Annotated in this window: 50 protein-coding genes and 1 pseudogene (1 of these 51 only partly in view); 23 read left to right on the top strand and 28 right to left on the bottom strand. The window is 65.7% G+C overall.

All coding sequences use genetic code 11. The features are described from left to right. Window positions 1–116 precede the first annotated feature (116 nt). Window positions 117–473, top strand: coding sequence for a hypothetical protein (locus E3O45_RS04165; RefSeq protein ID WP_134441963.1), 357 nt, complete (start codon window positions 117–119; stop codon window positions 471–473). Window positions 474–678: 205 nt separating this feature from the next. Beyond that, the gene (locus tag E3O45_RS04160) at window positions 679–2031 is read left to right on the top strand and encodes an MFS transporter (protein ID WP_198418212.1); all 1353 of its coding nucleotides are present in this window, start codon (window positions 679–681) and stop codon (window positions 2029–2031) included. A 54-nt stretch (window positions 2032–2085) separates the two neighbouring features. Here E3O45_RS04160 and E3O45_RS04155 read toward each other — a convergent pair whose 3' ends face one another. From E3O45_RS04155 to E3O45_RS04145, 3 genes are read right to left on the bottom strand one after another with little or no spacing between them, the layout of a single operon-like run. Beyond that, a complete protein-coding gene (locus tag E3O45_RS04155) occupies window positions 2086–2928 on the bottom strand; it encodes an ABC transporter permease (protein ID WP_134441962.1) in 843 nt (280 codons plus the stop codon). Beyond that, window positions 2925–3809: an ABC transporter permease gene (locus E3O45_RS04150; protein ID WP_134441960.1), complete on the bottom strand. Its 885-nt coding sequence runs from the start codon at window positions 3807–3809 to the stop codon at window positions 2925–2927. Before E3O45_RS04150 ends, E3O45_RS04155 begins: the two co-directional genes overlap by 4 nt. Continuing rightward, window positions 3806–4762 (bottom strand): ABC transporter ATP-binding protein, encoded by a 957-nt coding sequence (locus tag E3O45_RS04145; RefSeq protein WP_134441958.1) that lies wholly within the window; start codon window positions 4760–4762, stop codon window positions 3806–3808. Before E3O45_RS04145 ends, E3O45_RS04150 begins: the two co-directional genes overlap by 4 nt. Window positions 4763–4829: 67 nt before the next feature. Here E3O45_RS04145 and E3O45_RS04140 point away from each other — a divergent pair, with 67 nt between their 5' ends. Then, a complete protein-coding gene (locus E3O45_RS04140) occupies window positions 4830–6785 on the top strand; it encodes an ABC transporter ATP-binding protein (protein ID WP_134441956.1) in 1956 nt (651 codons plus the stop codon). Window positions 6786–6852: 67 nt separating this feature from the next. Here the strand turns inward: E3O45_RS04140 and E3O45_RS04135 are convergent, their stop codons facing one another. Both E3O45_RS04135 and E3O45_RS04130 read right to left on the bottom strand, forming a co-directional pair. Beyond that, window positions 6853–10110, bottom strand: coding sequence for a glycoside hydrolase family 38 C-terminal domain-containing protein (locus tag E3O45_RS04135; protein WP_241985221.1), 3258 nt, complete (start codon window positions 10108–10110; stop codon window positions 6853–6855). Window positions 10111–10329: 219 nt separating this feature from the next. Further along, window positions 10330–12180 (bottom strand): phosphoenolpyruvate carboxykinase (GTP), encoded by a 1851-nt coding sequence (locus E3O45_RS04130; RefSeq protein WP_134441954.1) that lies wholly within the window; start codon window positions 12178–12180, stop codon window positions 10330–10332. 189 nt (window positions 12181–12369) lie between these two features. On the opposite strand from E3O45_RS04130, the gene E3O45_RS04125 reads away from it, so the two are divergent. The 3 genes from E3O45_RS04125 to E3O45_RS04115 are packed head-to-tail and all read left to right on the top strand — an operon-like array spanning window position 12370 to window position 15870. Then, window positions 12370–13812: a helix-turn-helix domain-containing protein gene (locus tag E3O45_RS04125; protein ID WP_134441953.1), complete on the top strand. Its 1443-nt coding sequence runs from the start codon at window positions 12370–12372 to the stop codon at window positions 13810–13812. A 55-nt stretch (window positions 13813–13867) separates the two neighbouring features. Then, a complete protein-coding gene (locus E3O45_RS04120; RefSeq protein WP_134441951.1) occupies window positions 13868–14839 on the top strand; it encodes a nitrilase-related carbon-nitrogen hydrolase in 972 nt (323 codons plus the stop codon). After that, entirely contained in the window at window positions 14836–15870 is a 1035-nt protein-coding gene (locus tag E3O45_RS04115; protein ID WP_134441950.1) for an agmatine/peptidylarginine deiminase, read from the top strand. The genes E3O45_RS04120 and E3O45_RS04115 overlap by 4 nt, the downstream gene beginning before the upstream one ends. Here E3O45_RS04115 and E3O45_RS04110 read toward each other — a convergent pair whose 3' ends face one another. From E3O45_RS04110 to E3O45_RS04075, 10 genes are all read right to left on the bottom strand, one after another. Beyond that, on the bottom strand, window positions 15871–16164 hold the full coding sequence (locus tag E3O45_RS04110; protein WP_134441948.1) for a hypothetical protein: 294 nt from the start codon (window positions 16162–16164) through the stop codon (window positions 15871–15873). Further along, window positions 16164–16328 carry a hypothetical protein gene (locus E3O45_RS17445; protein WP_166789396.1) on the bottom strand — a complete coding sequence of 55 codons (165 nt, stop codon included), beginning with the start codon at window positions 16326–16328 and terminating at the stop codon, window positions 16164–16166. Before E3O45_RS17445 ends, E3O45_RS04110 begins: the two co-directional genes overlap by 1 nt. Then, entirely contained in the window at window positions 16322–16468 is a 147-nt protein-coding gene (locus E3O45_RS17440; RefSeq protein ID WP_166789395.1) for a hypothetical protein, read from the bottom strand. The genes E3O45_RS17445 and E3O45_RS17440 overlap by 7 nt, the downstream gene beginning before the upstream one ends. Before the next feature lie 42 nt (window positions 16469–16510). Beyond that, a complete protein-coding gene (locus E3O45_RS04105) occupies window positions 16511–17293 on the bottom strand; it encodes an SDR family NAD(P)-dependent oxidoreductase (protein ID WP_134441946.1) in 783 nt (260 codons plus the stop codon). Then, window positions 17293–18477, bottom strand: a complete 1185-nt coding sequence (locus E3O45_RS04100; RefSeq protein ID WP_134441945.1) for a thiolase family protein — start codon at window positions 18475–18477, stop codon at window positions 17293–17295. Before E3O45_RS04100 ends, E3O45_RS04105 begins: the two co-directional genes overlap by 1 nt. 41 nt (window positions 18478–18518) lie before the next feature. Then, window positions 18519–19325, bottom strand: coding sequence for an RNA methyltransferase (locus E3O45_RS04095; protein WP_134441944.1), 807 nt, complete (start codon window positions 19323–19325; stop codon window positions 18519–18521). Between the two features lie 143 nt (window positions 19326–19468). Beyond that, a complete protein-coding gene (locus tag E3O45_RS17905; RefSeq protein WP_241985220.1) occupies window positions 19469–20779 on the bottom strand; it encodes a DUF4397 domain-containing protein in 1311 nt (436 codons plus the stop codon). Window positions 20780–20888: 109 nt separating this feature from the next. Continuing rightward, window positions 20889–21716 (bottom strand): anti-sigma factor, encoded by an 828-nt coding sequence (locus E3O45_RS04085; RefSeq protein ID WP_134441942.1) that lies wholly within the window; start codon window positions 21714–21716, stop codon window positions 20889–20891. After that, complete coding sequence (locus E3O45_RS04080) at window positions 21703–22257, bottom strand: RNA polymerase sigma factor (protein ID WP_241978907.1); 555 nt, start codon at window positions 22255–22257, stop codon at window positions 21703–21705. Before E3O45_RS04080 ends, E3O45_RS04085 begins: the two co-directional genes overlap by 14 nt. A 255-nt stretch (window positions 22258–22512) precedes the next feature. Next, window positions 22513–23994 carry an NAD-dependent succinate-semialdehyde dehydrogenase gene (locus E3O45_RS04075; protein WP_134441938.1) on the bottom strand — a complete coding sequence of 494 codons (1482 nt, stop codon included), beginning with the start codon at window positions 23992–23994 and terminating at the stop codon, window positions 22513–22515. A 112-nt stretch (window positions 23995–24106) separates the two neighbouring features. Between E3O45_RS04075 and E3O45_RS04070 the strand changes: the two genes are divergently transcribed. From E3O45_RS04070 to hpaD, 7 genes are all read left to right on the top strand, one after another. After that, complete coding sequence (locus tag E3O45_RS04070) at window positions 24107–24832, top strand: IclR family transcriptional regulator (RefSeq protein WP_241985219.1); 726 nt, start codon at window positions 24107–24109, stop codon at window positions 24830–24832. 156 nt (window positions 24833–24988) lie between these two features. Further along, entirely contained in the window at window positions 24989–26335 is a 1347-nt protein-coding gene (locus tag E3O45_RS04065; protein WP_134441936.1) for an MFS transporter, read from the top strand. A gap of 151 nt (window positions 26336–26486) precedes the next feature. Further along, window positions 26487–27947: a fumarylacetoacetate hydrolase family protein gene (locus E3O45_RS04060; protein ID WP_174843048.1), complete on the top strand. Its 1461-nt coding sequence runs from the start codon at window positions 26487–26489 to the stop codon at window positions 27945–27947. Then, window positions 27929–28618, top strand: a complete 690-nt coding sequence (locus E3O45_RS04055) for a GntR family transcriptional regulator (protein ID WP_092448951.1) — start codon at window positions 27929–27931, stop codon at window positions 28616–28618. The genes E3O45_RS04060 and E3O45_RS04055 overlap by 19 nt, the downstream gene beginning before the upstream one ends. Then, window positions 28615–29565 carry a 4-hydroxy-tetrahydrodipicolinate synthase gene (gene dapA, locus E3O45_RS04050; protein ID WP_134441935.1) on the top strand — a complete coding sequence of 317 codons (951 nt, stop codon included), beginning with the start codon at window positions 28615–28617 and terminating at the stop codon, window positions 29563–29565. The genes E3O45_RS04055 and dapA overlap by 4 nt, the downstream gene beginning before the upstream one ends. After that, window positions 29565–31058 (top strand): 5-carboxymethyl-2-hydroxymuconate semialdehyde dehydrogenase, encoded by a 1494-nt coding sequence (gene hpaE / locus E3O45_RS04045; protein ID WP_134441933.1) that lies wholly within the window; start codon window positions 29565–29567, stop codon window positions 31056–31058. The genes dapA and hpaE overlap by 1 nt, the downstream gene beginning before the upstream one ends. Before the next feature lie 156 nt (window positions 31059–31214). Further along, window positions 31215–32276: a 3,4-dihydroxyphenylacetate 2,3-dioxygenase gene (hpaD, locus tag E3O45_RS04040; protein ID WP_134441931.1), complete on the top strand. Its 1062-nt coding sequence runs from the start codon at window positions 31215–31217 to the stop codon at window positions 32274–32276. Between the two features lie 432 nt (window positions 32277–32708). On the opposite strand, the gene E3O45_RS04035 is transcribed toward hpaD, so the two are convergent. Genes E3O45_RS04035 through E3O45_RS04020 form a run of 4 tightly spaced genes read right to left on the bottom strand, consistent with a single transcriptional unit; the run spans window position 32709 to window position 36557 of the window. Then, the gene (locus E3O45_RS04035) at window positions 32709–33440 is read right to left on the bottom strand and encodes an alpha/beta fold hydrolase (RefSeq protein WP_174843047.1); all 732 of its coding nucleotides are present in this window, start codon (window positions 33438–33440) and stop codon (window positions 32709–32711) included. After that, entirely contained in the window at window positions 33437–34027 is a 591-nt protein-coding gene (locus E3O45_RS04030) for an isochorismatase family protein (RefSeq protein ID WP_134441929.1), read from the bottom strand. Before E3O45_RS04030 ends, E3O45_RS04035 begins: the two co-directional genes overlap by 4 nt. Before the next feature lie 34 nt (window positions 34028–34061). Further along, entirely contained in the window at window positions 34062–35525 is a 1464-nt protein-coding gene (locus E3O45_RS04025) for a D-alanyl-D-alanine carboxypeptidase/D-alanyl-D-alanine-endopeptidase (protein WP_241985218.1), read from the bottom strand. A gap of 45 nt (window positions 35526–35570) precedes the next feature. After that, window positions 35571–36557, bottom strand: a complete 987-nt coding sequence (locus tag E3O45_RS04020; RefSeq protein ID WP_134441926.1) for a Gfo/Idh/MocA family protein — start codon at window positions 36555–36557, stop codon at window positions 35571–35573. Between the two features lie 75 nt (window positions 36558–36632). Between E3O45_RS04020 and E3O45_RS04015 the strand changes: the two genes are divergently transcribed. Continuing rightward, window positions 36633–36902, top strand: a complete 270-nt coding sequence (locus E3O45_RS04015) for a hypothetical protein (RefSeq protein ID WP_134441924.1) — start codon at window positions 36633–36635, stop codon at window positions 36900–36902. Here E3O45_RS04015 and arsA read toward each other — a convergent pair. Both arsA and arsD read right to left on the bottom strand, forming a co-directional pair. Continuing rightward, window positions 36899–38653, bottom strand: coding sequence for an arsenical pump-driving ATPase (gene arsA, locus E3O45_RS04010; protein ID WP_134441922.1), 1755 nt, complete (start codon window positions 38651–38653; stop codon window positions 36899–36901). The two genes, E3O45_RS04015 and arsA, sit on opposite strands and share 4 nt — an antisense overlap. 3 nt (window positions 38654–38656) lie before the next feature. Then, window positions 38657–39046, bottom strand: coding sequence for an arsenite efflux transporter metallochaperone ArsD (gene arsD / locus E3O45_RS04005; protein ID WP_134441920.1), 390 nt, complete (start codon window positions 39044–39046; stop codon window positions 38657–38659). A 90-nt stretch (window positions 39047–39136) separates the two neighbouring features. On the opposite strand from arsD, the gene arsM reads away from it, so the two are divergent. Further along, window positions 39137–39889 carry an arsenite methyltransferase gene (gene arsM, locus E3O45_RS04000; protein ID WP_134441918.1) on the top strand — a complete coding sequence of 251 codons (753 nt, stop codon included), beginning with the start codon at window positions 39137–39139 and terminating at the stop codon, window positions 39887–39889. A gap of 3 nt (window positions 39890–39892) precedes the next feature. On the opposite strand, the gene E3O45_RS03995 is transcribed toward arsM, so the two are convergent. Next, on the bottom strand, window positions 39893–40255 hold the full coding sequence (locus E3O45_RS03995; protein WP_134441978.1) for a MerR family transcriptional regulator: 363 nt from the start codon (window positions 40253–40255) through the stop codon (window positions 39893–39895). A 242-nt stretch (window positions 40256–40497) separates the two neighbouring features. Here E3O45_RS03995 and E3O45_RS03990 point away from each other — a divergent pair, with 242 nt between their 5' ends. Continuing rightward, window positions 40498–42018, top strand: a complete 1521-nt coding sequence (locus E3O45_RS03990) for a SulP family inorganic anion transporter (protein WP_134441916.1) — start codon at window positions 40498–40500, stop codon at window positions 42016–42018. A 21-nt stretch (window positions 42019–42039) separates the two neighbouring features. Here the strand turns inward: E3O45_RS03990 and E3O45_RS03985 are convergent, their stop codons facing one another. From E3O45_RS03985 to E3O45_RS03965, 5 genes and pseudogenes are all read right to left on the bottom strand, one after another. After that, window positions 42040–42549 carry an N-acetyltransferase gene (locus tag E3O45_RS03985; protein ID WP_241985217.1) on the bottom strand — a complete coding sequence of 170 codons (510 nt, stop codon included), beginning with the start codon at window positions 42547–42549 and terminating at the stop codon, window positions 42040–42042. A gap of 576 nt (window positions 42550–43125) precedes the next feature. Continuing rightward, window positions 43126–43362: pseudogene (locus E3O45_RS18340) on the bottom strand (helix-turn-helix domain-containing protein); the annotation flags it as partial. A gap of 521 nt (window positions 43363–43883) precedes the next feature. Continuing rightward, window positions 43884–45215 carry an NAD(P)/FAD-dependent oxidoreductase gene (locus E3O45_RS03975; RefSeq protein ID WP_134441913.1) on the bottom strand — a complete coding sequence of 444 codons (1332 nt, stop codon included), beginning with the start codon at window positions 45213–45215 and terminating at the stop codon, window positions 43884–43886. 64 nt (window positions 45216–45279) lie between these two features. Then, window positions 45280–47400 (bottom strand): transketolase, encoded by a 2121-nt coding sequence (locus tag E3O45_RS03970; RefSeq protein ID WP_134441911.1) that lies wholly within the window; start codon window positions 47398–47400, stop codon window positions 45280–45282. Further along, entirely contained in the window at window positions 47388–47984 is a 597-nt protein-coding gene (locus E3O45_RS03965) for a histidine phosphatase family protein (protein ID WP_370450303.1), read from the bottom strand. Before E3O45_RS03965 ends, E3O45_RS03970 begins: the two co-directional genes overlap by 13 nt. 295 nt (window positions 47985–48279) lie before the next feature. Here E3O45_RS03965 and tal point away from each other — a divergent pair, with 295 nt between their 5' ends. Genes tal through gnd form a run of 5 tightly spaced genes read left to right on the top strand, consistent with a single transcriptional unit; the run spans window position 48280 to window position 54500 of the window. Beyond that, complete coding sequence (gene tal, locus E3O45_RS03960; RefSeq protein ID WP_134441907.1) at window positions 48280–49407, top strand: transaldolase; 1128 nt, start codon at window positions 48280–48282, stop codon at window positions 49405–49407. Continuing rightward, window positions 49404–51014 (top strand): glucose-6-phosphate isomerase, encoded by a 1611-nt coding sequence (locus E3O45_RS03955; RefSeq protein ID WP_134441905.1) that lies wholly within the window; start codon window positions 49404–49406, stop codon window positions 51012–51014. Before tal ends, E3O45_RS03955 begins: the two co-directional genes overlap by 4 nt. Before the next feature lie 4 nt (window positions 51015–51018). Further along, on the top strand, window positions 51019–52551 hold the full coding sequence (gene zwf / locus E3O45_RS03950) for a glucose-6-phosphate dehydrogenase (RefSeq protein ID WP_134441903.1): 1533 nt from the start codon (window positions 51019–51021) through the stop codon (window positions 52549–52551). After that, the gene (locus E3O45_RS03945; protein WP_134441902.1) at window positions 52548–53549 is read left to right on the top strand and encodes a glucose-6-phosphate dehydrogenase assembly protein OpcA; all 1002 of its coding nucleotides are present in this window, start codon (window positions 52548–52550) and stop codon (window positions 53547–53549) included. The genes zwf and E3O45_RS03945 overlap by 4 nt, the downstream gene beginning before the upstream one ends. Before the next feature lie 48 nt (window positions 53550–53597). Continuing rightward, the gene (gene gnd, locus E3O45_RS03940; protein ID WP_370450299.1) at window positions 53598–54500 is read left to right on the top strand and encodes a phosphogluconate dehydrogenase (NAD(+)-dependent, decarboxylating); all 903 of its coding nucleotides are present in this window, start codon (window positions 53598–53600) and stop codon (window positions 54498–54500) included. Window positions 54501–54514: 14 nt separating this feature from the next. Here gnd and E3O45_RS03935 read toward each other — a convergent pair whose 3' ends face one another. Continuing rightward, window positions 54515–55309 (bottom strand): SGNH/GDSL hydrolase family protein, encoded by a 795-nt coding sequence (locus E3O45_RS03935; RefSeq protein WP_134441900.1) that lies wholly within the window; start codon window positions 55307–55309, stop codon window positions 54515–54517. Between the two features lie 87 nt (window positions 55310–55396). Here E3O45_RS03935 and E3O45_RS03930 point away from each other — a divergent pair, with 87 nt between their 5' ends. Then, the gene (locus E3O45_RS03930) at window positions 55397–55756 is read left to right on the top strand and encodes a MerR family transcriptional regulator (RefSeq protein WP_134441898.1); all 360 of its coding nucleotides are present in this window, start codon (window positions 55397–55399) and stop codon (window positions 55754–55756) included. A gap of 52 nt (window positions 55757–55808) precedes the next feature. Then, on the top strand, window positions 55809–56300 hold the 5' end (the start) of the coding sequence (locus E3O45_RS03925; protein ID WP_134441896.1) for a peptide chain release factor 3. 1152 nt of this gene lie beyond the right edge of the window; the window shows 492 of its 1644 coding nt (coding positions 1–492); the start codon lies at window positions 55809–55811; its stop codon lies off the right edge, out of view.

Raw genomic sequence — 56300 nt, 5'->3', positions numbered from 1 at the left:
AATTCCCCCATTGGCTACCGCGCCAGCAACACCCAACCCACGCCGAGACATGGACCCGTATTCCGCGGCATCAAGCCGAAATAGGCGTTACTGACTCACGCTCCTAGGCTGAATGCATGGACCTTCTGCGCAATATTCTGCTCATTCTGCACTTCGTCGGCCTCGCCTCGCTACTCGGCGGCTTTCTGGTGCAGATCAAGCCGATCATTGCCGGCAAGGGCGCGATCGTCGCCGCCATGTTCCACGGTGCGCTGACCCAGCTGGTCACCGGCCTGCTCCTCGTCGGCGTCATCCAGGTGGGCGCCCTCGGCCACATCGACAACACCAAAATCGGCATCAAGCTGCTCGTGCTCATCGTGATCACCGTGCTGGTCATCGTGAACCGCAAGAAGCCGAGCGTCTCATCACTCGTGCTCTGGGCCATTGGAGCCCTCACCCTGGTCAACGTGGTCATCGCGGTACTCTGGAAATAGCTTTTTCCCCGCGAAAGTCGGCACACCAGTGCTTCACGCGCAGTAGCCGCTGTCGCGCGTTGACCCAGACCCCCCGGGGGTAGGGTAATTGGTGACCTCTACACGCGGCCACACCATCATTCGTGCGTAAACGCTACCGCGGGAAGTCCGATCGACTTGCGGGTTTCGTTGGCGCTCAGCCATCACACCGGAGCGTTCCACCCCCATGTCAACAACCACAGCGTCTATTCCGACGCCGACCACACCGCTCAATCCGAAGAGCCGCGTCATCATGGCGAGCCTCATCGGCACGACCATTGAGTTCTACGACTTCTACGTTTACGCCACCGCCGCCGTCCTCGTGTTTCCGCACCTGTTCTTTCCCTCCGGCAACGAGACCACCGCGTTGCTCGCCTCCTTCGCCGTGTTCGGCGCCGCCATGGTCGCCCGCCCGATCGGCGCCCTGTTTTTCGGCCACTTCGGTGACCGCAAGGGACGCAAGGCCACCCTGGTCGGTGCACTGCTCACCATGGGCATCGCGACGTTTTTGATCGGCCTCCTGCCGACCTACGACATGATCGGCTGGTGGGCACCGTTCATGCTCGTCATTCTGCGCCTGGCCCAGGGCTTCGCCCTCGGCGGGGAATGGAGCGGCGCTGCACTCGTGGCAACCGAAAACGCCCCGGTCGGCAAGCGTGCCTGGTACGGCACCTTCCCCCAGGTCGGCGCCCCGCTCGGCTTCATCATCGCCAACAGCCTGTTTCTCGGCCTCGCGCTCGCACTGCCGTCGACCGACCCGACCCGCCCGTCCGAGGCATTCCTCGAATGGGCCTGGCGCATCCCCTTCCTGTTCTCGGCCGTCATGGTCATCGTCGGACTCTGGGTGCGTCTGCGCCTGGTCGAAAGCGAGGTCTTCACGAAGGTCGTCCAGGCCAAGCGTGTCGAGAAGCTGCCGCTCGCTGCGGTATTCAAGTCGAACTGGCGCGAACTCATCCTCGGCACGTTCATCATGCTCGCCACCTACGTGCTGTTCTACCTGATGACCACGTTCACTCTCAGTTACGGCCGTGCCGCAACGGATGCCGCGCTGCCGGGGCTCGGATTCAGCTACAACACCTTCATCCTCATGATGATTCTCGGCGTGGTGTTCTTCGGAATTTTCACCCTCGCCTCCGGCCCGTGGGCCGACAAGCACGGGCGTCGCAAGACGCTCATCATCGTGACCATGTTCATCATCGTGTTCGGGTTTCTCTTCGTGCCCCTGCTCGGTGCCGGCGACCTCAGCGTCATGCTGTTCCTCATCGTCGGATTCTCACTCATGGGCATGACCTTCGGGCCGATGGGCGCGCTGCTGCCCGAGCTGTTCCCGACCAGCGTGCGCTACACCGGCTCCGCGTTCGCCTACAACATGAGCTCCATTCTCGGCGCGGCCGTCGCCCCGTTCATCGCCGTCTGGCTGTGGACAATCGGCGAGGGCAGCCCGTTCTGGGTCGGCATCTACCTCTCGATCATGGGCACCATCACCCTGATCGCGCTGATCCTGAGCCGCGAAACGAAGGACCTCGACCTGCACCGGTAGGTCCAGCCGCACCAGCATCCGCTCCCCCTTGCCGCTGGCGAGGGGGAGCGTTGTCTATGTCAGGAACAGGGCTTTCAGGCGACGGGTGGTCATGACCACGCCGATCACGATCATGACGGCGTAGTAGAGCACGTGCCAGAGCAGGCCAGCATCCACCTGGCCGGTGGTCAGGCCGCGCACGAGCTCGACACCATGCCAGAGCGGCAGCGCCTGAATCACATACTGAACGCCCGGCGGATACACGCTCAACGGGTAGAACGTAGCCGAGAACAAAAACATCGGTAGCAGCACGAAGGTGATCCAGTCCATCTGCTGGAACGTCTTCATATAACTGGTCACCGCCATGCCGACGGATGCGAATCCAAACGCGATCAGCAGCACCGCCGGCAGCGCGAGCAGCGCCCACCAGGACAGGTTCAGGCCGAGCGCCTGCATCACGAGCAGGAATCCGGTCGCGTAGAGCAGCCCCCGCGCCAGGGCGAGCGAGATCTCGCCGAGCGCCACGTCGAGCGGGCCAAGCGCGGTGGCCAGCATCCCCTCGTAGAGTTTGGCGAATTGCATCTTGAAGAAGACGTTCCAGGTCGAATCGTAGATGGCACCGTTCATCGCGGCGACGGCGAGCAGCGCCGGGGCGATGAAAGCGGCGTACGGCACGCTCTGGCCGTCGTCGGTCTGTACCTGGCCGATCAGCGCCCCCAGGCCGAGGCCCATCGACAGCAGGTAAAAGATCGGCTCGACCATTCCGCTGAGCACAACGAGCGAGTTGGTGCTGCGCGTCGCGCGCCAGCCGCGCGCCATCACGCTGCGCGCATTACCGGCGTAATACTTACCGACACCACGGCTTCCGACCAGCCGTGGTGGGCGAGCAGCAGTGACGAGCGTCGACGAAAACCTCATTTGTTCAACCTCGCGGCCGTGAGGCGACGCGCCCAAATCCAGCCGACAGCGAGCAGGGCGGCCAGATAGAGCGCGTGCAGGACGCTCAGCCAGATCGGTTCCGGTCGGCCATAGGCGAAGACGCGGGACAGTTCGGTGCCGTGCCAGAGCGGTGAGATCCAGCCGAGCCACTGCAGGTAGGTCGGCAGCACGTCGAGCGGAAAGAACGTGCCGGAGAACAGCGTCATCGGCAGAATCACGAAGCGCTGCACCATGGCGAGCTGGCCGGTGTCGTCCTTGAGGGTGGCCGTGTACGCCATCAGGAGCGCGCCGAACGAGAGGCCGGTGAGTAGCGCCACGAGCACCGCCACGGCACCGAGCGGGCCCGGAACCGCACCAAAAATGAGCATGAAGACATAGAAGATGGCGCAGGTGAGCAGCATACGTGCCGCTACCGAGATGACGATGCCGTTGATGATCTGACCGGGTTGAATCGCACTCGCGTTCATACCGAAGAAGGTCGGGTTCCATTTGAAGCCGAGCATGATCGGGTAGCTGAACTCCTCGGAGGCGACTGCAAGCGCGCTGCTCGCGAGCAGCGCCGGTGCGAGAAATTCGAGGTAGCTGACCCCGTTGACGGCGTTGTCGCCGAGATTGCCGTCGACCAGGCTGGCCAGGCCAACGCCCATCGCGTAGAGGTAGACGAGCGGGCTGCCGATCGCGGTGAACAGCACCGTCTGCGCGTAAGACCGCATGACCCGAAACCGGTGCTCGGCCACATACCAGGAGCCGTAGCGGCGGGTGCGGGCGGCCGAGACGACAGCCGCCGCGACTGCCTGCGAACGGATGCTGTCGGTCGCCCCGCCAGCATCCCGAGCGTTGTCGAAATCGCTCGCGCTCATTCGATCAGGTTTCGGCCGGTGAGACGGAGGAACACGTCCTCGAGGCTGGAACGGCGTACCAGGCTCGTGATCGGGTGCAGGCCGGCCGCGGTCATCCGCTCTAATTCTCGCTCGCCGCTATCGCTATAGACCAGAATGCGGTCGGGCAGCACGTCGACCCGTTCGCCGAAACCGCTCCCGCCGAAACTCTGAAGGCGGTCGGCGACCTCGGCGTTCTGGGCTGAGCCGAAGCGCACCTCGAGCACCTCGCGGGAGGAATACCGGCGGATCAGGTCGGCCGGAGAACCCTCGGCCATGATGCGGCCCTTGTCGACGACGATGAGGCGGTCACAGAGCTGCTCGGCTTCGTCCATGTAGTGGGTGGTGACGAGCAGCGTCGTGCCCTGCTCCTTGAGTCGAAACAGTCGATCCCAGAGAATGTGGCGTGCCTGCGGGTCGAGTCCGGTGGTCGGCTCGTCGAGCAGCAGGATGCGCGGGTCGTTGATAAGCGCCCGGGCGATGGTGAGGCGCCGTTTCATGCCACCGGAGAGGTCGTCGACCTTGGCTGTGGCCTTGTCCTGGAGCTGGGCGAACTCGAGCAGTTCGTCAGCCCGGCGGGCGACTCGGGCGCGCGGCAGCCCGAAGTAGCGGCCGTAAACCAGCAGATTTTCCCGCACCTTCAGCTCGAGGTCGAGATTGTTCTCTTGCGGCACCACGCCGAGTTGGGAACGAATCTCGGGACCGTACCGATTCGGGTCGAGGCCGAGCACCGTGAGATCGCCACTCGTGCGGGTGGACACCGCGCCGATCATGCGCATCGTCGTGGATTTTCCGGCGCCGTTGGGGCCGAGCAACCCGAAGGACTCCCCCGGGGCCACCTCGAAACTGATCCCGTCGACGGCGACGAAATCTTTCGAGTTTTTGACAGGATAACTCTTGACGAGATTCTGGGTGGCGATGACAGGCGCTGGCACAGTTCTAACCTAGACCGCCCCCGCTCCGGTGGGGATGGTTCGCATCTGCGGCGGTTAAGATTCATCAGTGACCACCGCAACCCGCACGCCCGATTCATCCGCTGCCCAGAAGGCCGTCAAACCGCCGCGCGGCCGACGCGGCCGGCCAGCCCCGACCGGTCCGCGCGCGAAGTTCAGCCAACTGCTGCCCTACCTGTTCGAGCACAAGAAGGTGCTCGGCGTCGTCATCGTCCTGAGCGTGCTCGGTGCGGCCGCGAGCCTGGCCCAGCCGCTGCTGGTGAGTCAGGTCATCACGATCGTGCAGGCCGGTGACCCGCTCGGTTCGCTGGTTGGAGTACTCATTGTGCTCGTGGTAATTTCGGGCCTGATCAGCGGGTACCAGCACTACCTGCTGCAGCGCACCGGTGAGGGAGTCGTGCTCTCCAGCCGCCGCAAGCTGGTCGGACGCCTGCTGCGCCTGCCGATCAGCGAGTTCGATGCGCGCCGCACCGGCGACCTCGTCTCCCGCGTCGGCAGTGACACCACGCTGCTGCGCGCGGTGCTCACGCAGGGGCTGGTCGAAGCGATCGGCGGCTCGCTCACCTTCATCGGCGCGCTCGTGGCCATGCTCATCATCGACCCGGTTCTGCTCGGGCTGACCGTGCTCGTGATCGCGGTGTCCGTGGTCACCGTCACCCTGTTGTCCCGGCGCATCCGCACCGCGAGCCAGGCCGCGCAGGCGAAGGTCGGTGACCTCGCCGCGAGCGTTGAGCGTGCCATCAGCGCCATTCGCACCGTGCGCGCCGCGAACGCGACCGAGCGTGAGACGTCCGTGATCGAAGAAGATGCCCGCGGCGCCTGGCGCATGGGTATCCAGGTCGCCAAGATCAGTGCCCTCGTCGTGCCGATCGCCGGCATCGCCATGCAGGTGTCTTTCCTGGTCGTGCTGGGCGTCGGCGGTTTTCGCGTTGCGAGCGACGCCATCACCGTGGCCAACCTGGTCGCGTTCATTCTGTTCCTGTTCATGATGATCATGCCGCTCGGCCAGTTCTTCGGCGCAATCACCTCGGTCAACGCGGCTCTCGGAGCGCTCGGCCGCATCCAGGAGATCATCGACCTGCCCGCCGAGGATCAGTTCGACCGCGACATCGCGCCGCTCGCCATGACGGTCGGCGCCGCCAACGACAAGGTCAACCCGGAAGCCGCCGCGATCAGCTTCGAGAACGTGCACTTCGGCTACGCGGTGGCTCCGGCTGAGGTCGCCGCTGGTTCAGACGCTGCGCCGACAACGGATACCGCCGGCTCGGTCGAAACGGACGCTGATCTCGACGCCGATTCCATCGGGGAGTCTCCCCTGGACCCGCGCCCGGTGCTTAAAGGAGTCTCGTTCAGCGCTCCGCGCGGGCTGCGCACCGCGCTTGTCGGGCCCAGCGGCGCTGGCAAGAGCACCATCCTCGCCCTGATCGAGCGGTTCTACGATGTCTCGGACGGCACCGTGCGGTTCGGTGGGCTGGATATTCGTTCGCTGGATCGCACCGCGCTGCGCGCGCAGATCGGCTACGTCGAGCAGGACGCACCGGTCCTAGCCGGTTCGCTGCGCGACAATCTCACGCTCGCCACCCCCGATGCCACCGATGAGGACTGCATCAAGGTGCTGCAGGCGGTCAATCTGGGTGAAGTGCTCGACCGCGACCCAGCCGGGCTCGGCGCGGCGGTCGGCGAATCGGGTGTGAAACTCTCCGGCGGAGAACGCCAGCGGCTCGCGATCGCCCGGGCGCTGCTCGCGGCCCCGCCGATTCTTCTGCTCGATGAATCTACTTCCAGCCTCGACGGCAAGAACGAGCAGATGATGCGCGAAGCCATCGACGCCGTCGCGGTGGACCGCACGCTCATCGTGATCGCGCACCGCCTGTCCACCGTGGTCGACAGCGACCAAATCGTGGTCCTCGACCATGGCGAGGTCGTCGGCGTCGGCACCCACTCCGAACTAGTCGTCTCCACCCCCCTATATCGCGACCTGGCCAAGCACCAGTTGCTGGTCTAACACCCCGCGAGAGCGCAAAAAGTGCCCGATTGGAACTCTCAATCGGGCACTTTTTGCGCTCTCGCGTTCAATGGATGGAAGGGTAGCGCAGCGTCACGAGCTGGAAGGGGCGGAATTCCAGGGTCAGGACGGCGTCATCCGTCGCAATGATGGCGGCCGGTGCGACTGGGCGCTCGAGCAGGTCCGTCTCGTGTGCTTTGGCTGCGGCGAATGAGCGGATGACCCGGGCCCGGGACCGGGTCCCGTGCGCCTCGTAGAGCCGCACGATCACGTCGCCACTGCCGTCTTCGGCGAGCTTGACCGCCTCGATGACCACGGCCGGGTTGTCGACCGTGAAGAGCGGCTCGACCGGCGTAGAGCCGATGCCCGCGACGGTGCGCAGCGGTAGGTTCAGCCGGTAGCCCTCATATACCGCGTCGGGAATACTCGCGCCGACGCGGAGGGCGACGCGGAATTCGTGCTCGCCCTGATCGGCGGTCGGGTCGGGATAGACGGCGGCCCGTAGCAGAGTCAGTGCAACGGTCGTGCCGATGCGGGCCGCCGCTGCGGGCGGGGCCGTATCCGTCACCCGGTCGGGGCTGGCGGTGCTGCCGACGCGGACTTCTCCGTCACGGCGGGAACCCTGGCTGATGCTGGCATCCTCGCCGGGGCTGGAATACCCAGCTGCGTTCGCGTCCTGCCCGGTGCCGGGGTCACGCCGCGGAGCATCCGTTTCGCCTGGAGCAAACGCGGTGCGGATGATCGCGTGGCCATAGGTGGAGTCGTTGGCAACCGCGACGCCGAAACCCGGTTCGCCGACGTGGACCCAGCGGTGGGCGACGGTTTCGAAACGGGCAGCATCCCAGGAGGTGTTCGCATGCGTCGGGCGGAATATGTGCCCGAACTGGATCTCGGAGGAGGCCCGGTCGGCCTTGACGTCGAGCGGAAAGTTCAGTCGCAGCAGCTTCTGCCGCTCATGCCAGTCGATTTTGACGTGCAGGTCGATCGCGCTTGAATCCGACGTGAGAGTCACATCTTCGACGACCGAAGACTCGCCAAATCGTCGTGTGACGCGCACGCCGACCTGACCGACCGGGAGCTGGTCGAGTTGCTCAACCGAGTCGGCATCGGTGAGTTCCACGAACAGGCGCGCATGCGGGGTGTCGATGTCCCAGGCATCCCACTGGGTGGGGGTGTCCCGGTGCAGGGTGAGCAGGTTGGCTCGCGCTCCGGCCGGCACGACCTGGCGGTCAACGTGCCGGTCGTACACCGAGGTGAACAGTCCGTCCTCGTCGATCGTGACGGAGACGTGCTCGTTCGTCAGGACCCAGCCGGCCGGAGTGCGTGAGATTATGGCCCCGGCGTGCGCGGCGGCAGCACCCGCAGCACCCGCGCCGAGAGTATCGGCACCCCGAGTATCGGCGCTCGCGCTGCCGCCGAGCGCCGGCACGCCCGCCCGCGCATACGGCCCCGCATTGAGCACGACCGCGCCATCGCCCGGCCCGACGAGCGCACGAACGGATGCCTCGATCACCCCCTCCAGCGCGCCAGCGACCCGCATATACTCGCGCTCGGCCTGCTGGTGCACCCAGGCGATCGATGACCCCGGAAGGATGTCGTGGAACTGCTGCAGCAACACCGTCTGCCACGCGTTGTCGAGTGCCGCCCGCGGATATTGCGCCCCCACGCGCACGGCGGCCGTCGTCGCCCACAGTTCCGCCTCCCGCAGCAGGTGCTCGCAACGCCGATTCCCCTGCTTGGTGCGAGCCTGGGAGGTGAGCGTGCCGCGGTGAAACTCCAGATACAACTCGCCCGACCAGACCGGCGGCGCCGCATACTCGGCCTCCGCCGCTTCAAAGAACCGCCGCGGGCTGGACAGTTCGACCGTCGGCGATCCCTCAAGCGACGCGGTACGGTGGGCAGCGGCGATCATCTCCTCGGTCGGACCGCCGCCACCGTCGCCCCAACCGAACGGCACGAGCGAGGTATTGGCCACGCCCTTCTCCGCGAACAACCGCTCGGCCCTGGCCAGTTCCAGACCGGAGAGCTGCGCGTTGTAGTCGGCAACCGGTGGAAAGTGCGTGAAGACGCGACTGCCGTCGAGACCTTCCCAGAGAAAGCTGTGGTGCGGAAACAGATTCGTGTCGTTCCAGGACAGCTTCTGGGTGAGAAACCAACGACTGCCGGCGGCACGCACGATTTGAGGAAGTGCCGCGGAGTAGCCGAACGAGTCGGGCAGCCAGACTTCGAGCGGTTCCACCCCGAACTCGCGCAGAAAGAACCCCTTGCCGGCCACGAATTGCCGGGCCAGGGCCTCGCCGCCGGGCATATTCGTGTCGGATTCAACCCACATGCCGCCGGCTGGAACAAAGTTGCCGGCCGCGACGGCTTTACGCACGCGCTCGAACAGCTCCGGGTAAAACTGCTGGAGCCAGGCATACTGCTGCGCCGACGAGGCCGCGAACACAAAATCGGGGTGACGGTCGATCAGGTCGAGCACGTTGGACCAGGTGCGCGCGACCTTGCGCACGGTCTCGCGTACCGGCCAGAGCCAGGCGCTGTCGATGTGCGCGTGGCCGACCGCGTGCACCCGGTGCGCGCTGGCGTTGGCTGGGCTGGCGAGCACCGGAGCCAGGGCGGCGCGTCCGGCTTCCGCGGTGCCGCCCACATCGTCCGGGTCGAGCAGATCGAGGCAGCGTTCCAGGGCGCGCAGAATGTTCGCCCGCCGCGGCGATGCGGCCGAAAGCTCGCGGCGCAGTCCGTCGAGTGTGAACACGTCCTGGGCGAGCTGCCAGACCTGCGTGTCGCGCTGGGCGACATCCGCTTGGCGAAGCAGGTAGAGCGGTGTGCTGCCGGCGGTGCCAAGATCGCCGAGCCGGGTGGGAGTGAAGCTGAAGTCGGCGGCGATATTAGGGTTGGCAGCGGCCTCGATATAGAGGTCAATGGTGTCGCCGTCCACCGTCACGGTGCGATTTAACGATTCCACGCCCTTGAGCACCCGGCCATCCGAGCTGTAGGCGGTGCCCTCGGCCTGGAAGCCCGGCACAGCGACGGTGAACCCGAGGTCGACGACGACCTCGATGCGGGTATCGGCCAGGCCGGCCCATTGGGGCGGTACCAGTCCGGTGAGATGAAACCAGACAGTGCCCCAAGGCCTTCCCCACGACTCGCCGACGACGAATGGTTCAAACGGATGCGAGACCGCCTCGGCAAACGAGACCGGCTCCCCCGGCGCGACCCAGGCGGTGACCGTGAGCGGGGCGGTGGCCCGGTAGATCGCCGGGTGCAGCCGTTCGCGAACAAAACGGTTCAGCCGGGCCTCGACCAGTGCGCTGTCGTCATGCATGCTGGCATCCTACGACCGCCGCGCGCGGGCCGTTCGGCCGGTTCCCGGCGGGGTCCTGCGCGATGCCGGTCTCTGAGACCCTGGGCCCACCTTGTGACACCCGGCCCACGATAGATCATGGGCCCGCTTTCCGGGCCCGGGCCCGGAAAGTAATGCACGCACGGGAGGTACACGAACGGCCCCGCCACCTGCGTGACGGGGCCGTTCGCACTGCCGGAACTAGTCCTTGAGGTGGTAGCGCACGCTTGCGAGTTCGGCGCGCAGGGCCGGCGGCACCTTGTCGCCGAACTTGTCGAAGTATTCTTCGGTGAGGTCGCACTCGGCGAGCCAGCTGGTCTGGTCGATCGCAAACAGCTGGTCAACGGATTCCTTGGACAGGTCGAGACCGTCCAGGTTCAGCGCACCTTCGGCCGGCAGCAGTCCGATCGGGGTGTCGACGGCGTCGGCGGTGCCCTCGATGCGGCGAATCATCCATTCGAGAACCCGCGAGTTCTCGCCGAATCCGGGCCAGATGAAGTCGCCGTCCGGGCCCTTGCGGAACCAGTTCACCTGGAAGATCGCCGGAGCGTTGGTGCCGAGTTCCTTGCCGACCTTGAGCCAGTGGCCCCAGTAGTCGGCCATGTTGTAGCCGCAGAACGGCAGCATCGCGAACGGGTCGCGACGCAGCTCGCCGACGATGCCGTCAGCGGCCGCGGTCTTCTCGGAGGAGATCGTCGCTCCCATGAAGACGCCGTGCTTCCAGCTTCGGGCCTGGGCGACCAGCGGAACGTTGGTCGCCCGACGGCCGCCGAAGACGATGGCGTCGATCGGTACGCCGCCGGCCGCTTCCCAGTCGTCGGCGATCGACGGGCACTGGGCGGCCGCAACGGTGAAGCGGGAGTTCGGGTGCGCGGCGGTGCGACCGGAGTCGGGCGTCCAGTCCTTGCCCTGCCAGTCGATCAGGTGATCGGGAGCCTTGTCGGTGAGCCCTTCCCACCAGACATCTCCGTCGTCACGCAGGGCGACGTTGGTGAAGATCGTGTTGCCCCACATGGTGGAGACGGCGGTCGGGTTGGTGGTTTCACCGGTTCCGGGGGCGACTCCGAAGAAGCCGGCTTCCGGGTTGATCGCCCAGAGGCGTCCGTCTTCGCCCTGGCGCAGCCACGCGATGTCGTCGCCGATGGTCTCGACCTTCCAGCCGGGAATGGTCGGGCGCAGCATCGACAGGTTTGTCTTGCCACAGGCGGAGGGGAAGGCGGCGGCCACGTGGAACACGCCACCCTCGGGTGAGATCAGCTTGATGATCAGCATGTGCTCGGCCAGCCAGCCCTGATCACGGCCCATCACCGACGCGATGCGCAGCGCAAAGGACTTCTTGGAGAGCAGGGCGTTTCCGCCGTAGCCGGAGCCGTAGGACCAGACCTCGCGGGTATCGGGGAACTGCACGATGTACTTGTCATCGTTGCAGGGCCATTCCACATCGGGACGGGTGATTCCCGATGCGTCGACGAGCGGGTACCCGACGCTGTGCACGGTGTGCACCCACGGGTCGCCGGCTTCGATCATGGTCAGCACGGTCTCGCCCATCCGCGTCATAATGCCCATGTTGAGCACAACATAGGGGGAATCGGTGATCTCAACGCCCAGCTGCGAGATGGGTCCGCCGAGCGGGCCCATCGAGAACGGCACGATGTACATTGTGCGACCGCGCATGCTGCCGGCGAAGACACCACGCAGTTCGGCGCGCATCTTGACCGGTGCGGCCCAGTTATTGGTGGGGCCGGCATCCGCTTCATCGTTGGAGCAGATGAAGGTGCGGTTTTCGACGCGGGCAACGTCTTTCGGGTTGGTGCGGGCGAGAAAGCTGTTGGGGCGCCATTCCGGATTTAGGCGGATGAGCTGGCCGGAGGCGACGAGCAGTTTGGAGAGCTCGTTGGCCTCGCGCTTGGAGCCGTCGCACCAGATGATCGCGTCGGGCTCGGTCAGGCGGGCAATCTCATCGACCCAGGACTGCAGGTTAGGGTCGGTGCTGCCCGTGCGCGTCGGGTACGAATCCCCGTTGGTCTGGAGGGAAGAGTTGGTGAGAGTCATATGCTGGCCTTTCCGGTCGCCGGGTATCGAGAAAAAGTTGCGAAGTGGTCAAAAACGTCGGGCCCCGTTGCTGTCAGACGCTGTGCGAAACCATAATTTCGTCTTACACACCAACAATGGCCCTGCTTTGAGCCCTAAACCCGCAATATTGCTACTTAAGAAATGCAGTTTTTTAGATATCGTTAAGGAATGTCGCCTCAAGCCTCCGATCTGATCCTGCTCGGCCATCGCATCCGTCACTTTCGGGGGGAGCGCGGTCTCACCCTCGACCAACTGGGTGCGCTCGTTCACCTCGCCGGCAGTCAGCTGTCGCTGATAGAGAACGGCCGCCGCGAGCCGAAGCTGTCGACCCTGCAGGATCTCGCGACGGCCCTCGCTGTGGACCTGGCCGAGCTGCTGCGCCGGGAAGCCCCAAACAATCGGGCGGCGCTCGAGATCGAACTGGACCGTGCCCAGAAAAATCCGCTCTACGGGGCGCTCGGCCTGCCCGTCGTAAAAGTCACTAAGGGGATGCCGCTGCCCGCCATCGAATCGCTGCTCGGCCTGCACCGGGAGCTGTCCCGCCGGGCCAGCGAAGCCATCGCGACGCCGGAAGAGGCGCGGCGAGCCAACACCGAACTGCGCGAGCGGATGCGGGAACAGGGCAACTATCTGCCGGCCATCGAGGAACTGGTCGAGGAACGGGTGCGCGCGAGCGGCCACGTCTCGGGCGCGCTCACCCACCGCGAGGTCAGCGTCATGGCCGATCAGCTCGGATTCAGCCTGATCTACGTGAACGATCTGCCCAACTCCACCCGCTCGGTGACCGACCTGGCCAATGGGCGCATCTACCTGCCGCCCGCGTCGATTCCCGGCGGGCACGGCCTGCGGTCGATGGCCCTGCAGGCGATGGGGCACCGGCTGCTCGGGCACGAACGGCCGGGCAGCTACGCGGAGTTCCTCTGGCAGCGGCTCGAGATCAACTACTTCGCGGCGGCCTGTTTGATGCCGCGCGAGGCATCCGTCGCCTTTCTGTCGAATGCCAAGCAGGAGCGCGAGCTGTCGGTGGAGGACTTTCGCGACACCTTCGGCGTGACCCATGAGGCTGCAGCGTTGCGACTGACCAACCTCGCCACCTCGCACCTCGATATGACCCTGCACTTTCTGCGCGTCAACGGCGACGGCGCCCTGCAAAAGGGCTACGAGAACGACGATCTGCCGTTTCCGGTGGACGTGACCGGGTCGATCGAGGGCCAGTACGTCTGCAAGCAGTGGAGCGCCCGCAGCGCCTTCACCCACACCAACCGCACCACCGAGTACTACCAGTACACCGACACCCCGGCCGGTACGTTTTGGTCGGCGACGCAGACCGGGTCAACGGATGCCGGTGAGTTTTCGATCAGCGTCGGCGTTCCGTTTGCGCAGGCGAAGTGGTTTCGCGGGCGTGAGACCACGGAGCGTACGGTGTCGCGCTGTCCCGATGAGTCGTGCTGTCGTCGGCCGAACTCGGATGCGGCCGCACGCTGGTCCGGCCGGGCCTGGCCGAGCGCCCGGCTGCACGCACACGTGCTGTCGCCGCTGCCGTCCGGCACGTTTCCCGGGGTCGACGACTCCGAGGTCTATGCGTTTTTGGAGGCGCACGCGGCAAAGTAGCCGGGTTATGTAGATTGGGATCAGGTTTGATCGTCAATAGTACCCAGGAGACCGCATGAGACTGATCGAGGCCCCGATTAGCCCCGCCTCGCCCACCCGGGTGCGCGAGCCCGACCGGACTCCCCTGCGCGTCGGTCTCGTGCAGCATCGCTGGCACGCGGACGACGCGACGCTCGAGGCGGAGCTGGCCGAGGGCATCCGTTTGGCGGCTGAGGCTGGCGCCCGGATCGTGTTTCTGCCGGAACTGACCCTTAGCAAATACCCCGGCAATGTACGAGCCACCGGCATTCCCAAAGCGGATGCCGAGCAGCTCCTGGGCGGCCCCACCTTCGCTTTCGCGGCCGAACAGGCGCGGCTGCACAGCGTTATCGTGCACGCCTCGCTGTTCGAGCAGCCGGCTGAAGCCGACGAACCGAACGACCCACGCGGTTACAACACGGCCATTCTGGTGTCGCCGGCCGGCGAACTCCTCGGTCGCACGCGCAAAATGCATATCCCGGTCACGGCCGGGTATTACGAGGACACCTACTTTCGGCCGGGGCCGGCCGAGGACGCGTACCCGGTCTACGACGTGGCCGGTGCGCGCCTGGGGCTACCGACCTGCTGGGACGAGTGGTTTCCCGAGGTCTCCCGGCTGTACGGACTTGGCGGCGCCGAAATTCTCGCCTACCCGACCGCGATCGGATCGGAACCGCTGTTTCCGAACTTCGACACCCAGCCGATCTGGCAGCAGGTCATCGTGGCCAACGGCATCACGAGCGGACTGTTCGTGGTCGTGCCGAACCGGCACGGCGACGAGGGCGACCTCACCTTTTACGGCTCGTCGTTCATCTCCGACCCGTTCGGACGGGTGCTCGTGCAGGCGCCTCGCGGCGAGTCGGTGGCGCTCGTGGCCGACCTGGACCTGACCCAGCGCGAGGAGTGGCTCGCCCTGTTTCCCTTCCTGATGACTCGACGCCCGGACAGTTATGCCGGGCTGGTCGCGCCGGTCGACCCGGCACATCCGTTTGGATCGGCGACCGTATGACCTGGCGCATGCCGGCCGAAACCGCGCCGCAGGACCGTGTGTGGATGGCGTTTCCGGTGGGCGGGTACACCCTCGGCGACACTGCGGCTGAAGCCCACGAAGCCCGCCGCACCTGGGCGGCCGTCGCCCACGCCGTGGCCGAATTCGAACCCGTGCGCATGGTCGTCGACCCCGCCGAGCGCGCTGTAGCCCGGCGCTATCTGTCGGCCGAGATCGAGGTGCTCGAGGCTCCGCTGAACGACAGCTGGATGCGCGACATCGGCCCGAGTTTCGTGCACGATGACACCGGCCGGCTCGGCGCCGTCGACTGGACCTTCAATGGCTGGGGTGGCCAGGACTGGGCCACCTGGGATCACGATTCGAAGATCGGCCGATTCGTAGCGAATGCCACCGGTGCGGCAGTCGTGTCGTCTGCGCTCGTGAACGAGGGCGGCGGAATCCACGTCGACGGCGCAGGAACCGTGCTGGCGACGGAGAGCGTGCAACTCGATTCGGGTCGAAACCCCGGCGCCACGCGCGCCTCAGTCGAGGCGGAGCTTCGCCGCACGATCGGCGCGGAGCACGTCGTCTGGCTGCCACGCGGCCTCACCCGGGACCACGAGCGATTCGGCACCCGTGGGCACATCGATATGGTCGCCGCGCTGCCATCGCCGGGCACGATTTTGCTGCACGCCCAGAACGATCCGGGTCACCCCGATTACCCGCTCACCCGCGAATTTCGCGGCCTGCTGGCCGACGCACACGACGCGGCCGGGCGATCGTTCACAATCATCGACCTGCCGGCGCCCGCTGTGCTGCGCGACGACGAGGGGTTCGTGGACTACAACTACGTCAATCATCTCGTCGTCAACGGCGGCGTCATCGCCTGCAGCTTCGGCGAGGAGCGGGCCGATTCCCTGGCCCGCGACGTGCTCGCGGCCGCCTATCCCGGGCGCCGCTTGGTGTCGGTCGACGCGCGGCCGCTGTTTGCGCGGGGTGGCGGCATCCACTGCATTACGCAGCAGCAGCCGACTGCGCCGCTGCCTGCCTGATCAGGCGTCAGCCGGGCGACGCGCGTTGCGCCACAGTGCGAAGATCAACGGCAGAACGACGACGATTCCGAACATGAGATAGGCCACAGTGCCCAGCTCGTTGTGCAGTAGCTGGACGCCGACAACCAGTAGGCCGACGTGGAGAATTCTCCAGCCCAGCATGGGCAGCTTCTGGCGAACCGTGGGATTCACATAGTTTCCCGAGGCTCGATTCTGCCCCGATATTCTCGCAGCTCCTGCCAGACCGAGGGCGGTCGAGATGGCGACGAGAATGACGCCCAGCAGAAGCTCCATCAGCGCTGTGCCCCTCTGGCGACCCGCCCATTGTGCCAGGCGCGAATCACGATGAACGGCCCCAGTACGGCAATGGTGAGCAGCACGAAAGCCCAGGCGCCGATCTCCGGCGTCATGAGGTTCGCGCCCCAGATCACCAGCGCGACGGCTCCGACATTCAACAAAACGGATGCCGTGGCCGGCTCGGTGCGCTGGTGAACATGGGCAGCGGCGTCGTTGGGTTCGCCCAGGCCACGAGCAGTACCCCGTAGACGGCAAAGGCGAACCCGGCCAGAACGAGGATCGTGCCGAATATCACTGCCATACGATGGTTCCCCTAAAGAGTCGTTCCTTCGAACCTACAGCTCTACTTCGGCTGCATCCGAATCGCCCCGTCAAGGCGGATAGTTTCTCCGTTGAGCATGGGATTTTCGATGATATGCCGAACCAGGAATGCGAACTCCTGAGGGTCACCGAGCCGGGACGGATGCGGCACCTGGGCTCCGAGAGAATCCCGCACCGGCTGCGGCAGCCCCTGCAGCATGGGCGTGTCGAAGATGCCGGGCGCGATCGACATCACTCGAATCAGGCTCTGCGCGAATTCGCGGGCGAGCGGAAGCGTCATCGCGGCGACGCCGCCCTTGGACGCGGCATAGGCGGCCTGCCCGATTTGCCCGTCGAAGGCAGCGACCGAGGCGGTGTTGACGATGACGCCGCGTTCGGCGCCGCCCTGGCGGCCCGGGTCTCCGACAGGTTCGGTGAGCTGCATCGCGGCGGCAGCCAGCCGCACGACGTTGAAGGTTCCGATCAGGTTGATGCGAATCGCCCGCTCAAAATCTTCAAGCGGCAGCGGGCCGTCGCGGCCGACCGTGCGGGCGCCGGGCGCGATGCCGGCGCAATTGATCACGATGCGAAGCGGCGCTTGGGCCACCGCCGCGTCGACGGCGGCCTGCACGTCGCCGGCGCTCGTCACGTCGCCCGCCACGAAGCGGGACCGGTCGCCGAGCTCGGCGGCAATTGCGTCGCCGGGAGCGCCGGGGAGATCCAGCAATACGACGGATGCGCCGGCTTCGTGCAGGGTGCGAACGCAGGCCAGGCCGAGGCCGGAGGCGCCTCCGGTAATGAGGGCGGAGCATCCGTCAATCTGCATTAGAGCCTCTCAATCAAGGTGGCGTTGGCCATGCCGCCGCCCTCGCACATGGCCTGCAGGCCCCAGCGACCGCCGGTCATTTCGAGGTGATTGAGCAACGTGCCGAGCAGGCGCGTGCCCGAGGAACCGAGCGCGTGGCCGAGGGCGATGGCGCCGCCGCGCGGGTTGAGGCAATCGGGGTCGGCGTGAAGTTCGCGCAGCCAGGCCAGCGGCACGCTCGCGAAGGCCTCGTTGATCTCGTAGGCGTCGATATCGTCGATGCTGAGGCCGGCCCGCGAGAGGATGCGCTGGGTCGCCGGAATCACGCCGGTCAGCATGAGCATGGGGTCGCTTCCCACCACGGTGAAGCTGTGAAACCGGGCGCGGGGGTTCAGACCGAGCTGCGCGGCCCTCTTGGCGCTCATGATCAGGGTCGCCGAGGCGCCATCGGTGAGCGGTGAGGAGTTGCCGGCCGTGACGTGCCAGCCGAGCTTCGGAAAGCGTTCCGCGAGCGCGTCGGTACGAAAGGCGGGGCGCAGTCCGGCCAGTGAAGCATGCGAGGTGCCCGGGCGGATGGTCTCGTCCTCACTGATCACGCTGCCGTCCGGCCGGGTGACGGCCACGATTTCGCCGCCGAAATCACCCCGGTCAGCCGCCGCTGCGGCGAGCCGGTGCGAGCGGGCCGCGTAGTCGTCGAGGGCGTCGCGGCCCAGGTTCCACTTCTGATTGATGAGCTCGGCCGACACCCCCTGGTTGACCAGGCCGTCGGGGTAACGCTCGTGCATGAGCGTGCCGAACGGGTCCTGCCCGCCGGCCGTAGACCCGAGGGGTACCCGACTCATCGACTCGACGCCGCAGGCGATGACCACGTCGGCGTTGCCGCTCATCACGGCCTGGGCGGCGAAAGTGGCGGCCTGCTGGCTCGAGCCGCACTGCCGATCGATCGTGGTGCCGGGCACGGTGTGCGGAAAGCCGGCACTCAGCAGGGCGGTGCGGGTCACGTTATTGCCCTGCTCACCGGCCTGGCTGACACAGCCGCCGATCACGTCATCGATCAGTGCCGGGTCGAGGTTGTTGCGGCTGACCAACTCACGCAGCACCGTGGCCAGGAGGTCGGCCGGATGGATGCCGTCCAGGGCCCCACCGGGTTTGCCCCGGCCCGACGGGGTGCGCAGAACGTCGATGATGACAGCTTCATTGCTCATGCCCCCAGCCTAGGCCCGCCGGGCTCGGGTGGCAGAAGGGGTTACCCGGACAGCGCCCACATCGCGACGGCACTCGCGGCGGCGACGTTGAGGGAGTCGATGCCGTGCTTCATCGGAATCTGCACGACGGTGTCCGAGGCGGCGAGTGCCTCGGGGGTGAGTCCCTCGCCCTCGGCGCCGAGCAACAGGGCCAGACGTTCGTGAGCGGTACCGTCAAAATCGCGCAGGCTGACTGCATCCGGCGTCAGCGCCAGGGCCGCCACATGAAAGCCATGCCGGGTGAGTAGGGCGCGGGTCTCGGTCCAGTCGCCGGCGCGGGTCCACGGCACCTGCAGCACCGTGCCCATCGAGACCCGGATGGCGCGACGGTAGAACGGGTCGGAACAGCGCGGCGTGACCAGAATGGCATCCGCTCCGATGGCACCGGCCGAGCGAAAGATGGCGCCGACGTTGGTCGGGTCGGCCACGTTTTCAAGGATGACGATGCGACGCGCATCGGCCAGCAGGCTGTCGGCGCTCGGCAGTTCGGGTCGGTGCATCGCGGCGATCAAGCCACGGTGCAGAATGTAGCCGGTGAGGTCGGCGAGCATTTCGCCGGGGCCGACAAAGACGGGCACCTCGGCCGCGTAGTCGCCGAGCACCGCGAGCGCCTCATCGGCTGTGTTGCCGAGCGCGAGCACGGAGCGTGGAATGTGCCCGGCGCGCAGGGCCCGCTCCAAAACCAGGGCTGATTCGGCGATGTACAACCCGTGTTCGGTGCCGCGGGCCTTCTTGAGGGCCACGTCGGTGAGGTGGGCATAGTCGACCAGTCGCGGGTCGCTCAGGTCGTCGATCGCGATCAGGGGCATCCGCAAAGTCTAGCCAGCGGCGCGGTACACACGGCTCGAGCGGCATAACTCCTGCAATTTCACGGACCCGGCCGCGCGGGCCCCGGAAATCCGGGGCCCACGCCGGGTCGACGCTCAGATTGCAGGAGTTATGCCGGACGAAGCTACTTCGTGGACACCGTCTGCACAGCCAGGGCGAGCGTGCCGTCGGCGAGGCTGCCCCAGGCGTAGACGATGGTGTTCGTGCTCGCGGCAATGGCCACGTCGGCCGGCCCAATGAGTGCCGCGGTGGTTCCGGCAGCCGCAACCGCGGCCGAGATGGTGCCGACCGGCAGCACCAGCACGGACTCGTTCGGGTTGGTCAGGCCGGTGATGGCCGGAGCACCGTTCGCGAGTACGTCCACCGCGGGAGCAGCGGCGACGTGACGCACGGTCAGGCGGCCTTGGCCGGCGCCGGTCGCGGAGGTATCGTTGGCGAACAAGGCCGCGGTCGGAACTCCGGCCTCGGTCAGGTGGGCGACAGCCGTGTAGTTGACGCCCGCGGCAACCGCGAGGTTGACCGGGCCGATCACGGGAGCGCTCGCGTCAACGGCATCTGCTGCGGTGATGGCGAGGGTGTAACTGCCGGCCGGAAGGCGGAACGTCTTCGTGAGGGTGCCGGGTTCGAAGTCGTCAATGACCTTGCGGTTGTCGACGTACACGTCGACCACGACGCCCGGAATGGCGTGCAGCACCGAAACGGATGCCGGCGCTGCGGCCCGCGTGCGCACCGTCTGCACGTAGAGGGCCAGGTTGCCGTCGGCGAGACTGCCCCAGGCGTAGACGATGGTGTTGGTGCGCGGGGCGATCGTGACTTCCGCCGGGCCGAGCAGCGGCGCGGTCGTTCCGGCGGCGGCCACGACGGCGCTGATCGTGCCGACCGGCAGATCGAGCACGGCCTGCGACGGATTGGTCAGGCCGGCGACGGCAACGGCGCCGTTGGCGAGAACGTCAACGGCCGGAGCGGCCGCAACGTGGCGCACGGTGAGGCGGCCCTGTCCGGCGGCCAGCAGCTTGGTGTCATCGTTGTACAGGGTGGCGGTGGGAAGGCCGGCATCCGTGAGGTGGGCAACCGCCGTAAAACTGCGATTGGCCGTGACCGTGACTGTCGTCGAGCCGCTCACGGCGATCGACGGAAGCGGCGAGCCGTTGGCGCTGCCGCCGACTTCGAGGGAATCTGCCGCGGAGATTCCGACGGTGTGGGTGCCGGCCGTGAGCTTCAGCGGGCCGAGCAGGGTTCCAGGCATGAAATCGGCGACGACGACGCGACCGTCGACCGAGATGTCGAGGGTCAGTCCGGGAATGGCGTGCAGCACCGACACGGATGCCATACCCGGTGAAGCGGATGCCGCGGGAACGGCCGCCTGCGCCGGCGCGAGCCCGGCGAGTGCGACGAGAAGGCCGGCGGAAATTCCGACGGCGATGGACTTGCGCATTGCTACCTCCAGGTTGGTCGTTACGGAAGGCGGCTGTGCCTCCCTGGTAACAACTTCTCCGGTCGGGCGCGTTTCGGATGCACCACGGCGACTTATTTGGAGAAACGACTCAGAGCGCGTGTAATTCGCCGCGCACGATTGAGTCGCCGGAGTGTGCCGGGTCGCCGTCGGCGGGTTCGGCGGACACGTCCACCAGTGGGTATTGGGCGAGGTCGACGCTCGCGGGGATAGTGAAACGACCGGTGGCACCGTCGAGGAATCCGATGCTGACCAGGCCGGACGCATCCGCTTTGAGCAGCCAGACCTCGCGCAGGCCGGTGCCCGGCGGATTCGGCGCGTCGAGGTCGACGACGACCGAGCGGCGGCCGTCGGCGGTTTGCTCGACCCGGACCGACCCGCTCGCGGCCCATCCCGGCAGGGCGTCGAGGGCGCCTTCGGCTACGACTCGCTCGGGTGGCGGGCCGGCGGTGCTCGCCACGCCGATGGCGATGCCGCCGATCAAGCCGATCAGGCCGGCGGCTGCCGCGAACGGGACCCAGCGGCGGCGGGACAGCAGGCGCACGGGTGCTGGTTCGACCGACACTTCGGCCGTCGGTCCGGCCGCCGCCGGGTCGGCGACCGGCGAAGCAGGTGCCTGGGGCGGGGCCGCAGCATCCGTCGCGGCAGCGGTTTTCGTGAAGGGGGGTGGTGTGTGCACCGCGTTGCTCAGCCCGAGTTCGACCTGGATGCCTGCCCAGACGCCCGCAGGCGGGGTGAGCAGCGAATCGTCCCCGACTGCACGACCGAGTTGCACGACCTGCCGCAGGGCGAGGTATTCCCCGGGGCACTCGGCGCAGGCGGCGAGGTGGGCCCGTTCCGCCGCGCTCGCGTCGACCTCGGCCAGCGCGAGCAGGTGCAGGTCGTCCGCGGCGATGTGGGTGCCATCAAGAGGAGTCATCGGACACCTCCAACCGGGTGCGGAGGCGGGTCAGGCTGCGCCGCATGTGGCTCTTGACCGTGCCGAGCGGCAGCCCCAGGCTGTCGGCGATCTGCACCTGGGTGAGATCGTCGAAGAAGGCGAGGCGCATCACCTGCCGGGGCACGGGTTCGAGCCGGTCGATTTCGTCGCCGACCAGCACCCGGTTGACGACACTCAAACTGTCATCGACGCGGTGTGCCGGGATGGTCGCGGCGAGTGAGTCTTCGAGCCGCCGCTGGCGACTGCGTGCCTCGTGGGTGTCGGCAATCACGTGCCTCGTAATGCCGATCAGCCACGCCGGAAGCCGGGAACGGGCCGGGTCGAACCTACCGCGCCCCCGCCAGGCGGCAATGAATACCTTCTGGGTGACGTCTTCGGCGTCGGACGCATTGGCGAGGGAGCGCACGGCGATCGTAAATACCAACGGTGACCAGCGGTCATACGCCGCGGCCAGGGCGCGCTCATCACCGTCCTGAAAGGCGCGGTCGAGGGACGCGTCATCGTCGGTAGGTGCGCTCACGTGAGGGTGGGTCCTTCGGGCCGAAACACGTACCGGGCAGGGGTTCGGCGATCGCACTGTGAGAGTGACAACCTCCGCGCGCACCAGCATAGTGAGTTTCCTTCAACTCGGTTGCAGTTCCCCCCGCCGGCAGAAGGGGCCACAGCAGCAAACCCGACGTCGCGTGCTGTGGCCCTCCCCGGGGCAGGAAACCACTTACTTCTCTATTTCTCTCCTCGAGGGCGAAACGGATGCACCCTGCGGCAATTTGCCGCTTTAGGGCGTCGGCGTGAGTGTGTACTTCGTCGACAGGTACTCGTGAATGCCCTCGAGCCCGCCCTCGCGACCGAGGCCGGACTGCTTGACGCCGCCGAACGGTGCGGCCGCGTTGGAGACAACGCCGGTATTCAGGCCCATCATGCCGGTCTGCAGCTTGTCGATCATGCGCTGGCCTCGGGCCAGATCGGTCGTGAAGACGTAGCTGATCAGGCCGAACTCGGTGTCGTTGGCGAGGCGCACGGCATCCGCTTCGTCGGTGAAGGTGCTGATCGCGAGCACCGGGCCGAAGATTTCGTCGCGCAGAATGTCGCTGCCCGGCTTGACGTCGGTGAGCACGGTGGGTGCGTAGAAGGTGCCCTCGCGCTCGATCGCGGCGCCGCCGGTGAGCAGGGTCGCGCCGCGGGTGAGCGCATCTTGTACGAGCGAGTCAGCCTTGGCGACGGCCTTGCCGTCTATCAGCGGGCCGATGGTGATGCCGGCCTCTGTGCCGCGGCCGATCTGGAACGCTTCGACCCGCTCGGTGACCCGGCGGGCGAATTCGGCAGCGATCGACTCGTGCACAATGAAGCGGTTGGCGGCGGTGCAGGCCTGCCCGATATTGCGGAACTTGGCGATGAGCGCGCCGTCGACAGCCTTGTCGAGGTCGGCGTCGGCGAACACGACGAACGGGGCGTTGCCACCGAGTTCCATCGAGGTGCGCAGCACGTTTTCGGCGGAGAGCTTGATGAGCGACTTGCCGACCGCGGTCGAGCCGGTGAAGCTGAGTTTGCGGAGGCGGGGGTCGGCGATAATCGGCTCGGAGACCGCGCCGGACTGCGACGTCGTGATGACGTTGACGACGCCGGCGGGCAGGCCGGCCTCTTCGAGCAGAGCCACGAAGTGCAGTGTGGTCAGCGGGGTGAGCGCGGCCGGCTTGACGACGACGGTGCAGCCCGCGGCGAGCGCCGGGGCGATCTTGCGGGTCGCCATGGCGAGCGGAAAGTTCCACGGGGTGATCAGAAAGCAGGGTCCGACCGGCTGCTGGGTAACGATCATGCGACCGGTGCCCTCGGGGTTGGCACCGTAGCGGCCGCTGATGCGCACGGCTTCTTCGCTGAACCAACGCAGGAATTCGCCGCCGTAGGCGACTTCGCCGAGCGCCTCGGGCAGCGGCTTGCCCATTTCGATGGTCATCAACAGGGCAAACTCCTGCTTGCGTTCCTGCAGCAGATCGAATGCGCGGCGCAGAATTTCGCCCCGCACGCGAGCCGGGGTCGCCGCCCAGTCGGCCTGGGCAGCATCGGCCGCATCGAGGGCGGCGGTGCCGTCGGCCACGCTCGCGTCGGCGATGGTCTTGATGACGCGGCCTGTGGCCGGGTCTGTGACATCGAGGGTGCGGCCGCCGGTGGCGGCGACCCACTTGCCGTTGATGTAGAGCTGGTTCGGCACGCGGGCGAGCAGCTCGGCTTCGTTCGTGTTCGTGTCTGTAACAACCGTCATTGGTTCTCCCCTACTTTGCCTGCCCGTCGATCTGACGGTATTAGCCTAGCTGCGCCCGCCGACAGGGCGGCTGGCCAACCGAGAGGACCTGGCCGAGTGCGAGAATACCAGCGTGTCGATTCCAGAATTCGCGGACCCCAAGGCTGCACCCGCCCACTCGCAAACCCTGTCGCGCGGCATCCGCATGCTGGAGATTCTCGCCGACACCGACAAAGCCATGACGATCGTCGAACTCGCCGCCGCCCTCGACGTGCACCGCTCGATCGCCTATCGCATTCTGCGCACCCTGGAAGATCACGGTCTCGTTGTTCGCGACCCGGCGGGACTGGTACGACTCGGCGCGCGACTGGCTGCCCTGGCGCGCGGGGTGTCCCGCGATCTGCAGGCCACTGCCCGGCCTGTGCTCACCCGCATCGCCAACGAGCTCGGCATGACCGCCTTCGTCGCGGTACTCGACCAGGGCGAGATCTTCACGCTCGTGAGTATCGAGCCGCGGCAGGCCCACGCGACGGTCGCACAGCAGCCTGGCACGCGGCATCCGCTGCACATGGGTGCACCGGGAATCGCGATCCAGTCAGGCCTGAGCGGGGCGCAATGGGCCGCGCTCGGCCACCCGGAAACCCGCCGCAGCGAGGCCGGGGAGGTCGTTGCTCTCGGCTACGCCTCGAGCCACAACGAGGTCATTCCGGGCCTGTCGTCGATTGCCGTTCCGTTGCTCGTGCCCGGGGAATCACCCGCCTCCCTCGCCGTCGTGTACATCTCGAGCCTGCATTCCCCCACCGACATCGGTGCTGCGCTCACCGCGGCCGCCCGCACGATCGTCGCAGAGCTCAGCTAGTCACCCCCGCGACCGGAAAAACAACAATACTGACCAAAGGGTAGGTAATCGTAAAAAATCCTGCCATACTGCCGCAGTGCCGGTTTTCTCCGCACGATCCACAGACTTTGCAGCACCACCCGCCCAGCACCGCAGTGAGATACGAGGGAGTATTCCATGGCTATTACGACCGAGCGCACGCCAACGGCCAGCGCCAAACGCAGTGAGGAACGGCGGGTTCTCGCCGGAACCATGGTGGGTACCACCATCGAGTGGTACGACTTCTTCATCTACGCCCAGGCCGCCGGACTCGTGCTTGCCGGCCTGTTCTTCGCCCCGCTCGCCGGCGAGAACGCTCCGCTGGCCCAGCTGATCGCCTGGGCCTCGCTCGGCATCAGCTTTCTGTTTCGCCCGCTCGGCGCTATCGTCGCCGGACACCTCGGGGACCGCCTGGGCCGCAAGGCGATGCTGGTCTTCACGCTCGTCATGATGGGCGCCGCCACAGCGCTCATCGGTCTACTGCCCACCTTTGACCAGATCGGCGTTTGGGCACCGATCCTGTTGATCGTGCTGCGCATCCTGCAGGGTTTCTCGGCCGGCGGCGAATGGGGCGGCGCTGCGCTGATGAGCGTCGAGCACGCACCGATCAACAAGCGCGGCTTCTTCGGCGCCTACCCGCAGATCGGCGTTCCGGTCGGCCTCATTCTCGCCACCGGAGTCATGATCGCCGTGACCACCTCAATGAGCCCGGAGGACTTCCTCGCCTGGGGCTGGCGCATCCCGTTCCTGGTCTCCGTGCTGCTCATCGTCGTCGGCTGGGTCATCCGCCGCGCGGTCGCCGAGAGCCCCGTCTTCAAGGAGATGCAGACGCGCAAGAGGGAATCTGCGGCACCGCTCAAGCAGCTGTTCAAGAACCACCCGCGCCAGGTCATCCTCACCGCACTCATCTTCATCGCCAATAACGCGGCCGGCTACATGCTCATCGCCTTCTTCAACTCCTACGCCACCAAGCCCGTCGAGGCCGGCGGACTCGGCATGGAGCGCACCCCGGTGCTCATCGCGAGCACCGTCGCCGCGTTCTTCTGGCTGGCATCGACGATGATGGGCGGCATCCTCTCCGACAAAATCGGTCGCGTGCGCACGTTCCAGCTCGGCTACGCCTTCCTGTTCCTCTGGGCCATCCCGATGTTCCTGCTGATCGACACCGGCGACATCGTCTGGTTCTCGACGGCCCTCATCGTGCTGGCGGCCGGGCTCGGCTTCTCCTACGGCCCGCAGGCCGCGCTCTACGCCGAGATGTTCCCGGCCCAGGTGCGCTACTCGGGCGTGTCCATCGGCTACGCCCTCGGCGCTATTCTCGGTGGCGCCTTCGCCCCGCTCATCGCCCAGCTGCTGCTCGATGAGACCGGATCCACCACCTCAATCGGCATCTACCTCATGGGCCTCGCCGCGATTTCCTTCGTCGCGGTCACCCTCGTGAAGGAGACCCGCGGAATTCCGCTCGGCATCAGCACCCACGAGTAGGCAGTTCAGTTTCAGGCCGTGCCGCCTGGGTTTCGACCCGGGCGGCACGGTTTTTCTCTGCCCATCTCAGGCAAAACGAACCCTCGACATCCGCTCGCGGATCGTATATGGTTTCATATATAACCATCTGCAACGACGCGATTGGACGCTTATGACTCCCGAACCCCTGCCCGAACTGGGCCGGCCCGGCAAAGTGATCGCCGTGCACATCAACTACCCGTCCCGGGCCGCCCAGCGTGGGCGCACCCCCGAGCAGCCGTCCTACTTTCTCAAGCCCTCGACCAGCGTCGCGGCCAGCGGCGACACCATCGTTCGTCCCAGCGGATGCGAACTTCTCGCCTTCGAAGGCGAAATCGCGCTGGTCATCGGTCGCCGGCTGCGCGGCGTCAGTGTCGAGGAGGGTTGGGCCGGCGTCGCCGGGGTCACTGCCGCGAACGACTTCGGCGTCTACGACCTCCGTTACGCCGACAAGGGCTCCAACCTCAAGTCCAAGGGCGGAGACGGCTTCACCCCGCTCGGCCCGCGAGTCCTGGCCGCCGAGACCGTCGACCCGGCCAACCTGCGCATCCGCACCTGGGTCAACTCCGAGCTCGTGCAGAGTGATACCACCGCTGACCTGCTCTTTGACTTTGGCCGCCTCGTCGCCGACCTCTCCCAGCTGATGACGCTCGAGCGCGGCGATGTCATTCTCACCGGAACCCCGGCCGGCGCCTCCGTCGTCGGGCCGGGCGACACTGTCGAGGTCGAGGTTGACGCCCCGACCATGCCCGGCGCGCCGAGCACCGGCCGCCTGATCACCCCGGTCGCCGAGGGCACCCAGAAGTTCGGCACGTTCGGCTCCGGCCCGAAGGTGGACGACCTGCAACGGGCCGAAGCCTGGGGCTCGGCCGAAGAGGCCGGCCTCGAACCGGCGTTCGTGCTCACCGATGAGCTGAAGGCCCGCATCAACAGCGTCGGCACCGCCACCCTGAGCGCCCAGCTGCGCAAACGCGGCCTGAACAACGTGTCGATCGACGGCCTGCACTCGACCCGCCCGAGCGCCCGGCTGGTCGGCCGGGCTCGCACCCTGCGCTTCATTCCCAATCGCGAAGACCTCTTCGATGCCCACGGCGGCGGCCACAACGCCCAGAAGCGCGCCTTCGACGGCCTCGGCGTCGACGACGTGCTCGTGATCGAAGCCCGCGGAGAAACCGGCACCGGCACCGTCGGCGATATCCTCGCCCTGCGCGCCCAGGTGCGCGGCGCCGCCGGCATCGTCACCGACGGCGGCGTGCGCGACCTCGCCGCGGTCAGCGCCCTCGATATGCCCACCTATCACCACGGCGGCCACCCGGCCGTGCTCGGCCGGCGCCACGTTCCGTGGGACTTAGGCCTCACGATCGCCTGTGGCGGGGCATCCGTCCAGCCCGGCGACGTGATCGTCGGCGACGCCGACGGGCTACTCGTCATTCCGCCACACCTCATCGAGCAGCTCGTCACCGACAGCATCGAGCAGGAACGCGAAGAAACCTTCATCGCCGAGATGGTCGGCGCAGGCTTCAGCGTCGACGGCCTCTACCCGATGAACCCCGCCTGGAAAGAGAGGTACCGCGCATGGCTCGCCAGTCGATAGTGGATGCCGCCCCGCCGACCATCGGCAAGGCCCAGTTCGCCTACGACTGGCTGAAAACCCGCATCAACGATGGCACCTTCGGCCCCGGTTTTCGACTGGTCCTCGACCAGATCGCCCGGGATACGTCGATGAGTCCCGTTCCCGTGCGGGAAGCCATCCGCCGCCTCGAAGCCGAGGGTCTGGTGACCTTCGCCCGCAACGTCGGGGCGCAGGTGGCGATGCTCGACCCCACCGAGTACCAGCACACCATGCAGACCCTCGGCCTGGTCGAGGGCGCGGCGACCGCGCTGTCGGCGCCGACGCTGAGCCCGGCAGCGATAGCGCGCGCCCGGCAGATCAACGCGCAGATGCGCGACACGCTGCGCCACTTCGACCCGACCAGATTCACGTCGCTCAACCGTGACTTTCACTCCGAGCTGTACAGCACCTGCCCCAACCCGCACATTCTCGACCTCGTTCACCGCGGCTGGAACCGGTTGTCGGTGCTGCGCGAATCCACCTTCGGCTTCGTGCCGGGGCGCGCGGCCGAATCGGTCGCGGAGCACGACCATATTCTCGACCTGATTGAGCAGCACGCCTCGGCTGCAGAAATCGAACACGCGGCCCGCGACCACCGGCTGGCCACCCTGAACGCGTTTCTTTCATCTCGCAATAAGGAAGGCATTTCATGAAGTTCCGCAGCAACCCGAGCCAGATTCGCGGATCCATCGCCGCGCTGATGACCCCGTTTACCGAAGGCGGCGCCGTCGACCATGCGGGCCTGACCAACCTGGTCAACTGGCAGATCGCCTCCGGCTCGCACGGCATCTCGATCGGCGGCTCGACCGGCGAGCCCAGCTCGCAGACCATCGCCGAACGCGCCGCCGCCATTCGCACCGTTGCGACCGCCATCAACGAGCGCGTGCATTTCATGGCCGGAACCGGTTCCACCAAGCTCGACGAGACCCTCGAACTGACCGCGGCCGGCCGCGACGCCGGCATCGACGCCGCGCTCATCATCACGCCGTACTACGCCCGCCCCACCCAGGAGGCGCTCTACGTCTGGTACAAAACCGTCTGTGAAGAGTTCCCGGATCTGCCGATCGTGGCCTACAACGTGCCGAGCCGGACCGCCGTCGACATCGCGCCCGACACCGTGTACCGCCTCTACCGCGATTTCGACAACTTCGTCGGCGTGAAGGAAACCACGAAGGACTTCGAGCACTTCTCCCGCGTGCTGCACCTCTGCGGCCCGGACCTGCTGGTCTGGAGCGGCCTCGAGCTGCTCTGCCTGCCGCTCATGGCCCTCGGCGGCGCCGGCTTCGTCAGCGCCACGAGCAATATCGCGCCTGCCGCCGTCGCGCAGATGTTCGAGGCCTGGGAACAAGGCGATTTCGCCACCGCCCGCAAGATTCACTATGGCCTGCACCCGCTCGTCGACCTGCTATTCGTGGAGACCAACCCGGCACCGGGCAAGTGGGTCATGGCCCAGCGCGGCCTGATCGAGAGCGGCTTTGTGCGTCCGCCGCTGATCGAACCGACCCCCGGAGGCCTCGCCAAGATGCGCATTTTGATGGATGCCGGCTCCGAGTACCTGACATCGACCGCCGGCTTCACCCTGACCGGGGCCTCCAAATAATGACTCATTACGTGCCCGCGGACCTGCCCACCAGCATCCGTCATTTCATCGGTGGAGAATTTGTCGACAGTGTCGGTGGGGAGACATTCGATGTGCTCGATCCGGTGTCGAACCAGACCTACGCCACCGCAGCCGCCGGCCAGCAGGCCGACATCGACCTGGCCGTCGCCGCCGCGAAAGAAGCATTCGACCACGGACCCTGGCCGCGCCTGCTGCCCCGCGCCCGGGCCCGGGTGCTGCACCGCATCGCCGATGCCGTCGAGGCCCAGGACGCCCGGCTCGCCGAGCTCGAAACCTTCGACACCGGACTGCCGATCACGCAGGCGCTCGGCCAGGCGCAGCGCGCGGCCGAGAATTTTCGCTTCTTCGCCGATCTGATCGTGGCGCAGGCGGACGACACCTACAAGGTGCCCGGCAAGCAAATCAACTACGTCAATCGCAAGCCGGTCGGGGTAGCCGGACTGATCACCCCGTGGAACACCCCGTTCATGCTCGAGAGCTGGAAGCTCGCGCCCGCGCTGGCCTCGGGCTGCACCGTCGTGTTGAAGCCGGCCGAATTCACGCCGTTGTCGGCGAGCCTGTGGGCGGAGATCTTCGCCGCCGCGGGGGTGCCCGACGGCGTGTTCAACCTGGTCAACGGTATCGGTGAGGAGGCCGGCGATGCGCTGGTCAAGCATCCGGATGTGCCGCTCATCTCGTTCACCGGCGAGACCACGACCGGCCAGACCATTTACCGCAACTGCGCCGCCAACCTCAAGGGCATGTCGATGGAGCTCGGCGGCAAGTCGCCCGCCGTGGTCTTCGCCGACGCCGACCTCGACGCCGCGATCGACTCGACCCTGTTCGGCGTATTCTCGCTCAACGGCGAGCGCTGCACGGCATCGAGCCGCATCCTGGTCGAGCGCTCGGTCTACGACGACTTCTGCGCCCGCTACGCCGCCCGCGCCGCGAGCATCGTGGTCGGCGACCCACACGATCCGAAGACCGAGGTCGGCGCGCTCGTGCACCCCGAGCACTACGCGAAGGTCATGAGCTACGTCGAAATCGGCAAGTCCGAGGGGCGTCTGCTTGCCGGCGGCGGCCGCCCATCCGGCCTGCCGGAGGGTAACTACGTCTCCCCCACCGTCTTCGCCGACGTCGCCCCGACCGCCCGCATCTTTCAGGAGGAGATCTTCGGCCCGGTCGTGGCCATCACCCCCTTCGAAACGGATGCCGAAGCGCTCGCGTTGGCCAACGGGGTCAAGTACGGGCTGGCCGCCTACATCTGGACCACCGACCTGACCCGCGCCCACAACTTCGCCCAGTCCGTCGATGCCGGCATGGTCTGGCTGAACTCGCATAACGTGCGAGACCTGCGCACCCCGTTCGGTGGCGTCAAAGCGTCCGGCCTCGGCCACGAGGGCGGCTACCGGTCGATCGACTTCTACACCGACTCCCAGGCCGTGCACATCACCCTCGCCCCCGTGCACACCCCCCGCTTCGGAGCCCACTAGCTCGCCCCTTCGGGGACGGGGCCTGGGCCCCGTCCCCGGGCCCCGTTTAGAAACTGGGCCCAGGTTCATAAGGTGGGCCCAGCCGCACCGCCCACCGACTCTTGCGGCCTCGAGAACCAGCCGTACGCATCCGCTTGACTCAATGAGGAGAACCCCATGACCATCCCCACCGCCACCCCGCCCGACATCCTGCGCTGCGCCTACATGGACATCGTCGTGACCGACCTGGCGAAGTCGCGCGAGTTCTACGTCGACATTCTCGGCCTCGTCGTCACCGAGGAGAGCGACACCGAGATCTACCTGCGCAGCTTCGAGGAATTCATTCACCACAACCTCGTGCTGCGTCAGGGGCCGATTGCTGCCGTCGCCGCGATGGCTTTTCGGGTGCGCAGCCCCGAAGACGTCGACCTCGCCGAGGCCTGGTATCAGGAGCTCGGCTGCCGCACCGAACGTCGCACCGAGGGCTTCGTGAAGGGCATCGGCGACAGCGTGCGCGTCGAAGATCCACTGGGCTTCCCGTACGAATTCTTCTACGCCACCACCCACGTTGAACGCCTCGCCTGGCGCTACGACCTGCAGGGCCCGGGCGCGCTCGTGCGGCTCGACCACTTCAACCAGGTCACCCCCGATGTCGGCCGTGGTCGCAAATACCTCGAGGACCTGGGCTTTCGCGTTACCGAGGATATTCAGGACTCCGACGGCGTCACCTACGCGGCCTGGATGCGGCGCAAAGACACCGTGCACGACACCGCCCTCACCGGCGGCAATGGCCCGCGCATGCACCACATCGCGTTCTCGACCCACGAGAAGCACAACATCATTTACATCTGCGACAAGCTCGGCGCGCTACGCAAGAGCGACCTGATCGAGCGGGGGCCTGGCCGCCACGGCGTCTCGAACGCGTTCTACCTCTACCTGCGCGACCCCGACGGGCACCGCGTCGAGATCTACACACAGGACTATTACACCGGCGACCCCGACAACCCCGTCGTCACCTGGGACGTGCATGACAACCAGCGCCGCGACTGGTGGGGCAACCCCGTCGTACCCAGCTGGTACACCGACGCCTCACTCGTGCTCGACCTCGACGGCAACCCGCAGCCGGTGATCGAGCGCACCGAGCCTCGCGAAATGGCCGTAACCGTCGGCGCTGACGGCTTCTCCTACACCCGCAAGGACGACGCCCTGGCTGGCTTCAAGCTCGGCACGACCCTCTGATTCCGACCGGGCCCGGGCCCGGAAAGCGGGCCCATGATTGATCATGGGCCCGCTTCCTTAAGGTGGGCCCGGGCCGCCCAGATGGCCCGGGCCCGCACGGTGGCGGATTCAGGATGGAGGTCGAGGCCGGGACGACACCGCCGCGTGTTTTCACGGGGTGGGCGCACGCATCCGTTCTCGTTACCTGAATTCGCCACCGACCGGTGAGGAAACCGACACCGGAATGGGTCCCCGCCGACAACGAGGGCCCAGTCTGACTGGTGCTCTAGAACGGATACGGTGCAATCTCAGCGCGCACCGTGAGCCACTGAGTCTCGGTGAACGCTTCGATGTTGGCCTGGGCACCGCCGAAACGAGAACCCGTGCCCGAAGACCCCACACCGCCGAACGGGGCATTGGCCTCGTTCGGCAACGGTCTACGCAGGTCGCGGCTCAGGCCAGAAAATCCAGCGCGGCCTGCTTGAACGCACGCGCACTCAGCGCGTTCAGGTGGGTGCGACCGGGCAGCTCGAGGTACTCCGCGCCGCGTTCGGCAGCGAGAGCTGCCACCCCGGCCGGAATCGAGTCGGCACCGCCGACCACAAACAGCTGCGGGATGCCCGCGGGCACGTCGAGCGTGCAGCCCGCGACCCCCTGCACGCACGCCAACAGCGCCTGGCGGTCGGCACCGGCGGCGATGGAGGGGCCGAGCACGGCGGCAATTGTGGGGTCGGAGGGCAGATCACCGGACACCACGAACCGCTGAACCTCGCCCGGGTCCCAGGTCTCGAACAGCTCGACCGGACCGGCCCCGCCGAGCACGAGCCGCCGTACCCGTTCGGGCGCCAGTCGAGCCAGGGCTGCCACGACCCGCGACCCCATGGAGTAGCCGATCACGTCGACCCGTTCCAGTTCGAGGGTGTCCAGCACGGCCACGAGGTCGGCGGCCAGCTGGCGCGGAGCGTAGTCGGCCGCCCGATGCGGCTTGTCACTCTGGCCGTGGCCACGCAGGTCGGGCGTGATCGCGCCGCGCCCAACCTCGGCGAATGCCCGCACCCAGCCGGATCCGGCCCAGGTCACCGCGGCGGTCGACGCGAAACCGTGCACGAACAGCACCGGTCGCTCCCCCGGCGTGGCCTCGAAGGCGATGCGTATCCCGTCGAGACGCCGAGCGAACCGGGTCATTCGACGGCGTCGCTCGCGGCGAACACCGCGCCGGCGTGCGCCATCTCGGCGAGGGCGGTCTCGGTCGATTGCGCGGCGACTCCGGCGACCAGATCGGTCAGTACCCGCACGTGCTGGCCGTGCTCGAGCGCGTCGAGGGTGGAAGCGCGCACGCAGTAATCGGTGGCGAGACCGACCACGTCGATCTCGGTCACCCCGTGCTCGGTCAGCAGCGACCCCACGGTCTGTCCGGCCTCGGTGGTGCCCTCGAAGATGGAGTACGCGGGCTTGCCCTGGCCCTTACGAATGTGAAAGGTCACGGCATCCGTTGTGAGAGCCTGGTGATATTCGGCGCCCGCGGTGCCGGCCACGCAGTGCACCGGCCAGGTCGTGACGTAATCGGGTGCCGTGTCGCGGGCAAAATGGCCGCCGTTGTCATTGCCGATATCGTGCCAGTCGCGCGACGCGAAGACGTATTTATAGGCGAGCGGATGCTGCGCGAGCAGCGCGCTCACGCCCGCCGCGACGGCCGCCCCGCCGTCAACGCCCAGGGCACCGCCCTCGGTGAAATCATTCTGAACGTCGATGATGAACAGGGCGCGGGTCACGGTGGCTCCTTTGGGACAGTCAGTTGTTACATGGTCAGTTGTTCGACAGATTATCGCCACAGTGGAAGAAACCGGTGGTCAGCGTGTCGATGGCGATTTTCGCGTTCGAACTGACGTTGCCGATCGCGTAGATGGCGAAGGTGAGCGGGGTACCGTCGGCGGCGTGGATGATGCCGGAGAGCGTGTAGCCGGTATCGATCCAGCCGGTTTTGGCAAAGACCGCGCCGTCGGCGGCGGAATTCGCACCGGCGAAACGGTCAGGGTAGGAGAGCGATCCGCGCGGCCCACCGGCGATCGGCAGGCCATCGAACAGCACGCCGAGGTTGCCCTCGCGGGCGTTGACCTTGACGAACAGGGCGGTCAGGTAGGCCGGCGACACGGCGTTGTGTGGGCTGAGGCCCGAGCCGTCCTTGATGATCATGCCGGTGGTGTCGATGCCGTAGGCGGCGAGGCCGCCGACGATGCCCTGCTGCAGGGCTGAGAAGGAGTTGCCGGCACCGTTTTCGATCGCCACGAGGCGGGCGAGCATCTCGGCCAGGGTGTTGTCGCTCACGATCAGGGACTGCTGAATCAGGGTCGACACCGGCGCGGACTGCACGGCCCCCAGTTGGGCTGCACCGGCCGGGGCGGTGGCCTGGCTGATTTCGAGGCCACCGCCGAGAGCGTCAGCGAAGGCCTGGCCGGCGCGAGCGATCGGGTCTTCGCTGCGGGCGGACGTGCTGCGAGTGGGTTCGTTCCGGTCGCCGTCGACCATCAGCGCCGTAATTTCGGGCATGTAGCCAAGGCCGAGTTCGGTTCGGGCCCAGCCTTCGTTCCAGTCCGGGCCCGAGAAATAGGAGGAATCGAGCACGAGTGAAGTTATCGGCGGGTTGGCCGGGTCGGCAGCCCAGGAAACCATGGTCTGGGTGGCAAGGTCGTCGAGGTGCGCGGCGCCCGTGTAGAACGGTTCCTGGCCGGTCGGCAGCCGCGACAGGGTGAGGTCTCCCCCGCCAACGAGCACGACCTGGCCGGGTTCGGCGCCCTTCACGACGCGGGTCGTGGCCCGGTAGTCGCTGCCGAGAACGTTGAGGGCCGCGGCCGAGGTGAGCACCTTCATGACGCTGGCCGTACGCGAGGAGGTCGTGCCGCCCCGATCGAACAGCACCTCGCCGGTGTTGGCGTTGACCACCTGCGCCTGAAAATCGGCGAGTCTCGTGTCGGCGGCGAGCCCGGTGACCGAGCAGGTGCGCAGTCGGCTGGCCGCAGTCGCCTCGGCGGGCACCGGCCGTGCCGGGTCGACGGTCGGCGTGGGACTCGGTGTCGCCGTGGGTGTTCCTACAACGGATGCCACCACCGGATCATTCGCGCCGGTCTGCGTTCCCGCGAACACGGCGCCACTGCCGAGCAGCACGAAGACGAGGGTGCCGGCGGCGATCAGCCAGGCGCGGCGGTGATCGGCGCTGCCAGCAGCGATCCCGCCACGCGGGGCCTCAACCGCGGGGGACGCGGGTGTCTGCACTGGTTCTTCCACCTCCGTATGGTAACCGACCCGCCTCCAGGCCAGCTATTCGCCCGGGTAGCGCAGCCCGATCTGGGCCCGAACCGCGTCAAGGGTCGTCATCACGGCGACCGATTCTTCGGCCGGCATGATGTCGCTCGAGATTTTGCCGGCCCGAATCAGCTCCTCAACCTCGACCGCTTCGAACTGCATACCGCGGCCGGTGAACTCAGCCGTGGCGAAGGCCTCGAGCACGGTGCCCCCGTGGTCGAGCACTCGAAAACTGGTCGGCGCGTACCAAACGCCATCGATGTCGATGCGCCCGTGCGTGCCGATGATCGACGCCGTGGTCGGGCCGAGGGTGTCGCTGGACGAAAATGTCGTGGCAATCTGGCCACCGGGGTAGCGAAAAATCGTCGCGACCTGAGCATCCGCTCCGGTGGCTTTGAATGAGGCGCTCGCCAAAATCGTATCGGGCGACCCGAATACGGCGTGCGCGAAGTTCACCGGATACACCCCGAGATCGAGCAGCGCGCCACCGCCGAGCTCGAGCGAGTTCAGGCGGTGCGCCGGGTCGTCGGGCAGGTCCTGGGTGTGGTCGGCGATCAGGCTGCGCACCTCGCCGAGCGTGCCGGCGGCGAGGATCTCGCGGATGCGCACCAGGTGCGGCAGAAATCGGGTCCACAGGGCCTCCATCACGAGCAGATTCTTGCTCGCGGCGAGGTTGACGATCTGCCGCGCCTGGCCGGCGTTGAGCGCGATCGGTTTCTCGATCAACACGTGCTTGCCGGCGTTCAACGCGAGGGCCGCGTGCTCGGCGTGAAACGGATGCGGCGTCGACACGTAGATGACGTCGACTTCGGGGTCATTGACGAGTTCGGCATAGCTGGCATGCGCAGTAGGGATGCCGAATTCGACAGCAAACGCATCTGCCGAGGCATGACTGCGCGACCCGACGGCCTGCACCTTGTGGCCGTTCTGCACCAGATCGCTCGTGAACGCGTGGGCGATGCCACCGGTGGCCAGGATTCCCCAGCGAATCGATTCCGTCATGCCTGCAGTTTATCCAGGGCCACCGACACGCGCCGACACGCGCCGACTCGGCAACATATAGGTCAAACTAGACCAATGATCACCCTGCAGCAGGATGCCGATGGTTTCGTCCGCATGAACCGGCACTTTCCCGACAACTCGCTCATCAGCATCAGCTTTACCGAGGGGGCTGCGGAGGAATTCACCGGCGCACAGCTCAACGCCATCTTCGACGATGCCCTGGCCGAGTTTCGCGGGCAGAACCGTCTCGAGGGGGCGAAGGGCTTCTCGCGCGCGCCCGCGAAAACCGTGCATCCAACCAAGAACATCACCTTCGTGAAGGTGCACCCCGGAATGGCCCGCTAAGAGACGGCCGCCAACGCGGCGAGCGCCGCAAGCCGATCGACCCCGATCGGTTCGTCGGCCAGCAGCGGCACGATCGCGACCCGGTCGGCGCGGGCGACCACGATATCTATCTGAGTGGCCTCGCTGGCGGCGCGCGCCTGTAAAAAGGGCGTCTCGGGGTGCGCTGCCGCGATGGAATTGTTGACCACCCAGCCCCAGGGCTGAATTCCGGCGCGCTGCAGATCCTGCTGCAGTCCCTCCGCTTCGAGCACCGGCGTGGTCTCGGCGAGCGTCACCAGCAACACCTTGGTCAGGGCCGGATCCTGCAGCCGCATCAATGGCGTCACGAACGCCATTCCGTCCCCCATCTGGCGCGCGATTTCGCGATGGTACGACCCGGTGGCATCCAGCAGCAACAGGGTGTGGCCGGTCGGCGCGGTGTCGACGACGACGAATTCGTGCCGTGATTCGTGCACGGCCTGGGAGAATTGCCGAAACACCGCGACCTCGTCGGTGCACGGGGAGAGCAGGTCCTCGGCCAGGGCTGCCCGGCCATCGGCGTCGAGATTCTTGCCCTTGGTCGCCATCACGTGCTCGCGATAATCGCGAATCGCCTCGTCGGGGTCGATGCGAGAGACGCGCAGCCCCGGCAGGCTCCCGTGCAGGGTCTCGACCAGATGAGCTGCCGGGTCGGTCGTGGTCAGGTGAACGGCGTGACCGCGCTCGGCCAGAGCCACGGCCAGAGCCGCAGCGATCGTGGTCTTGCCCACGCCGCCCTTGCCCATGCAGAGGATCAGCCCGTGCCCGGTCTGCTCCAGCTCGTCGACGAACTGGCCGAGTGCGGCGTCCGGAACGTCGACCACAGCGTGCGATTGCCCGGGGCCGTCGCTGTCGGTGCGAAACAGGGTGCGCAGCGCGTCGATGCCCATCATGTTGCCGGCCTTGAGCTCCAGAATGTCCCGCGGCAGTGCAGCGATGGCCGCCGGAATATCCGTCAGCGCCGCCGATTCGCGATTGCGCACCGCTACGGCGATCGGCTCGGTTCCCGCGCTCGCTGGCAGCACTCCATTAATGACAACGTAGCCGCCGCAAATTCCGATCTGCGCCAACTCACCGTGCGTGCGCTCGATCTCCGTCAAAGCGGATGCCTGCGCTCGCGCCACGAGCACCAGCCGCGTTCGCTCGGGGTCGGCCAGCGCGGCCACGGCCGCGGCGTACACCGCTTTGTGCTTGTCGAGCCCGGACAGCGGTCCGAGACAGGACGGATCGCCCTTGCCGGCGTCGAGAAACTCGGTCCAGGAACCGGGAAGCTGCAGAAGCCTAATGGTGTGCCCGGTCGGCGCGGTATCGAACACGATGTGGTCGTACATCGTGAGCAGACCGTCATCGGTGAGCAGGTTCGTGAACTCGTCGAACGAGGCGACCTCGGTCGTGCACGATCCGGACAGGCCCTCGGCGATGCTCGCGAGCTCGCGCTCCGGCAGGAGCCCCCGAACCGGGGCGATAATGCGTTCGCGATAGGCATCCGCTGCCTGCTCCGGGTCGATTTCGAGTGCGCTCAGGCCGGCAATGGCGCCAATCGGAGTGACCGTATTGCCGATCGTGAGCCCGAACACCTGCCCGATATTGGAGGCCGGATCGGTGCTCACCAGCAGCACCCGGCGACCCCGTTCGGCCAGTTCGATGGCCGAAGCGCAGGCAACGGATGTCTTCCCCACGCCGCCCTTACCGGTGAAAAAGAGAAACCGAGGCGGGTCTGCCAGGAACTTCATCTGTTAGCAGCAGCCGGTGGCGTCGCCGGAGCATCCGCTTGCCGATTTCTCGGTCAGGCCGAGCTGGGGCCGGTCGGTCGGCGCTACAGCAGCGAGGCCGGCGAAGGCGAGCAGCTGGGATTTCGATGGGTAGGCGCCGGTCGCCACGGTGACGCCGTCGACGACGGTGAGCGGCAGGCCGGTAGAACCGACGACGTGCATGAAGGCGCGCACGGTCTCATCCGTGGTGAAGGCGAGGGGATCGGTGGCCAGGTTATGGCGCTGAATGTCGGCGCCAAGTTCCTGCAGGCTGCGCACGGTGGCGGTCACCTCGACCAGGGACTGATCGACGTCGACACCACAGACTCCGGTGTCGCAGCACAAGGCCGGTTCGTAGATTCGGATGGCATTCATGTCGATCTCCCTAGTAACGTCTGCAGCTATATCGATAAGTATCAATGTAGCAGTAGGCTGGTGCCGCGAACTACAGGAAAGGATCAACTTATGAACAAGACATCTGAGATCACGGAGCGCGTGCGCGAGCGCTACGCCGCCGCCGCCCTCCAACTGACCGACGTCTCGAGCACGTCGTGCTGTGCCCCCACCGATCTGACGAAAGGCGACGTGTTCGGATCCACCCTGTATACCGCCAAAGAAGGTTCGGAGATTCCCGAGGAAGCCTTTCTGGCCAGTCTCGGCTGCGGCAATCCAACCGCGGTCGCCGACCTCCGCCCTGGAGAAATCGTGCTCGACCTCGGCTCCGGTGGCGGCATCGACGTGCTGCTCTCCGCGCGCCGCGTCGGGCCGACCGGGTTCGCCTACGGACTCGACATGACCGATGAAATGCTCGCACTCGCCCGCGCCAACGCTGCCAAAGCCGAGGCCACCAATGTGGAGTTCATCAAGGGCCAGATCGAGGCCATCCCGCTGGCCAATGACACCATCGACGTCATCATCTCCAACTGCGTCATCAATCTCTCGGCCGACAAGAACGCGGTCATCGCCGAGATGTTCCGAGTGCTCAAGCCCGGCGGGCGCCTCGGAATCTCCGACGTCGTCGCCGAAAACCAGCTGAGCGCAGAGGACCGCATCCGCCGAGGCAGCTACACCGGCTGCATTGCCGGAGCCCTGTCGCACCAGGAGTACCTCGACGCCCTGCACCAGGCGGGGTTCGCCGACCCGAGCGTTCTCTACACCCACGAGGTCGCCCCCGAAATGCACGGGGCCATCGTGAAGGCGGTCAAACCGGCCCGGTAGCCCCTACTGGGCCCGCAGCAGCTCCAGAAACTCGTCGGCCATTCTCAGCTGATCCTGCAGTTTTTGCCGACGCTCGACCGCCTGGGCGATGAATGTCTCGAGCTCGGCGCGCACCTCCGGATCGTCAGATCCGGTCAGCCCACCCTGCAGCGTGTCGATGACCTTCAGCAGGGCCATCATCTCGTCGAGCGTGAAGCCGAGCGGTTTCATGCGGCGAATGAGCATCAGCCGGGTGAAGTCATCGGGCGAGTAGAGCCGAAAACCACCATCGGTGCGAGCGGATGCCTTCAGCAGGCCGACCTCGTCGTAGTGGCGGATCGTGCGCAGCGACAGCCCGGTCTTCTCGGCGAGTTCGCCGATGTGCATCGTGACCGCGGATCCAATCGCGCCTGACGTCACCGGATGCCTTCTTTCCCTGAAGTTTACAATCAACCCTTACGTTAGGGTAGTGTTGCAGAAGTCGGCTGACATTCATCTGTGAGCCCACTCTCCCACCATTGTCGTCGATGGCCTTGTCCTCGATGACCGGTGGAGGTGCGCACCGCGGCGCCCACCCAACTCTTCTGCATCCACTTCGGCCGCACCCCGGCCCAGCTTCTGGAGGCCTCATGGCCATTGTTCAAAAATCCGCTTCAGCCAATCGATACCAAGCTGCGCCCTCGGCACTCACCGCGCTCCGCACACCCCGCCTACTCACACGCGAGGTACTCGCCGGCCTGGTCGTGGCCATGGCCCTCATCCCTGAGGCGATCGCCTTCTCGATCATCGCCGGCGTCGACCCGCGCGTCGGCCTGTTCTCCTCGTTCGTCATGGCTGTGACCATCTCCTTCGTCGGTGGGCGCCCGGCCATGATCACCGCCGCGACCGGCGCCATCGCGCTCGTCATCGCACCGGTGGCGCGGGAATACGGCATGGACTATTTCATCGCCACGGTTATCCTTGCCGGGATCTTCCAAATCGTGCTGAGTATGATCGGCGTCGCCAAACTCATGCGGTTCATCCCGCGAAGCGTCATGGTCGGTTTCGTCAACGCCCTCGCCATCCTCATCTTCAGCGCCCAGCTCCCCCAGCTCCTTGGCGTGCCTTTCATGGTCTACCCGCTCGTCGCCGCCGGCCTGATCATCATGATCGTCATGCCGCGCATCACCAAGGTGATTCCGGCACCGCTCGTGGCCATCGTCGTACTCACCGTCGCGACCGTGGTGACCGCCATCGCGGTCCCCACCATCGGCGATCAGGGCGAACTGCCCAAGAGCCTGCCCGAGCTGTTCATTCCCAACATCCCGCTCAACTGGGACACGTTCACGATCATCGCCCCCTACGCCCTCGGCATGGCCCTGGTCGGAATTCTCGAGTCGCTCATGACCGCGAAGTTCGTCGACGAGATCACCGACACCCACTCCAACAAAACCCGCGAGACCTGGGGCCAGGGCGTCGCCAACGTCATGAGCGGCCTGTTCGGCGGCATGGGCGGCTGCGCCATGATCGGCCAGACCATGATCAACGTGAAGGCCTCCGGCGCTCGCACCCGCATCTCCACCTTCCTCGCCGGCGTCTTCCTGCTCGTTCTCGTGCTCGGCCTCGGCGATGTGCTCGCTGTCGTGCCCATGGCTGCCCTGGTCGCGGTGATGATCATCGTGTCCTATCTCACATTCGACTGGCACAGCATCCGCTTGTCTACTCTTAAGCGGATGCCGAAGAGCGAGACCACCGTCATGGTCGCCACGGTCGTCGTCATCGTTCTCACCCACAACCTCGCGATCGGCGTCGTCGTCGGTGTCATCGTCGCAATGGTCGCGTTCGCGCGTCGCGTCGCCCACCTCGCCAGGGTGGAGCGCACCGTCGAGCTCGACCAGCCCGTGCCGACCGCCTACTACACGGTGACCGGAGCGCTGTTCTTTGCCTCGAGCAACGACCTGATGACCCAGTTCGAGTACGCCGACGACCCCGACCGCATCGTCATCGACCTGTCGGCCTCACACATCTGGGACGCCTCGACCGTCGCCACCCTCGACGCAATCTCGTACAAGTATGAGCGGCAGGACAAGTACGTTGTGATTGAGGGGCTCAACGAGGCCAGCCACGAGCTGCACAGCCGCCTGGCCGGGAACCTCGGCGGCGGCCACTAAGTTGCGCTCTGCAAGCCTGACCTAAAGCGTCTTCACCATCTCTAGTTCCTTTTTAGTGGGGTCGAGGTTGTACTCGACCGTGTGGCCCGTGACCACAAACCCCCGCCGTTCATAGGCCGTGCGTGCGCGAATATTGTCTTCGTGCACGTGAAGGGTCAGCTGGGCGCTCTCCGTGCGCGCCCAGCTCTCCACGCTCATCAGCAGCGCATCGGTCAGCCCCACCGTGCTGCCGCGAAAATCCGGTGACACGTACACTCCCACGAGGATCGGACCAGTGTCTGGATCCGGCACGAAGCCGGCCATGGTCCCGATCCAGCGTCCAGACTCGGCGATCGCGGCGATCGCGATGCCGTTTTCACTGGCACCGCGCGCTCCGCGCATGCGCCACTCGGCCTCGTCATGGCCCAGCGCGGTCTCGAGCGTCTCGGTATAGGCGGTCGGGGTATCCCGAATCATCTCAAGACGCAGTTCACGGATCTCACGCCAGTCATCATCGACGGTCGATCGTATAAGGAATTCAAGTTCAGTCACGTCGTGAGCCTAGCGACATGAACGGACGTGGATTGCCCCCCCGTACGGCGGCAGATCGCGAAGGAACGATCCCAGCCGGATAGCGAATAAGTACGGTGTCCGATTGGGGGAACGGACAAAAAAGGATCGGAACCCGTGGGCCCCGATCCTTATGTTAAATGGAGCCGCCTGTCAGAATCGAACTGACGACCTTCTCATTACGAGTGACCGATGGGTGCCCGGAAACACGCCTCACGGCGTCAAAATCGTTGATTTTACGGGCTTTTTGGACTTCATGTGATCACCGAAAACAGGTTCGTTCCAGTTCAAATGTGGGCAAAATGTGGGCAAGAAAATGATCCGCTGACCGGGACGTGTGATGTATCAGGACATCCCTGACAATTCTGCATCAGGACATCTCTGACAGTTCATGTATCAGGACATCTCTGACTGTTATGGGAGGGTGCGCGGCCCGCGTGGGCCGCGGGGGCGGCCGCTGCCAACGTATTTGGTTCCCGGGAGGGGCCAGCGGTGTTCGATGAGCAGTGTGCCGTGGGAGTCGAAGACGAGGAGGCGATCGTCTTCTTCGACGAGGTAGGCCTCCAGAGCGATCGTGTCCGTGAGTTTCGACGGGCTCGCTTTCGGGCGTCTCGATCGCGGTTCCAACGCCGCCGCCGGCCCATCCGTTGCGGCACGTTTCCGGATCGCGTAAAACGTCTCCTGCGAGATGTGATGCTCGGCACAGAACGTGCTCACCGCACCACGCGGAGCATCGGGAGGCCAGTGGACGATGGCAAGACGGACACAAGGATCGACAGGTTCAATTCGGCTCATCCCTCAAACATCGACGGAGAACTGTCAGGACCCAACACCACAAAATGGTCAGAGATCTAGTGATTCAGAACTGTCACAGATGTCCTGACAGATAACACTGACGCCGAGTTGACGCACGCACCGCAGGCATTGCCCGGCACGCGCAACCAGGGCCAGGCCCGGGCAAGGTCAGTGGAGTGGCGCCCGAAGCGGTGATTCGGTCTCGGTCGGTGAAACATATCGGCCGGGAATCATCACGGCGGCAGAGCGAGTCACGTAGCCGTTCGTGCCCACGACTCCACGAGGCTCGAGAGTGACGTAACCAGTTGCCTGCTCCTGGCGGCGCGGTACGTGCGTAACGTATGAGTTCATTTCTCCAGATTTCTGTCTGCAGCTGTGGCAGACCGTCAACTCTACCCTAACGTAAGAGTTGTTTTAAGTCGAGCGCGCCAGGTCGGCCGCCCTCCGATTATGCCAATCAGCCCTCACGCTGGCGCAGCTTGCGGGTGTCAGGGTGGTAGTCCGCAAGCTGCGCGGAACGGCTATTTCTGCGCAGTTACAACGGGTGTGACCTTGAGAAAGCTGGCGCGGGGGTTACCGTGGCCCACGACTGGCGTCGTGTCCCCGCCGGCAACCAGGTTGGTCGCCCATCCTGCCAGGATGCGCAGCTTGCGATTCATGGTCGGCATCGCGTAGAGGTGGTATCCGCGGTGAGCGAGCCACGCCGGCGTGTTCTTGAGTTTGATGCCTTTCATGATGCCCGCACCCTTGCCAATGCCGTAGCTCGCGACTGTTCCGAGTGATTCGTGGCGATATTCCACGACTGGTCGGCCGGTCATCATGGCGAGGATGTTGGCGGAAACGGTTACTGCCTGACGCACCGTATTTTGCGCATTCGGTGGATAGTAGGCCGGCTGGGTGTCGGCGATCAGGTTGGGAACCTGCGCTCCGTCGCCCAGAGCCCAAACGCCGTCGAGTGCGACACCGTCAACTGATTCCACCTGCAGTGTCGCATTGACGTTGACGTGACCTCTGGGGCCGAGGGGAAGATCCAGGTCGGCCAAAACGGGGTTTGGTTTGACGCCGGCCGTCCAGACGATCGCTCCGGCGGGAATGGTCTCGCCGTCGCTGAGTACGACATTGCCGTCGATGCAGGACGGCATCGTTGTCTTCAAACGGACGTCGATGCCTCGGGCACGCAGTTGGCCCAGGGTCCACTGCGAGAGTTCGGGTCCGACCTCGGGTGCAACCCGATCGAGCGCTTCGACCAGCACGAAATGGAGCTCTTCGCGGGAGAGTCCACGGTAGCTTTTCATCGCAGACTTCGCGGCATCATCGAGCTCGGCCAAGGCCTCGACTCCGGTGTAGCCGCCGCCGACGAAGACCGTGGTGAGGAGTTTGCGTCGCTCGGCCGAGTCCTGAACGCTGGCGGCGCGGGCGATGTTTCCGAGAATTCGGTCGCGCACGTACTGCGCCTCTTCAACGGTCTTGAATCCGACGCCATTCTCGGCGAGTCCTGGTGTGGGAAAGGTGCGCGTGACGGCACCGAGCGCAACGACGAGGTGATCGTAGGGGAATTTCCGCTGTTCGCCGTCTGGAGTGGTCACCGTGACGCTCTTACCCGTGCTGTCCATGCTGGTGACGGATGCCTGTACGACGGTTGAGCGTCGCAGCGTCTTTTGCAAGGGCACGGTCACGTCGCGGGCCCGGATATGGCCGCCGGCGACTTCGGGCAGGAAGGGCTGATAGGTGTAATAGGGCGATTCGTCGATCAGTGTAATGCTGGCCCAACGGGTCGCGTGCTTCTTCTGCAATTCGAGGGCTGTGGTCAACCCGGCGGCCCCGCCGCCGAGAATAACGATGCGTGTTGTCATGAGGGGGTTCCTTTCGACTGTGTCAATGTGCGCTATTGGATTGTTCATGTGCGGATCTCCTGGTTCACCGGGCGCTGATTGATTCCTTGGCGGCAGTGACAACGGCCTCGGCGGTGATGCCGAATTCGCGGAACAGCGTCTGGTAATCAGCGGATGCCCCGAAGTGCTCGATCGAGATGCTGCGGCCGGCATCGCCGACGTAGCCGCGCCAGGTCAGCGCCAGTCCGGCTTCGACCGAGACGCGGGCCGTGATAGCGGCGGGAAGCACCGATTCGCGATATTCGCTGCTCTGCTCTTCGAACCATTCCAAGCAGGGCGCGCTGACCACGCGGGCGTTGACGCCTTCGAGGGCGAGCTGGGCGCGGGCGTCCACGGCCAACTGCACCTCGGAACCGGTACCGATCAAAATGACGTCCGGGGTTCCACCGGCGGCTTCGGCCAGCACGTAGGCACCGCGTGCGACGTTCTTCGCCGAGGCGAATATTTCAGCGGATGCTGCACCCTCGCCACGCTCGTACACGGGAATGTTCTGGCGGGTCAGGGCGATGCCGGCCGGACCATTACGGCGTTCCAGAATGGTCTTCCAGGCCCAGGCGGTTTCGTTGGCGTCGCCGGGGCGAACCACGTCGAGTCCGGGAATGGCGCGCAGGGTTGCGAGTTGTTCGATCGGCTGGTGGGTCGGGCCGTCTTCGCCGAGGGCGACGGAGTCGTGGGTCCAGACGAAGATCGACGGAGCCTTCATCAGTGCGGCCAGACGCACGNCCTTCATCAGTGCGGCCAGACGCACCGCGGGGCGCATGTAGTCGCTGAAGATGAGGAAGGTGCCGCCGAACGGGCGGGTGTTGCCGTGCAGCACGATGCCGTTGAGAATGGCGGCCATGGCGTGCTCGCGAATGCCGAAGTGCAGCACCCGTCCGTACTCGTTGCCCGACCATTCACCGGTGGAGTGCTCGCTCGGAATAAACGAGGCAGCGCCGCCGATGGTGGTGTTGTTGGATTCGGCAAGGTCGGCCGAACCGCCCCACAGTTCGGGGATGACGCCGCCGAGGGCGGTGAGAACCTTGCCGGACGCCGCGCGGGTCGATACCGCGGTGCCGCCGGGGAAGACCGGGAGGGCCTCGTCGACGCCGTCAGGCAGATCGCCGGAGAGGACCCGGTCGAGCAGAATTTTGCGCTCCGGGTTGGCCGCGGCCCACGCGTCGAACTGCACGGTCCACTCGGCGTGCGCGGTGACGCCGCGATCGAGGGCCAGGCGGGTGTGGGCGATGACCTCGGGGGCCACGTCGAAGGTCTTTTCCGGGTCGAAGCCGAGAACGGTCTTGACTCCGGCGAGCTCTTCGGCGCCGAGCGCGGAACCGTGGATCTTGCCGGTGTTTTGCTTCTTCGGGCTCGGCCAGCCGATGATCGTCTTGAGGATGATCAGGCTGGGCTTGCCGGTTTCGTTCTGGGCAGCCTCGATGGCCGCATTCAGCTCGGCGACGTCTTCGACGTAGGAGCCCGTCTTCTTCCAATTCACCGTCTGCACGTGCCAGTCATAGGCGGCGTAGCGCGCAGCGACGTCTTCGGTGAAGGCGATGTTGGTGTCGTCTTCGATGGAGATCTGGTTGCTGTCGTAGATCGCGATCAGGTTGCCGAGCTGCTGGTGGCCGGCGAGAGAGGATGCCTCGCTCGTGATGCCTTCCTGCAGGTCGCCGTCGCCGGCGATGACGTAGACGAAGTGGTCGAACGGGCTGGCGCCGGTGGCGGCATCCGGATCAAACAGGCCACGCTCGAAGCGTGAGGCGTAGGCGAAGCCGACGGCGGAGGCCAGTCCCTGGCCGAGCGGGCCGGTGGTGATCTCGACGCCGGCGGTGTGCCCATACTCCGGGTGGCCGGGGGTCTTGGATCCCCAGGTGCGCAGGGCCTTGAGGTCTTCAAGCTCGAGGCCGTAGCCGCCGAGGTACAACTGCACGTACTGCGTCAGCGAGCTGTGGCCGACCGAGAGAATAAAACGGTCGCGACCGAGCCAGTCGTTGTCGGCCGGGTCCCGGCGCATGATCTTCTGAAACAACAAGTAGGCGGCTGGAGCGAGGCTCATCGCGGTACCCGGATGCCCATTCCCCACCTTCTCAACGGCGTCAGCCGCCAGAATGCGTGCGGTGTCGACCGCCTGATTGTCGATGGAATCCCATATTAAAGCTGCCATGATTTGTGGCCTTTCGAATTGTCGGAGTGTGAGCCTTGTGTGTGGTGAGTGGTTCCGTTGAGAATGTGCAGCGCGAAGCCCGTGTTGCGGTGGTGGCGTACCAGATTCAGCGTGGCGTTGTCGATGCTGCCAACGTCGAGGTCGAGTGCTTCGGTGAGGGTGACGCGGATGAGGGTTCCGTGGGTGACGACGATGATGCGGGCCCCGGGGTTTTCCCGTGACAGGACGTGCAGTGCGTCGAGGCCGCGCTCGGCGACTTCCGATTCAGATTCGGCGCCGTAGTATCCGCCCGGAATGCGCATGGAATCGAGTTCGGCGCCTTCGATCAATCCTTCCGCGGGGCCGTAGTCGCGTTCGACGAGGCCGGGAATGCGACAGGTGACGGCAAGGTTGAGGTCGCCGGCGATGACATCGGCGGTTTCTGCGGCGCGCACCAGGGGTGAGGAAACGACGAAGTCCCAGTCGAACTGGGAGAGCGCGGGGACGGCGTTCCCGGCCTGTGTGCGGCCGATGTCGTTCAGCGGGATATCCGTGGATCCTTGAAGTCGCTTGGCAGCATTCCAATCGGTCTGACCGTGGCGGATGAGGGCGAAAGTTGTTGATGGTGAAATTCTGCGTTCCTTGCTGTGGTGGCGCTCGGGTAGTACCCAGGCGCGGAGTTGCGGTGTGGTGCAGCCGGCGCGATTCGCGGTGTTGTCTGCGACCCCTGTCCAATCTAACCCTTACGTAAGTGTATAGTTAAATCAACGTGATCCGGTGTCAACGACGAGGTCGAGCTCATCCCTCCGTCGATAGCCGAGGCATATCGCACGCATCCACCGCGATCACGACAATGACGTCGCCGACCTGTTCCACGGTCGGCATGAAGGAGAAATACGCATGACTATGAGTACCCACACCACGCCCACACCGACCGAGAAGCTCTCGGACGCCGGCGTGAGCATCTGGTTCGACGACTTGTCCCGAGACCGCATCCGTTCGGGCAATCTGCAGAGCCTTATCGACACTCGCAACGTCGTCGGAGTGACGACCAACCCCACGATTTTCGCCGGGGCACTGGCCAACGGCGATGCCTACACGGAGCAGGTGCAGGTGCTCGCCCGGGCCAACTCCAGCGTCGATGATGCCGTGTTTGAGATCACCACGACCGATGTGCAGCAGGCATCAGATATTTTCGCCCCGATTTTCGCGAAAACTCGCGGATTCGATGGCCGGGTGTCGATTGAATGTGCACCGGTGAACGCCCATGATGCGGTTGCGACGATCAAGGAAGCGCAGGCGCTGTGGGCGAAGATCGACCGCCCCAACGTCCTGATCAAGATCCCGGCGACGATCGCCGGCCTGGCCGCCATCACCGAGGTGATCGGCGCCGGAATCAGCGTGAACGTGACACTGATCTTCAGCCTGGAACGCTACCGCGAGGTGATCGCGGCGTATCTGAGCGGCCTCGAGAAGGCCAAGGATGCGGGCATCGACCTGTCAACGATCCATTCCGTGGCGTCGTTCTTCGTGTCCCGCCTCGACACCGAAATCAATGCCCGGTTGGACGCAATTGGAACCGAGCAAGCTGTGGAGCTGAAGAGCCAGGCCGGAATCGCCAATGCTCAGCTCGCCTACCAAGTCTACGAACAGGAGTTCGCGACAGAGCGTGCCCGCGGCCTGCTCCAGGCCGGAGCGAACGAGCAACGCCCCCTCTGGGCATCCACCGGAGTCAAGGATGCGTCGCTGCCCGACACCATGTACGTGGTGGAACTGGCCGCGAGCGATGTGGTCAACACCCTGCCGGGAAAGACCCTGGAGGCCACCTACGATCACGCTGTTGTCCGTGGAGACACCGTCACCGACTCCTATCGCGCCGCAGCCGAGGTCATGCACCGCCTGGATACTCTCGGCCTCTCGTACCCCGAAGTCACCGCACTGCTCGAGCGTGAAGGCGTCGAGAAATTCACGACGTCCTGGAACGAACTCCTCGAAACGGTGCGTGTCGCACTGGAGGCAGCCAAGTGACCGTCACGATTCTTGTCACCGGCGAGCCGGCCTGGGCCGGACGCGACGTCATCCCGCAGCTCATCACCGATCGAGTCGCATCCCGCATCAGAGCGACCGACGTCACCTTGTGGGGGCCGGACAGCGAAGCGGAAGCATCCGTTCGTCTCGGCTGGACCGAGGCCGCGACCGTGTCACGGCCTCTCGTCCCCGAGATCCTGGCTCTGCGCGACAGCCTGCGTGCGGCCGGCATCACCCACATCGTCCTCGGCGGGATGGGCGGCTCGTCACTCGCTCCCGAAACCATCACACGCTCGGCCGGTGTCGAACTGACCGTGCTCGACGCGACCGATCCCGACCAGGTTCTGGCAGCCCTGGCCGACCGGCTCACCACCACCGCTGTCGTCATTTCGTCCAAGTCTGGTGGAACGGTCGAGACCGACAGCCAAAAGCGTGTCTTTGAATTCGCATTCGAACAGGCCGGAATCGATCCGACCGAACGCATCATCATCGTCACCGATCCGGGATCGCCGCTCGATTTGAGTGCACGGGAAGCCGGCTATCGGGTATTCAACGCCGACCCGACCGTCGGCGGTCGCTACTCCGCACTGACCGCGTTCGGCCTGGTCCCCTCCGGTCTCGCCGGCGCCGACATCGTCCAGCTCCTGGACGACGCTGAAGCGATCGCGCCCACGCTGGCCCGCGATGCCGCCGACAACCCGGCGCTCATCCTCGGCGCGGCCATCGCCGGAACGACACCGTTGCGCGACAAATTGGCTTTCATCTCCGATGGCTCCCGCACGGTGGGCTTCGCCGACTGGGCCGAACAGCTCATTAGCGAATCCACCGGCAAAATTGGACGCGGCATTCTCCCTGTCGTGCTGAACGTCAACGCTCCCGAACTCGACCTGACCGACGCCATGCATCTGCCCGACGTGCAGTTCGTGCGCCTGGTCGACGACGCCACCACCTATGATCGGGCACGCAATCACGACATCGTCATGAGTGGCCCCCTCGGCGCTCAGATGCTGGTCTGGGAATACGCCACCGTCATTGCCGGCCGCCTCCTGGGGATCAATCCCTTCGATCAGCCCGACGTTGAGGCCGCAAAAGTTGCCTCCCGCGGGCTGCTGGATGGTCAACCGAATGTGGCCGTCCCCGCGCTATCCCTGGGCGGAATCGACGTTCGTGGATCCGACGACCTCCTCGGCACAGCCACCACGGTGAAGGGCACCATAGACGCCCTGCTCTCCCACGTCGGTGACGACGGGTACATCGCGATCCACGCCTACGCGAACCGGCTGGCGGTGCCCGAGCTCGAGGGTCTGCGCGACCTGCTCGCCGCCAAAGCGCGTCGCCCCGTCACGTTTGGATGGGGACCCCGTTTTCTGCACTCCACCGGCCAGTACCACAAGGGGGGCACTCCCACCGGAGTGTTCCTGCAGATCACGACGGTGTCCGAGAACGACCTGGCGATCCCGCGTCGCCCGTTCACGTTCGGTCAGCTGATCACCGCACAGGCCGCCGGTGATGCCGCCGTGCTCGCCGGTCAGGACCGCCCGGTACTCACCCTGAATCTGACCGCGCCGCAGGCGAACCTGCCAACGCTCATAGCGGCACTGAGCTGAGCCGGTGACACTCACTGAACTCAGCAACCCGCTGCGCCGAGCGGATGATCAGCGTCTCAATCGAATTGCCGGGCCGAGCACCCTGATCATTTTTGGCATCACCGGCGACTTGTCACGCAAGAAGCTGCTGCCGGCGATCTACGATCTGGCCCATCGGGATCTGCTCCCGCCCGGCTTCGCCCTGGTCGGTTTCGCCCGACCAGACAGCGCAGATCAGGATTTTGAGCGCGTGGCCTACGATGCCGTCAAACAGTACGCCCGCACGCCGTTCGACGAGACCATCTGGAACCAGCTGGTGGCCGGCATGCGTTTTGTGCACGGCGACTTCGACGACGCCTCCGCCTTTGCACGTCTGAAAGACACCATCGACGAGGTCGACGCCACCCGCCACACACACGGCAATCATGCGTTCTACCTGTCCATTCCACCGCACGCCTTTCCGATCGTCACCCAACAGCTGCGCGCGGCCGGTCTGGCCGACCAGGTGGATGACGCCTGGCGGCGGGTAGTCATTGAAAAGCCCTTCGGGAGCGACCTCGAGACGGCCCGGGAACTCAATGACATTGTCGAGTCGACCTTTCCAGCCGATTCCATCTTTCGCATCGATCACTACCTCGGCAAGGAAACCGTCCAGAACATTCTGGCCGTGCGGTTCGCCAATCAGCTGTTCGAACCCTTGTGGAATGCCAAGTACGTCGATCACGTGCAAATCACCATGGCGGAAGATATCGGCATCGGTGGTCGCGCGGGGTATTACGACGGCATCGGGGCAGCTCGCGACGTGATCCAAAACCACCTCCTGCAACTCCTGGCGCTCACGGCGATGGAGGAGCCCGTCTCCTTCGACGCGCACGACCTGCGCACGGAGAAAGAAAAAGTGTTGGCGGCAGTCACCCTGCCCGCCGACTTCGCCGCCAGTACAGCGCGCGGTCAATACACCAGCGGATGGCAGGGCGGCGAACACGTTCCCGGATTTCGCGACGAGTCCGGCATGAATCCGTTGTCCACCACCGAAACCTACGCGGCCATGCGGCTCGAGGTGGGTTCCCGACGGTGGCAAGGGGTCCCCTTTTATCTCCGAGCAGGGAAACGCCTGGGGCGCCGAGTCACCGAAATCGCCCTGATCTTCAAAACAGCGCCAGACCACCTTTTCGGCGACAGCGCCTCGTCGGGTTTAGGCCAGAACGCCCTCGTCATTCGAGTGCAGCCCGACGAAGGAGTCACCCTCCGATTTGGATCAAAGGTGCCCGGCGCCACGATGCAGGTGCGGGACGTCACCATGGACTTCAGCTATGGTCATGCCTTCACCGAGGCCAGCCCCGAAGCGTACGAACGCCTCATCCTCGACGTACTCCTCGGCGATCCGCCGTTGTTTCCCCGTCACCGCGAAGTCGAACTGTCCTGGAAGATTCTGGACCCGATCGAGAAGTTCTGGGCCAGCCAAGGCCAGCCCGAGCTGTACCGGTCCGGCACCTGGGGGCCCGTCTCCGCTGAACTCATGATGCAACGCGACGGCCGAGCCTGGAGGCGCCCGTGATCTACCACTACCCCAACACCACCGTCAGCGCGCTCAACAAGGCACTCGTGACCATTCGGGACACTGCCGGCTCGTCGGCTCTGGGCCGGGTACTGACCCTGGTCATTGCCACCGAACCCGGAACCGCCGAGGAAGCCATCATCGCTGCCGAGGGCGCCGCGCGGGAACACCCGCTGCGCGTCATCGTGCTCTCCACCGTCGTGAACTCCGAACCCGGCGTTCCCCGCCTCGATGGAGAGATTCGTCTCGGCGGCGACTCCGGCCCCAGCGAAGTCATCCTGCTCACCGCCTACGGCACCGCAGCGGACGACCAGGAAGCCCTAGTCACCGGGCTACTCCTACCGGATGCACCCGTCATCGCCTGGTGGCCGGGGCAAGCACCCGAACGTGTGGCGCAGTCCGCTCTGGGGCGGATCGCGGTGCGTCGAATCACAGATTCGCGCGCGCAACCCGCGCCCGCCGAGTACCTCTCCCGGTTATCCCTGGGCTACACCCCTGGGGACTCCGATCTGGCCTGGACCCGACTGACGCTGTGGCGCAACCAACTCGCCGCTGTGCTCGATCCACCCGCATCCGCCGTGGTCACCCACGTGGACGTGGAGGGCGCGGACGATTCGTCCTCCGCTGTTCTTTTGGCCGCCTGGCTGACCCTCCAACTCCAGGCCCCCGTGAAGCTGTCGACGAGTCGTCGGGAATTCGGTGCCGCCGGAATTTATCGGGTGCGACTGCATAGCGCGACCGGCGTCGTTGACCTGCATCGCCCCCTCCCGGAACCGGCACTGCTCCGCCAACCGGATCAGCCCGCCCAAGACGTCTCCCTGCCCCGCCGCAGCCTCCTGGAATGCCTCACCGAAGAACTCCGCCACCAAGGTGCGGACACCCTCTACGGTGACGTGATCACCAGCGGTCTCGCGCAGCTCATCAGCAGCGAAAGCGGATCAGGGTCCACCGAATTCGCACGCATACCCGCGGCCGTCGATCCTGTTGCTTACGCTTGATCAGGACCATGCGCCAGCACTCCCCCAATTCCAAATGACACAACTGAAATGAGCACCATGACCATGCACATCGGCCTGATCGGCCTCGGCAAAATGGGCGCCAGCATGCGCACCCGCCTCCGCGACAACGGCGTGGAGGTCACCGGCTACGACCGCAACCCCGACGTCACCGACGTCGCAACACTGCAAGACCTCGTCGACGCCCTTCCCTCACCCAAGACGGTCTGGGTGATGGTCCCCTCCGGCGCTATTACCAAGACCGTCATCACCGAGGTCGGCGAGCTCCTCGGCGCCGGCGACCTGGTCATTGACGGTGGCAATTCCCGCTTCAGCGACGACTTCGTGCACGCCGCCTTGCTCGCAGACAAGGGCATCGACTACCTCGACGCCGGCGTCTCCGGCGGAGTCTGGGGCCAGGAGAACGGCTTCGCCCTCATGGTCGGCGGCAGCGCGGCATCCGTTGACCGGCTCATGCCGGTCTTCGATGCCCTCCGCCCGGCCGGCCCGCGCGAAGAAAGCTTCGTGCACGCCGGCGAAGTCGGCGCCGGTCACTACGCCAAAATGGTGCACAACGGCATCGAATACGCCCTCATGCAGGCCTACGCCGAAGGCTACGAGCTGCTGGCCAAACGAGACGACATCATCAAAAACGTTCCCGGAACGTTCAAAGCCTGGCAGCGCGGAACCGTCGTCCGGTCCTGGCTGCTCGAGCTTTTAGTTCAGGCCCTGGAAGAAGACCCGGCCCTGGCCAGCATCGAAGGGTACGTCGACGATTCCGGTGAAGGACGCTGGACCATCGAAGAGGCACTGGCCAACGCCGTGCCTGTTCCCGCCATCAGCGCGTCAATCTTTGCCCGATTCGAATCGCGCCAGGACGACTCCCCCGCGATGAAGGCCGTCGCAGCATTGCGCAACCAGTTCGGTGGCCACGCGGTCAAGGCCGCAGAGTAACCACCGAACACCAGCTAGATCCGAGGCCGGCCCAGCGGGCTGGCCTCGGGGCGTTTGGGCAGAATGTGATCGCCCGACGACTGGTGCCGAGCGCGGCGAATCACCCACGGCACCAGATACGTGCGAGCCCACGCGACATCGCTCGTTCGTGCACTCCGCCAGGACGGGGCGGGGAGCGGTTCAACCCGGGATTCCTGCAAAGAGTTCTCGACCTTGAGGGTACTCAGAACGCTGCGGGCGATCGTGTGGTGGCCCGAGGGGTTGAAGTGCAGCCGATCCGGAGCCCACATAGCGGCATCCTGAATCGGCGTCAACGACCAGAGATCAGCGACGAGGCACCCGTGCCGGGTCGCCACGGCACGCGGGTTCTCGTTGTAGATCGCGACCTTTCCCCGCATGCCTCGAAAAAATGGTGAGAACCCGAGGTCCGGTCCGGTGAACAGCACGATGGTGGCGCCGTCGCGGGAGAGCCGTGAGATGACATCGTCGAAGCGAGCCGCGATATCGTCCGGGTCGGCGCCGGGGCGAATGACGTCGTTGCCGCCGGCGGAGATGGTGATTAGATCCGGGCGCAACGCCAGCACCGGGGCGACCTGCTCGTCGCTGATCTGGCTGAGAACCTTGCCGCGCACGGCAAGGTTGGCGTAGCGGAAATTCGGTGTGCCCTCGCTGAGAACGTCGGCGACCCGGTCCGCCCAACCTCTATTCCCGCCCACACTGTCTGGTTCGGGGTCACCGATGCCTTCGGTAAAAGAGTCGCCGAGCGCGACATAGCGCGTCCAGGGGTGGTTCAGGGGTGCGTTGGTCATACATGCCTCATGTCTATTACCACTAACTCTACTCTTACGTTAGAGTAGAGATGTACGATCATTCACGTACGAGACGAGGTGGCATTCATGCTTATCGGTGAGTTCGCCGAACGGACTGGGCTGTCCCAGCGCACCGTGCGGCACTACGACGAGATCCACATTTTGCAAGCGTCAGGGCGCAGCGATTCCGGCTATCGGCTCTATGCCCCGGCCGACCTCGACCGGGCACGCATCATCCGCAGCCTCCGAGCGTTGTCTCTCACCCATCCGGAAATCAAGGAGGCCCTGGCGACACTGGATCTGGTCGACTCCGACCCGGACGGGACAGTGTCAACAATCCGGCGTGATCTCGCCATCCTGATCAGCGATATCGAAGCCCGAGAACGCTCCCTCCGAGAACAAGTGCGGGTCGCCAGCGGGTTCGTCGAACTGCTGCGGAGCCTCTGAGCGCGCCGCAGGTATATGCCCAGACAGGAGAAAATGCACAGACAGGAACCCCATGACCCATCACCTCCCACCCGCCGCCTCGAACCTCGATATCCTCGGCCAGGCATACAAACGGCGCACCTTCGCCGTCATCTCTCACCCCGATGCCGGCAAATCCACCCTCACCGAAGCTCTCCTGCTCCACGCGCATGCCATCGATCGTGCCGGTGCCGTACACGGCAAAGCGGGCCGACGCGGCACCGTGTCCGATTGGATGGCCATGGAGCAAGCCCGCGGTATTTCCGTAACGTCCGCCGCGATCCAGTTCGACTACCGCGACACCGTGATCAATCTTGTTGACACCCCCGGGCACGCCGATTTCTCCGAAGACACCTTTCGGGTGCTGTCCGCCGTTGACGCGGCCGTCATGCTCGTCGATGCCAGCAAAGGCCTCGAAGCGCAAACGATGAAGTTATTCGAGGTCTGCCGCCAACACGGCCTGCCCGTGATCACCGTGATCAATAAATGGGACCGGCCCGGAAAGAGCGCCCTCGATCTGATGGAC

Origin of the sequence: Cryobacterium sp. TMS1-20-1 (assembly GCF_004402355.1) — a bacterium.
In the GTDB taxonomy this organism is placed as follows: domain Bacteria; phylum Actinomycetota; class Actinomycetes; order Actinomycetales; family Microbacteriaceae; genus Cryobacterium; species Cryobacterium levicorallinum.
Note: the sequence above shows the minus strand (reverse complement) of the source record. Positions and strands in the feature narration are given on the sequence as shown.

What these genes read in the sequence shown, in the direction of transcription:
- arsM (WP_134441918.1), top strand. Translation starts at nt 39,137, where the DNA reads ATGAACAAGACATCTGAGATCACGGAGCGCGTGCGCGAGCGCTACGCC.
- E3O45_RS04035 (WP_174843047.1), bottom strand. Translation starts at nt 33,440, where the DNA reads ATGACCCGGTTCGCTCGGCGTCTCGACGGGATACGCATCGCCTTCGAG.
- arsA (WP_134441922.1), bottom strand. Translation starts at nt 38,653, where the DNA reads ATGAAGTTCCTGGCAGACCCGCCTCGGTTTCTCTTTTTCACCGGTAAG.
- E3O45_RS03990 (WP_134441916.1), top strand. Translation starts at nt 40,498, where the DNA reads ATGGCCATTGTTCAAAAATCCGCTTCAGCCAATCGATACCAAGCTGCG.
- E3O45_RS03930 (WP_134441898.1), top strand. Translation starts at nt 55,397, where the DNA reads ATGCTTATCGGTGAGTTCGCCGAACGGACTGGGCTGTCCCAGCGCACC.
- E3O45_RS04085 (WP_134441942.1), bottom strand. Translation starts at nt 21,716, where the DNA reads ATGACTCCTCTTGATGGCACCCACATCGCCGCGGACGACCTGCACCTG.
- E3O45_RS17905 (WP_241985220.1), bottom strand. Translation starts at nt 20,779, where the DNA reads ATGCGCAAGTCCATCGCCGTCGGAATTTCCGCCGGCCTTCTCGTCGCA.
- E3O45_RS03995 (WP_134441978.1), bottom strand. Translation starts at nt 40,255, where the DNA reads ATGCACATCGGCGAACTCGCCGAGAAGACCGGGCTGTCGCTGCGCACG.
- dapA (WP_134441935.1), top strand. Translation starts at nt 28,615, where the DNA reads ATGAAGTTCCGCAGCAACCCGAGCCAGATTCGCGGATCCATCGCCGCG.
- hpaE (WP_134441933.1), top strand. Translation starts at nt 29,565, where the DNA reads ATGACTCATTACGTGCCCGCGGACCTGCCCACCAGCATCCGTCATTTC.
- arsD (WP_134441920.1), bottom strand. Translation starts at nt 39,046, where the DNA reads ATGAATGCCATCCGAATCTACGAACCGGCCTTGTGCTGCGACACCGGA.
- E3O45_RS04055 (WP_092448951.1), top strand. Translation starts at nt 27,929, where the DNA reads ATGGCTCGCCAGTCGATAGTGGATGCCGCCCCGCCGACCATCGGCAAG.
- E3O45_RS04100 (WP_134441945.1), bottom strand. Translation starts at nt 18,477, where the DNA reads ATGAGCAATGAAGCTGTCATCATCGACGTTCTGCGCACCCCGTCGGGC.
- E3O45_RS04105 (WP_134441946.1), bottom strand. Translation starts at nt 17,293, where the DNA reads ATGCAGATTGACGGATGCTCCGCCCTCATTACCGGAGGCGCCTCCGGC.
- E3O45_RS04015 (WP_134441924.1), top strand. Translation starts at nt 36,633, where the DNA reads ATGATCACCCTGCAGCAGGATGCCGATGGTTTCGTCCGCATGAACCGG.
- E3O45_RS04020 (WP_134441926.1), bottom strand. Translation starts at nt 36,557, where the DNA reads ATGACGGAATCGATTCGCTGGGGAATCCTGGCCACCGGTGGCATCGCC.
- E3O45_RS04120 (WP_134441951.1), top strand. Translation starts at nt 13,868, where the DNA reads ATGAGACTGATCGAGGCCCCGATTAGCCCCGCCTCGCCCACCCGGGTG.
- E3O45_RS04125 (WP_134441953.1), top strand. Translation starts at nt 12,370, where the DNA reads ATGTCGCCTCAAGCCTCCGATCTGATCCTGCTCGGCCATCGCATCCGT.
- E3O45_RS04075 (WP_134441938.1), bottom strand. Translation starts at nt 23,994, where the DNA reads ATGACGGTTGTTACAGACACGAACACGAACGAAGCCGAGCTGCTCGCC.
- E3O45_RS04130 (WP_134441954.1), bottom strand. Translation starts at nt 12,180, where the DNA reads ATGACTCTCACCAACTCTTCCCTCCAGACCAACGGGGATTCGTACCCG.
- E3O45_RS17440 (WP_166789395.1), bottom strand. Translation starts at nt 16,468, where the DNA reads ATGGCAGTGATATTCGGCACGATCCTCGTTCTGGCCGGGTTCGCCTTT.
- E3O45_RS04065 (WP_134441936.1), top strand. Translation starts at nt 24,989, where the DNA reads ATGGCTATTACGACCGAGCGCACGCCAACGGCCAGCGCCAAACGCAGT.
- E3O45_RS04060 (WP_174843048.1), top strand. Translation starts at nt 26,487, where the DNA reads ATGACTCCCGAACCCCTGCCCGAACTGGGCCGGCCCGGCAAAGTGATC.
- E3O45_RS03975 (WP_134441913.1), bottom strand. Translation starts at nt 45,215, where the DNA reads ATGACAACACGCATCGTTATTCTCGGCGGCGGGGCCGCCGGGTTGACC.
- E3O45_RS04160 (WP_198418212.1), top strand. Translation starts at nt 679, where the DNA reads ATGTCAACAACCACAGCGTCTATTCCGACGCCGACCACACCGCTCAAT.
- E3O45_RS04095 (WP_134441944.1), bottom strand. Translation starts at nt 19,325, where the DNA reads ATGCCCCTGATCGCGATCGACGACCTGAGCGACCCGCGACTGGTCGAC.
- E3O45_RS04110 (WP_134441948.1), bottom strand. Translation starts at nt 16,164, where the DNA reads ATGGAGCTTCTGCTGGGCGTCATTCTCGTCGCCATCTCGACCGCCCTC.
- E3O45_RS04150 (WP_134441960.1), bottom strand. Translation starts at nt 3,809, where the DNA reads ATGAGCGCGAGCGATTTCGACAACGCTCGGGATGCTGGCGGGGCGACC.
- E3O45_RS04165 (WP_134441963.1), top strand. Translation starts at nt 117, where the DNA reads ATGGACCTTCTGCGCAATATTCTGCTCATTCTGCACTTCGTCGGCCTC.
- tal (WP_134441907.1), top strand. Translation starts at nt 48,280, where the DNA reads ATGACTATGAGTACCCACACCACGCCCACACCGACCGAGAAGCTCTCG.
- hpaD (WP_134441931.1), top strand. Translation starts at nt 31,215, where the DNA reads ATGACCATCCCCACCGCCACCCCGCCCGACATCCTGCGCTGCGCCTAC.
- E3O45_RS04135 (WP_241985221.1), bottom strand. Translation starts at nt 10,110, where the DNA reads ATGCATGACGACAGCGCACTGGTCGAGGCCCGGCTGAACCGTTTTGTT.
- E3O45_RS04155 (WP_134441962.1), bottom strand. Translation starts at nt 2,928, where the DNA reads ATGAGGTTTTCGTCGACGCTCGTCACTGCTGCTCGCCCACCACGGCTG.
- gnd (WP_370450299.1), top strand. Translation starts at nt 53,598, where the DNA reads ATGAGCACCATGACCATGCACATCGGCCTGATCGGCCTCGGCAAAATG.
- E3O45_RS03935 (WP_134441900.1), bottom strand. Translation starts at nt 55,309, where the DNA reads ATGACCAACGCACCCCTGAACCACCCCTGGACGCGCTATGTCGCGCTC.
- E3O45_RS04115 (WP_134441950.1), top strand. Translation starts at nt 14,836, where the DNA reads ATGACCTGGCGCATGCCGGCCGAAACCGCGCCGCAGGACCGTGTGTGG.